The sequence below is a fragment of the Pseudomonas sp. P42 genome, assembly GCF_017973755.1.
GTDB lineage: Bacteria > Pseudomonadota > Gammaproteobacteria > Pseudomonadales > Pseudomonadaceae > Aquipseudomonas > Aquipseudomonas iridis.
Map to the genome: position 1 here is coordinate 741,466 of NZ_JACOPU010000003.1, position 53,276 is coordinate 794,741.

Genomic DNA, 53,276 nt, shown 5'->3' on the forward strand with positions numbered 1-53,276 from the left:
CGCGTACTGCTCGCCCGAGCCCTGCTGCGCGAACCGGAACTGCTGGTGCTCGATGAGCCAGTGCAAGGCGTTGATGTCGCCGGCCAGGCCGAGCTGTATAGCCTGATCACCCGGCTGCGCGATCGCCACGGCTGCGGCGTGCTGATGGTTTCCCACGATTTGCATCTGGTGATGAGCACCACCGACCAGGTGGTCTGCCTCAACCGTCACGTCTGCTGCTCTGGGCATCCCGAGCAAGTCAGCGGCGATCCGGCGTTTGTCGAGCTGTTCGGCAAGAACGCGCCGAGCCTGGCGATTTATCACCACCACCACGACCACGCCCACGACCTGCACGGTTCGGTGGTCAAGGGCCCGGTTTCGGGCCAACCCCACGTTCATGGAGACAACTGCAAGCATGGCTGATTTTCTGTTGTATGCCCTGCTTGCAGGTCTGGCGCTGGCGGTGGTCGCAGGGCCGCTGGGCTCGTTTGTGGTGTGGCGGCGCATGGCGTATTTCGGCGATACCTTGTCCCATGCCGCATTGCTCGGCGTGGCACTGGGCTTTCTGCTGGATGTCAGCCCGACGGTTGCGGTAACGGTCGGCTGCCTGCTGCTGGCGGTGTTGTTGGTCACGTTGCAACAGCGTCAGCCGCTGGCATCTGACACGCTTTTGGGAATTCTCGCACCGAGCACGCTCTCTCTCGGGCTTGTCGTACTAAGCTTCATGCATGAAGTGCGGATCGACCTGATGGCCTACCTGTTCGGTGACCTGCTGGCGATCAGCCCGACTGACCTGGCGTGGATCCTCGGCGGTAGCGCGGCGGTGCTGGTGTTACTGGTGACGCTGTGGCGGCCGCTGCTGGCGATCACCGTGCACGAGGAACTGGCCAAAGTTGAGGGCTTGCCGGTCGCGGGTTTGCGCATGGCGCTGATGTTGTTGATCGCGGTGGTGATCGCGGTGGCGATGAAAATCGTCGGCGTATTGCTGATCACTTCGCTGTTGATCATTCCGGCGGCTGCGGCACAGCGTCACGCTCGTTCACCGGAGCAGATGGCGCTGGGCGCGAGCCTGCTGGGCATGCTCGCCGTGTGTGGCGGGCTGGCGTTGTCATGGTTCAAGGACACCCCGGCGGGACCGTCAATCGTTGTGACGGCGGCCGCACTGTTTCTGCTGAGTTTTGTTCTGCCTCGTCGTGGGGTGTAGACTTGGCCGCTTTTTGCGCAATTAGAGAGTCGCAGGAATGAAGCCGTTCGCCTCCCGTTATCTGCTCCTTGTCGCATTTTCAGTGCTGCTGGGCGCCTGCCAAAGCACGCCGCCGGTGGCTGAAGTCCCCGATGCGCGGGCTACGGCCATCGCGCAGCTGGAACAAAGCCTGGCCAGCAGCGAATTGGCCACTGCCGAAGCCCAGTTGGCCACTTTGCAGACTGAAACCCCCAACGATCAATCCCTTGAGCAATATCAGCGGCAATTGGCCGAGGCGTATCTGCGTCGCAGCCAAATTGTCCTGCAAAAGGGTGATGTAAACGCTGCTGCAACTGCTTTGAGCCGTGCACGCGTATTGATGCCCAAGGCCCCGGCGCTGACCGGTGGCGTCAACGGCGCCATTACCGAAGCACGCAAGGCCGAGCTTGAAAAAGCCGAGGCGGCGTTGCTCGCGGCGGAAGCCCGGCCGAAAGCCAAGGTGATTGATCCGACAGCCGAAAGCACCACGGTCGCGCTGAACATCACCGATAGTCCCAAACTTCGCCGCCAATTGGATGCGATCGCCGCCGATGTAGTGAATTACGAGTGTGCGGTGACTATTCAGGCGCCACGTACCAATGACTATCCCTGGCTGGCGAATTTGCTGACCAAGCGTGTGAAGAAATTGAATCCGGATTTTGATCTGAAGATCGAGAAGCAGATCCTGCGCACGGTGCCGGCGCAGATGGTACTGAGTCCGCGTAAACCGTAAAAAGATCGCAGCCTCCGGCAGCTCCTACAGGGCGAATGTGAACCCATGTAGGAGCTGCCGAAGGCTGCGATCTTTTGCTTTTACGCCGGAACGGCTTTCGCCTTAGGCTCCCGAGCCCAAACCCGATGCTGCCCGATCGCGGCAAAGAACGGTTTGGTCAACGCCCCGACATCCTTACCCTCGAGCAACCCTGCATCTGCTTCCAGCTTCAGCACATCCAGCAATTGCTTGGCTTCACCGTGCAAGGCAATCGCCTTCAGGTGCTTGTACGCCTCCAGCACGTAATGCAACGCCACGCCGTCACCGCTCAACGCTTTGATCGACGCCGCGCCACCTGGCACGAACACCGCATCGAAGATCACGGAAGGCATGCCTTCCATCGATGCATCCACCGGCAGGCTTTTGCCATCGGCGGTTTTTACCGGCGCCGAGGTCGGGCCGAGCAATTTAGCGTGCGCACCTTCAGCGGCCAGTGCTTTCTTCATTGCATCAATCGCTGCACCATCGACGCCGTTGGCAGCAAGAATCGCGACTTTTCGCGTCTTGATGTTTTCTGGCAACAGATTGGCCTGGCTCAGCGCCGGTGAATGATCGAAAGACGTTTTGCGCGCTTCGACCGTGCCTTTGGTGGGGGCCGGCAAACCGAGATTTTCTGCCACGCGCTTGGCCAGTTCCAGATCGATGTTCGCCAGAATTTCGTTCACTTCCCGTGCACGGATGAACTCGCGCTCAACCTTGCCCAGCTCGAAGCTGTAAGCGGCAATGATGTGTTCCTTCTCATGCTCGCTCATGCTGTTGAAGAACAAGGTTGCCTGCGAGAAGTGATCGCTGAACGACTGGCTGCGCTGACGGATCTTGGCGGCGTCGATGCGTTCCGGATAGCTCTCGAAACCACCGTCCTGCGCGGCCGGTGGCGTTTCTTTCGGCCAACCGCCGTCAATCGAATTCGGCTCGTAAGAGGCGCGCCCCTTGTCGATGGTTGTGCGGTGCTGAGCATCGCGCTGACCGTTGTGGAACGGCGCCACCGGGCGGTTGATTGGCAGCTCATGAAAGTTCGGCCCACCGAGTCGGCTGATTTGCGTATCGGTGTAGGAAAATAGTCGACCTTGCAGCAGCGGATCGTTGGAGAAGTCGATACCCGGAACAATGTGGCCAGGGCAGAACGCAACCTGCTCGGTCTCGGCGAAGAAGTTGTCCGGGTTGCGGTTGAGGGTCATTTTGCCCAGCGGCGTGATCGGCACGATTTCTTCCGGGATCAGCTTGGTCGGGTCGAGGATGTCGAAGTCGAAATCGTGCTCGTTTTCCTCCTCGATGATCTGCACGCCCAATTCCCATTCCGGGTAGTCGCCCATCTCGATGGCTTCCCAGAGATCGCGACGGTGATAGTCGGTGTCTTTACCGGCGAGCTTCTGCGCTTCGTCCCACACCAGCGAGCAAGTCCCCGCAGTTGGGCGCCAGTGGAATTTGACGAAGCGCGATTTGCCCTCGGCATTGATCAGGCGGAAGGTGTGCACGCCAAAGCCCTGCATGCTGCGCAGGCTCTTCGGGATCGCCCGGTCGGACATCGCCCAGATGACCATGTGCGCCGACTCCGGCACCAGCGACACGAAGTCCCAGAAGGTGTCGTGAGCCGAGCCACCGGTAGGGATTTCGTTGTGCGGTTCAGGTTTTACCGCGTGGACGAAATCAGGGAACTTGATCGCGTCCTGAATGAAAAACACCGGCATGTTGTTGCCGACCAGGTCGAAGTTGCCCTCGTCGGTGAAGAACTTCACGGCAAACCCGCGCACGTCACGCACGGTGTCGCCGGAACCGCGTGGCCCTTGCACCGTGGAAAAGCGGACGAACACCGGGGTTTTCTTCCCTGGATCCTGTAGGAATCCGGCTTTGGTCAGCGCGGCATGATTTTCATAGGCTTGAAAAAAACCATGGGCCCCGGTGCCGCGGGCGTGGACGATACGCTCCGGGATACGTTCATGGTCAAAATGCGTGATTTTTTCACGCATGATGAAATCTTCCAGCAGCGACGGCCCGCGCTCACCGACCTTGAGGGTGTTCTGGTTGTCGGCAACCTTCACGCCTTGGTTGGTGCGCAGTGCCTGGCCGGTGGCGTCGGAGCGAAAGGTCTCCAGACTGTCGAGCTTGGCGTTGGTGTTGGCGCGATCCGGGGTATCGGTTCCGGCCATTTCACTTTTTGCAGGGGCAGGTTTCTTGGTACTCATCAGACGTAAACTCCTCGTTTGACCCCCGGGACTGTGCCGAGGACTCTTGAGTGGTTCCCGGGCACGGCACCCAGGCTTTCAAGTCGCTTAAGTAGTGACCGATGACGAGGAACGGGCGTTCCTTTTTTATGACCTTTGATCTTCTTATTGCCAATTCGAAGGTTAAATGCGAAATAAATGCTAAGAACCTCTATACGGACAGGCTAAAATGCGCGCCCGGCTAACCGCTGATCCTTTTCTAACGCGCCCCACAAGGTTCGCTACGTGATCGAGTTTCAAAACGTCCACAAGACTTACCGCGTCGCCGGTAAGGACATCCCCGCCCTGCACCCGACCAGTCTCTCGATTGAGAACGGTCAGGTCTTCGGTCTGATCGGCCATTCCGGCGCGGGAAAAAGTACCCTGCTGCGTCTGATCAATCGCCTGGAAGAATCCAGTGGCGGCAAGATCTTCGTCGACGGCGAAGAAGTCACCGCGCTGGACGCCAACGGCCTGCGCCGTTTCCGCCAGCAAGTCGGGATGATCTTCCAGCACTTCAACCTGCTCGCGTCCAAGACTGTCGCCGACAACGTTGCGTTGCCGCTGACCTTGGCCGGCGAGTTGTCGAGCAGCGAAATCGACAAACGTGTGGCCGAGTTGCTGGCGCGGGTCGGTCTTTCCGACCACGCCAGGAAGTACCCGGCGCAGTTGTCCGGTGGCCAGAAGCAGCGTGTCGGCATCGCCCGCGCTTTGGCGACCAAGCCCAAGATTTTGCTGTGCGACGAAGCCACCAGCGCTCTCGACCCGCAGACCACGGCCTCGGTCCTGCAACTGCTGGCCGAGATCAATCGCGAGCTGAAACTGACCATCGTACTGATCACCCACGAGATGGACGTCATCCGCCGTGTGTGCGATCAGGTCGGTGTGATGGATGCCGGCGTGATCGTCGAGCAAGGTTCGGTAGCCGATGTGTTCCTGCATCCGCAGCACCCGACCACCAAGCGTTTCGTGCAGGAAAGCGAGCAGATCGACGAAAGCGAACAGCGCGATGACTTCGCTCACGTGCCGGGCCGTATCGTGCGTCTGACTTTCCAGGGCGAAGCGACCTACGCGCCGTTGCTCGGTACCGTCGCCCGCGAGACCGGTGTCGACTACAGCATCCTGGCCGGTCGTATTGATCGCATCAAAGACGTTCCGTACGGGCAATTGACCCTCGCCGTCACCGGTGGCGACATGGAAGCGGCGTTCGCCCGCTTCACCGCCGCTGACGTTCACATGGAGGTCCTGCGTTAATGGAAGCCTTTATGAGCTTTTTCGCCAATATCGACTGGTACGAAATCTGGCTGGCCACCGGCGACACGATGCTGATGCTCGGCGGTTCGCTGCTGTTCACCGTGCTGCTCGGTCTGCCGCTGGGTGTGCTGCTGTTTTTGTGCAGCCCGCGTCAGTTGCTGGAAAACCGCGGTGTCTACGCGTTCATGTCGCTGGCGGTGAACATCCTGCGCTCCCTGCCGTTCATCATTCTGCTGATCGTGATGATCCCGTTCACCGTGCTGATCACCGGCACCTCGCTGGGCGTGGCCGGTGCGATTCCGCCGCTGGTGGTGGGTGCCACGCCGTTCTTCGCGCGTCTGGTGGAAACCGCGCTGCGTGAAGTCGATCGCGGCATCATTGAGGCGACGCAGTCGATGGGCGCGACCACTCGGCAGATCATCGTCAACGCGTTGCTGCCAGAGGCCCGTCCGGGCATCTTCGCAGCGATTACCGTGACAGCGATTACACTGGTTTCCTACACGGCGATGGCCGGTGTGGTGGGTGCCGGTGGCCTGGGCGACCTGGCGATCCGTTTCGGCTACCAGCGTTTCCAGACCGACGTGATGATCGTCACCGTGGTGTTGCTGCTGATCCTGGTGCAAGTGTTGCAAATGGTGGGCGACCGACTGGTCGTGCATTTCTCGCGCAAATAACCGGTTTTTGTAATCAAGAGATGAGCCGGCCATTCGCTGGCAGGCGCCAGACGGGCGCCTCATAAGGAGTTAGCTGAATGAAAAAACTGATCGCTGCTTTCGCTGCCGTTGCGGCATTCTCGGCCCACGCCGAAACCCTGACCGTTGCCGCCAGCCCGGTGCCGCACGCTGAAATCCTCGAGTTCGTGAAGCCTGCACTGGCCAAAGAAGGCGTGGATCTGAAGGTCAAGGTCTTCACCGACTACATTCAGCCGAACGTACAGGTTGCCGAAAAGCGTCTGGACGCCAACTTCTTCCAGCACCAGCCGTACCTCGATGAGTTCAACAAGGCCAAGGGCACCAGCCTGGTTGCCGTGACCGGCGTACACCTGGAACCACTGGGCGCGTACTCGAGCAAGATCAAGAAGATCGAAGAATTGCCAAGCGGCGCCAACGTGGTCATCCCGAACGACGCCACCAACGGCGGCCGTGCGCTGTTGCTGCTGGCCAAGGCTGGCGTGATTACTTTGAAGGACCCGACCAACATCCTGTCGACCATCAAAGACATCGCGCAAAACCCGAAAGACCTGAAGTTCCGCGAACTGGAAGCCGCGACCATCCCGCGTGTGCTGACTCAGGTCGATCTGGCGCTGATCAACACCAACTACGCGCTGGAAGCCAAGCTCGATCCGTCCAAGGATGCGCTGGTGATTGAAGGTAACGACTCGCCTTACGTGAACATCCTCGTGTCCCGTGCGGACAACAAGGACAGCGACGCGATGAAGAAACTGGCCGCTGCCCTGCACAGTCCGGAGGTGAAGCAATTCATTACCGAGAAGTACAAGGGTGCGGTGTTGCCGGCGTTCTGATTCAGATTGCTGCAACGAAAAGGGGACGCCATGTGCGTCCCCTTTTTTGTGCCCGAAAACACAGTCCCTTGTGGGAGCGAGCCTGCTCGCGAAAGCGGTGTGTCAGGCAATGTAGATGTTGACTCTGCCGACCTCTTCGCGAGCAGGCTCGCTCCCACAGGGGGCAGTGACGTGTTATTTGCGGTTAAGCATCACCGGCAACTGCGCCACCAGTTTGGCGTTGTTCAGCGGCGCCCGAATAAATCCGCGCTGGGTGCCGTCCGGCCCGATTACCGCCAGATTGCCGCTGTGATCCACCGTGTAATTGGGCTTGCTGGTGTCCGCTGGAATAAACGGAATACTCACCGCGTTGGCGACTTTCTGCAGTTCTTCGATCGAGGTCGGCGTCAGGCCGATGAATTGCGGATCGAAATAGCCCAGATACTGTTTCAGCTGCTTCGGGTTATCGCGGTTGGGGTCGACGCTGACCAGTACGATCTGCAACTTGTCCACAGCGTCCTTCGGCAGTTCACTTTTGATCTGGCGCAGTTGCGCGAGGGTGGTCGGGCAGATGTCCGGGCAGAAGGTGTAGCCGAAAAACAGCAGACTCCACTTGCCTTTGAGTTCATTGATCGCGACCGGTTTGCCGTCCTGATCGGTCATCGTCACGTCCGGCAGATTGCGGCTCTGCGGCAGCAGGATGATGCCGGCGTCGATCAGCGCAGTCGGGTCGCCCTGGCCCTTGCCGCTCAGCACTTTGTTGACGGTAAGGCCGAGGATCAACGCGACCACGGCGACGAGGATGAAAACGGTTTTCTGGGTTCGAGTCATAGGTTCAACAGTAAGTAGTGGTCTACGAGCAGGGCGATGAACAACAGGAACAAGTAATAAATAGAGTACTTGAAGGTGTTGATCGCCGCGTGCGGCCGAGTGCCACGGTACAGCACCACGGCCCATTGCAGAAACCTCACGCCCAGGGCGAGGGCGCAAATGAGGTAGAGCATGCCGCTCATGTGGATCACATAAGGCAGTAGGCTCACGGCCAGCAGCGCAAAGGTGTACAGCAGAATGTGCACTTTGGTGTAGTGCTCGCCGTGGGTGACCGGCAGCATCGGGATATCGGCCTTGGCGTATTCCTCTTTGCGATGGATCGCCAGCGCCCAGAAGTGCGGCGGGGTCCAGGCGAAGATGATCAGCACCAACAGCAACGGTTCGGCGCTGACATGGCCAGTGGCGGCGGTCCAGCCGAGCAGCGGCGGCGCGGCGCCGGCCAGACCGCCGATGACGATGTTCTGCGGCGTCGCGCGTTTGAGAAAACCGGTGTAAACCACCGCGTAACCAAGCAACGAAGCGAGCGTCAGCCACGCCGTCAGCGGATTGGTGAAGGTCAGCAACAACGCCTGCCCCAGCAGCGCCAATACCAGCGCAAACGTCAGCGCGGCGGCAGGTGACACCCGGCCCTCGGCCAACGGCCGTTTGTGGGTGCGCGCCATCAGCGCGTCGATGCGTCGATCCACCACATGATTGACCGCCGCCGCGCCGCCGGCACACAGCGCAATCCCCAGGTTGCCGAACACCAGCACCGTCCACGGCACCCCGGCGCGGGTCGCGAGAAACATGCCGACCAGCGAGGTGATGAGCATCAGCACCACCACTTTCGGTTTGGTCAGCTCCAGATAATCGCGCCACAACGCCTGCGCGGGACGTTCGCCAATCAGAATCGCCACGGCGTTTCTCCTTTTATTGTGATGGGCGCCGCCGAGTGTTTACGCGGGCTCAAGCGCCACCGCGCAATCAGCGGCTGCTTGACCCGAACCAGGCTGGTGCGCGCGTGATAATTGACCAGCACCATCGACAACAACAGTGCTGCGCCGCCCGCGTTGTGGGCGACGGCGATTGGCAGCGGCAGATGGAACACCACGTTGCTGATGCCTAGGGTGATTTGCGCGGCGAGGGCGATGAGCACCAGGCCGGCCAGTCGGGTCATGCCAACCACTTTCAGTTGCCAGGCCAGACCGAGCAGCACCAGCGTTACCAGCAGCGCGCCGATGCGATGGGTCAGATGAATCGCCGTGCGTGCGTCGCTGTCGAGTTGTCCGCCCAGGTAATTCGGGCCGATATGTTGGGTCAGATGAAAGCCATTGGCGAAATCAGCGGCTGGCAGCCATTCGCCATGGCACGTCGGGAAGTCGATGCAGGCCACCGCCGCGTAGTTGGAACTGACCCAGCCACCGAGGGCGATCTGGCCGATCACCAGCAACAGTCCGGCCGTCGCCCAGTACTGCAAACGCTTTGGCACGGTCAGCGCCGGCAGCACACCGGACAATCTCAGGGTCAGCAAAAACAACAGACTCAACGTCGCGAAACCACCGAGCAAATGCCCGGTGACCACTTGTGGCCAGAGCTTGAGCGTCACTGTCCACATGCCGAACGCGGCTTGTGCGATGACCACCGCCAGCAAGAACAGTGGCAGTTTCAATGGCAGGCCCGGATGACGCCGATTGACCCACGCGCGGCCGGCCAGCACTGAGATGATCAGGCCGAGGGCGCCAGCGAAGTAGCGGTGGATCATCTCGTTCCAGCCCTTGTGTGCTTCGACCGGCGCCTCGGGGTAATGCAGTTCTGCATGGGCCAGTTGGGCTTCGCTTTTCGGCACGCTGATAAATCCGTAGCAACCCGGCCAGTCCGGGCAACCGAGGCCGGCGTGGGTCAGGCGTGTGTAGGCGCCGAGCAGCACCACAATCAGTGCCAGCAGGGTGGCAAACAGCGCGAGGCGAAATCCAGGTTTGGCCATGACGATGCCCTTATCCGATGTTCGACAGTTTCAGCAGGTGGCGCAGGTCGTTGAGCAGATCCTTACCCTTTACGTTCGGGCCGTAGCGCAGCACGAGGTTGCCGTGCGGATCGATGATCCACAGCTGCGGCGTCGCGTTGTCCCCAGTTGTCTTGCCGAATGTCGCAGCATCCAGCGGATAGCGTTGCAGCTGCGGGTATTCGCGGGTCAGTTTGGCGTCGTAGTCGCTGCTCAACGGCTGCGCGGCGGCGAGGGCATGGGTGGCGCGCCCGGCCTCACGACCGAGGCCGATCTGTATCTGCCGCGCCAGATACACCAATTGCTGGCAATCCACCGAGCAGTCCTTGGGCGCGGTCACCAGCATCTGCCAGCGTTGTTCATCGGCTTGCACGCCGAGGTCGGTGCGGGTCTGGCCGTTGCCGAGCAGTTCACCGTGATAGCTGCGACCTTCCGGCACCCAGAACTGCAATTTGTACATGCCGGTCGCGAGAAGCATCGGGCCGACTACACCGAGCACGATCAGCAACAGTTGCATGCGTCCGCGTCGGCGACTGACCGGGACTTTGGCTTCAGACATGCTGGGTGGATTCATGGCCGTTCCCATGGTGTTTCTCCTTGGCGTTGTGCCAGCCGAGATAGAGGTAGAGACCGAGCAGTGCAATGCTCATGGCGAACCACTGCACGGCGTAACCGAGGTGTTTTTCCGGGCCCATCGCGACCACCGGCCAATCGGCTTGATAGCTGGCCGGGCCGGGTTCGGCGCGTAATTCATAGGCGTAGCCGTCGCGTTCGAGGGTTTTCCACAGCTTGGCCGGCTCGACGGCGGTGATGGTTTGCGGCCAGGTCTGGCTGACCGGGTCGGCGTGCAACTGGAAAGTCGCGCCGGGGGCGACGTAAACCCAGGCGTCGATATTCAGCGATTCGGTTGGCGTGCTGAATTGTGGCGGTACGCGGCGATCCGGCCACGGCAGCCAGCCGCGATTGACCAGCAGCCACAGACCGCTGCGCTGTTCCTGAAACGGTTGCAGTACTTCGACGCCGACTTTGCCGTCACGCTGGCGGTTATCGAGTAACAGGCTGTGGGCCCCATCGAACTGGCCCTGCAGATGCACGCGGCGATAGGCCGGGTCGGCGCTGGCCAATAATTCGCTGCTGGCCATCGGCTCGGCGGCGCGGCGTTCGGTATAAGTGGTGAGCAGGGCGGTTTTCTCCGCGCCACGGCCCAGTTGCCAGAAACCCAGTGACACCAGCAGCGGCAGCAACAACGCCACCACCACGGTCGGAATCACACCCGGGCGAAAGCGCTTCATGCTTGCGCCACAAAGTCAGTCGTCGCGATCGCTATACTCAACTGCATCGCCTGTCCCCCGGAGTCTTCCCATGCTCAAAACAGCTATCGTCCTGATGCTGATTGCCACGGTGATCAGCCTGTTCAGCGGCCTGTTTTTCCTGGTCAAGGACGACAGCAGCTCGAATCGACTGGTCATCGCCTTGAGTGTTCGGGTGGCATTGGCCGCTGGAACCGTCGGCCTGATTGCCTGGGGTTTCTACAGCGGCCAACTGGTGTCCCACGTGACGTGGTAGCTGCAAGCTTCTAGCTTTGAGCTGCAAGCTTGGAGCTTGCAGCTGTTGTTAAAGCACATAAACGAAGATGAACAAGCCGATCCACACCACGTCGACGAAGTGCCAATACCAGCTCGCCGCTTCAAAGCCGAACTGATGCTCGTTGTCGAAGTGGCCCTTCATGATCCGCATCAGCATCACAAACAGAATGATCGTGCCGATGGTCACGTGGGCGCCGTGGAAACCGGTGAGCATGAAGAACGTCGCGCCGTAGATGCCCGAACCCAGGGTCAGGCCCAGCTCCTTATAAGCGTGAATGTATTCTTCGGCCTGGAAGCCAAGGAACGCACAGCCCAGCAGCACGGTGATCGCCAGCCAGATTTTCAGCGCGCCGCGATGGCCTTTCTTCAGCGCATGGTGGGCGATGGTGATGGTCACGCTTGAGCTGACCAGCAGAATCGTGTTGATCAGCGGCAAGCCCCACGGACTGATGACGTCCTTGGCCGGCGGGAACAGTTTCGGGTCCGGCGTGTTCAGCAGCGGCCAGGTGAACTGAAAGTTTGGCCAAAGCATGTGCGCGACCCCTTTGGGGCCTTCACCTCCGAGTGCCGGGCCGGAAATGTGCCGCACGTAGAACAGCGCACCGAAGAAAGCGACGAAGAACATCACTTCGGAGAAGATGAACCAACTCATGCCCCAGCGGAACGAGCGGTCCAGCTGCGCGCTGTATAGCCCCGCGCGGCTTTCCTTGATCACCGTGCCGAACCAGCCGAACAGCATGTACGCCACCAGCAGGCCACCGACGAAAAAGATCAGCGGGCCGTGGGATTCCGGGCGTGCTGCCTTCAGGTCGTTGAACCAGACGGCCAGACCGTACACGGTGACCAACATCCCGATCGTGGCGATGATCGGCCACTTGCTCTGGGCCGGAACGTAATAGTGCTCATGAGTTGCCATTTATTGTTCTCCTTATCGGGCACGCTAACCGCCAGTGTTTACAGCCACCGGTGGATGTCGGGCGGTGATATCGAACAGCGTGTAGGACAGCGTCAGGTGCTTCACTTCCTTGGGCATGTCGCGGTCAACAATGAAACGCACCGGCATTTCGATCTGTTGCCCGGGCTGCAGCACCTGCTGGGTAAAGCAAAAGCACTCGGTCTTGTGGAAATATGCGGCGGCATTACTCGGCGCGATGCTCGGTACGGCTTGCGCACTCATCGGTTTGTCGGTGGGGTTGCGGGCGATGAAGATCATCTCGTTGACTGCGCCGGGGTTGGCCGTGAGTTCATCGTGCTTGGGATAGAAATCCCATGGCATGTCGGCAGTGTTGGTCGACAGAAACTGCACGCGCACCTGGCGCGAGGTATCAATCACCTGCTCACCCTCGTACTGGCCGCCGGTCTTGCCGTTGATGCCGAAGGCTTTGCACATCACGTCGTAGATCGGCACCAGGGCAAAACCGAAAATGAACATCGCGACCACCACACCGAGCAGGCGGGTGACGAGTTTTTTCAGCGAGATCGAGTCAGCCATGGTTCATGCCTCTCATCAGATCCCTTGTGGGAGCGAGCCTGCTCGCGAAGCAGACAACTCGGTGCATCAGATGAACCGCGTCATCGTTCTTCGCGAGCAGGCTCGCTCCCACAGGGAGTTCTGTGTTCATTTCACTTCCGGCGGCGTAGTGAAGGTGTGATACGGCGCCGGCGACGGCACGCTCCACTCCAAGCCTTCGGCGCCATCCCACGGTTTGGCCGGTGCTGGCGGGCCGCCGCGAATGGTCTTGATGACGATGAACAGGAAGAAGATCTGCGTGGCGCCGAACATGAACGCGCCGATCGAGGAGACCATGTTGAAGTCGGCGAATTGCAGGTTGTAGTCCGGAATCCGTCGCGGCATTCCCGCAAGACCGACAAAGTGCATCGGGAAGAAGGCCATGTTCATCCCGATGAATGACAACCAGAAATGCAGCTTGCCGAGGGTCTCGTCGTACATGTGCCCGGTCCACTTCGGCAGCCAGTAGTAGGCCGAGGCGAAGATCCCGAAGATCGCCCCCGGCACCAGCACGTAGTGGAAATGCGCCACCACGAAGTAGGTGTCCTGATACTGGAAGTCTGCCGGGGCGATAGCCAGCATCAGCCCGGAGAACCCGCCAATGGAGAACAGGATGACGAACGCCACGGCGAACAGCATCGGCGTTTCGAAGGTCAGCGAGCCTTGCCACATGGTGCTCGCCCAGTTGAACACCTTGACCCCGGTGGGCACGGCGATCAGTAGCGTGGCGTACATGAAAAACAGCTCGCCCACCAACGGAATACCGACCACAAACATGTGGTGCGCCCAGACGATAAACGACAGGAACGCGATGCTCGCCGTGGCGTAGACCATCGAGGTGTAGCCGAACAGCGGTTTGCGCGAGAACGTCGGGATGATCGAGCTGACGGCGCCGAACGCCGGCAGGATCATGATGTACACCTCGGGGTGGCCGAAGAACCAGAACACATGCTGGAACAACACCGGGTCACCGCCACCGGCGGCACTGAAGAAACTGGTGCCGAAATGGATGTCCATCAGCATCATCGTCACGCACCCGGCCAGCACCGGCATCACCGCGATCAGCAGAAACGCGGTGATCAGCCAGGTCCAGACGAACAGCGGCATTTTCATCAACGTCATGCCGGGGGCGCGCAGGTTGAGGATGGTCGCGACCACGTTGATCGCGCCCATGATCGAGCTGATCCCCATCAGGTGAATGGCAAAGATGAAGAACGTCACGCTTTCAGGTGCGTAAGTCGTCGATAACGGCGCGTAGAACGTCCAGCCGAAGTTCGGCCCGCCACCGGGGCTGAACAGGGTTGAAACCAGCAGCAGGAACGCCGCTGGCAGCAGCCAGAAGCTGAAGTTGTTCATGCGCGGCAGGGCCATGTCCGGCGCGCCGATCATCAACGGGATCATCCAGTTGGCGAGGCCGACGAACGCCGGCATCACCGCACCGAACACCATCACCAAACCATGCATGGTGGTCATCTGGTTGAAGAACGCCGGTTCGACGATCTGCAAACCGGGCTGGAACAGCTCGGCGCGGATCACCATGGCGAACGAGCCGCCGAGCAGGAACATGCAGAACGCAAACCACAGGTACAGCGTGCCGATGTCCTTGTGGTTGGTGGTCAGCACCCAGCGCATCAGGCCTTTGGCCGGGCCGTGGGCGTGGTCGGCGTGACCGTGGTCATCGATGACAGCGCTCATGGCCGGTCTCCTTCAAGCGAGTGGACGGGGCGGGCCGGGGCGCGGAGCCCCGACCGATTCACGAAGTACGCAATAGACCGGCTCATTTGCTTTCCGCCTGTTTCAGCTCCAGCACTTCTTTTGGCGTCACCATGTCGCCCTTGTTGTTGCCCCACGCATTACGTTCGTAGGTCACAACGGCGGCGATATCGACTTCCGACAACTGCTTGCCGAACGCCGCCATGGCGGTGCCGGGTTTACCGTGGAAGACGATGCTCAGGTGATCCTTGATCGGGCCGGTGGCGATTTTCGAGCCTTTGAGCGCCGGGAACATCGGCGGCAGGCCCTGGCCTTCGGCCTGGTGACAGGCGACGCAAGCGGTGTGATAGACCTTGTCGCCGCGCTCCTTGAGCTCGTCGAGGGTCCATTCCTTGCTGGTCAGCTCTTTGAGCTGCGCAGCCTCGGCTTTGCGCTCGGCGAGCCAGGTTTCGTAGTCGGCCTTATCCTTGACCTCGACCACGATCGGCATGAAGCCGTGATCCTTGCCGCACAGTTCGGCGCACTGGCCACGGTAAATGCCCGGTTTGTCGACGCGGGTCCAGGCTTCGTTGACGAACCCCGGAATCGCGTCGCGCTTGACCGCAAAGGCCGGCACCCACCAGGAATGGATCACGTCAGCGGAGGTCACGAGGAAGCGGACCTTGGCGCCGGTCGGCAGCACCAGCGGCTTGTCGACCTCAAGCAGGTAATGCTCGCCCTTGGCTTCCTTGTTCTGGATCTGCTCGGCGGGAGTGGCCAGGTTGCTGAAGAACTCGACGTCCTGGCCCAGGTATTTGTAATGCCACTTCCACTGATAACCGGTGATCTGGATATCGATATCCGGCTCACTGCTGTCGTACATCTTGATCAGGGTGGCGGTCGCCGGCACGGCCATCGCGACCAGAATCAGCAGCGGTACGACGGTCCAGAGAATTTCGACGGTGGTGCTTTCGTGGAATTTTGCGGCGACTTGCCCGGTAGAACGGCGGTGCACCATCATCGACCAGAACATGGCGCCGAAGACGATGACCCCGATCACCACACAGATCCAGAAAATGGTCATGTGCAGGTCGAATACTGCGTGACTGATTTCAGTCGCTCCAGGCGCCATATTCACAGTCCAGGCCGCATTGGCCGGGCTGAAAATCGACCACAACAGGAGGCCCATCCAGACGTGTGGATGTCGCATCATTGCGGGTTCCCCTTATCGTTCTTGTTATCCCGGAGGCGTAACGCCTGCGGCAAGGGAGCGGCTGCATCAGACTACGAACTTGAATCGCCGAGCCTTGCTGCGGGTGCAGTCGGGCGTCATCAGCTAACTCCATTCACTGGCGAGTATAGACAGCGACTGAGAATTGCAATGTCTGCTCGTAAATGATGTGAAACAGGGAGCACTTGCGTTCAAGGGCAGGAATGGAGAAGGATGCAGACGAGTGGTGGCAAACAGATATAACGCGGGCGCATCAAGGATGAAATAATTATGACAAATGCGTCTTAGCATTTTTCGTAAGCCAGCTAACTTATGTCTTCCCTATTTCACTGCCTTGTTCCCTGGAGTTTTCATGAACACCGCCGCATTGCGCGAGCAGATCCAAAAAGCCCAACAGCACGAGAAAGAAACCGGCCTGCTGACCCGTCAGCTGGAAAGCAAGCTGCCTCATTTACACCCGGCGATCCAATTGCCGGAAGCCGACGCCAATGGTGTGCTGACGCGTTTTGTCGCCGCCTACATCGATGAAGTACCGGACCTGCTGGATGCAGCCAATGAAGTCGCCAGGGAAGCGGGAATTGAATCGCAGATCAAACCGGTGCTCAGAATCGCCGAGCAGTACTTCCTCCAGCCGCCAGCCATCATGGCCGGCCACGTTGGCCTGGACAGCCTGCTGGACGAAGCCTACCTGGCGCACCGTTTTGTCGAAGAGGTCAATGACCTGTACATCAAGCATTTCGGCCAGCCCTTGATCCCCTTGGACATGACGGTCGCCAACTTGATTGCTCACCAGTTGATCGGTGAGGAATTTGCCAACCAACTGGACGAAGCCGTACATCACGCCATCGACGAGATGCTCAACGACGAAAGCTTTGCGCTGGAATCGGTAGAGATCTACCGCGAAAAACTCAGCAGCCCGGAAACGGGTGCGGCGTGGAAACGCTGGCCGTGCATGGGTCGCCGCCTGGGTGTGGGTCTGGAGCTGGATCAGCCCGCTGCCTGAACCTTAAAAGATCGCAGCCTCCGGCAGCGCCTACATGAGATGGTATTTCACCCTGTAGGAGCTGCCGAAGGCTGCGATCTTTTGATCCTAAGCGGCTGAGCCAATCCCGGTGTTTGTGCGAACCCTGCCTTCAAGCCGTCGCTTCAACCCACGCGACTCGATCACCAGTTTCGACCCCTTGGCCGCATTCGCCCGGCCCCATTCTTCCAGCAACTCCAGACATGAATGGTCGATGTAGCTCAGATTATTGAGCGGCACATGCACCGTCGAGCCTGCTGGAATGGTGTTCAGCACCTGGGTCAGCGCCGGTACTTTGAGGAAGGTCGCCGCGCCGATCAGGCGTAACTCCATTTCCCCTTCCGGCGGCAGGTCGATCAAGCTGATCTTCAGGCGTGAGGCCTTGAAGGCCAGTTTCACCAGCGTCAGACCAAAACCGATCAGCACACCGGTCAGCAGGTCAGTGAAGATGATCGCCAGCGCCGTGGCGGCGTAGGTGAACATCGGCATCCGCCCATAACGGCTCAGACCACGGAAAGCTTTCAGGTCGACCAGTTTGAAGCCGGTATACACCAGCACACCCGCCAGACTCGCCACCGGAATGCTTTGCAGCACACTCGACAGCAACAGCACGAACGCCAGCAGCCACAGACCGTGGAAGATCGTCGAGTAACGTGTGGTAGCACCGGCCTGGACGTTGGCCGAACTGCGCACGATCACCCCGGTCATCGGCAAAGCGCCGAGCAGACCGCAGAGCATGTTGCCGACACCTTGCGCCGAGAGTTCGCGGTCGAAGTCCGAACGCACGCCATTGTGCATGCGGTCTACCGCGGCGGCCGACAACAGGGTTTCCGCGCTGGCGATAAACGCCACGGCGAACGCGGCGATCAGCAGCGTCGGATCGGCCAGACTGAGCAGGTCTGCCGGTTTCAACCAGTCGATGGCTTCCGCCAGATTCGCCGGCACCTCAACCCGCTTCACCTGCAACGCCAGCAGCAGACTGGCGCCCGTCGCCAGGCCAACACCGAGCAATGCGCCGGGAACGAACCGCAGCGAGTGCGGGCGGAATTTCTCCCACAGCCACATCACCGCAATCGTCGACAACCCGAGCAGCCCGGCCTGCCAGCCAAACGAAGGCAAGGCTTGCGCCACTGCGGCGGGGAATGCCGTGAGGTTATCCAGCCCGGAAGGTTTCGGCGACGCATCGAGCATCACATGCACCTGTGACAGCACGATCAACACGCCAATCCCGGCAAGCATGCCGTAGACCACCGCTGGCGCCGTGACCCGAAACCAGCAGCCGAGCTTCAGTCGCCCGGCCACCAGTTGCAGGAAACCGGCGAGTAGCAAAATCGGCCCGAGCATCTCGATACCGTGCTGGCGCACCAGTTCGAACACCAAAACCGCCAGACCCGCCGCCGGCCCGCTGACCTGTAACGGTGAACCCGCCAGCCAACCCACCACCAGACCACCGATGATTCCGGTGATCAAACCCTTCGCTGGCGGCAACCCTGAAGCGATTGCAATGCCCATGCACAACGGCAGGGCGACCAAAAACACAACCACGGATGCGAGCAGCTCCCGTGGCAACACAGCTTTCAATTGAGCAGCACGCATGGTGATTCTCCCGAAGTTTTCTTCAGGCGTGGCGAGGCCGGGCCGCTGAAACAGCGGCCGGCGTCAAACCACACAGATTGTCAGGAAGATTTAGAAGCGCGCTTTGGGCGTCGCCACCGGAATCGGATGGCTGCCATCGAGCGGCAGGAAACGGCCCTGATCCGCGTCGTAAGCTTTGATTTCACTGGTTTCGATGTTGTAGACCCAGCCATGGATGAACAGATGACCGTTCGCCATGCGTGAGGCTACCGAGGGATGGGTACGCAAGTGCTGCAATTGGGCGATGACGTTTTCCTCGGTGAGGATCGGCATACTTTCTTTTTCGTCGGCGCAGTGACAGTTCTCATGCACCATGGTTTTCGCGACTTCAGCGTGGCGCAACCAGGCTTTGACCGTCGGCATTTTTTCCAGGCTATCGGGGTTGAGCACCGCACGCATGGCGCCGCAATCGGAGTGGCCGCAGATGATGATGTGCTGCACGCCCAGCGCCAGTACCGCGTATTCGATGGCAGTGGAAACGCCGCCGTTCATCTGGCCGTAAGGTGGCACGACGTTGCCGACGTTACGCGTCACGAACAGATCGCCGGGCGAGCTCTGGGTAATCAGTTCGGGAACGATGCGCGAGTCGGCGCAAGTGATGAACATCGCCTTGGGCGCTTGTGCCGTGGCGAGTTTCTTGAAGAGTTCTTCCTGCTGCGGGAAGACCTCATGATGAAAATGTAAAAAGCCGTCTACGATCTGTCGCAGCGCTGCATCGGCGGATTCCGCTTCAGGGGTTTGCGCCGACGCAGCCAGCGGCTGTTTATCCTTGTCACTCATGATTCATCCTCTTTGGCGGATTCAGGGAGTCTTGCCCCGGTATTCCGGTATGAAGCCAGTGGCTGTTTAAAACATCCGGGTCATCCCGACCCGTCAGTCACTCGATGAACAAGGTAGCCGCCGAAACTTAACTCAAACTGAATCAAACGCTCTAGAACGTGTGTTCCAGGTCACAAAAAACGTGACTGAGGTTTTCGGCGGAAGGTTTCCAACCCCTCGATCATAAGTCAATTGTCGCTAAATCAACGACATCTGGCGACCCGGCGGACAGAAGGCCGTGCAATCGAGGTTGTAGCCTTCGCGATGATTGAGGCCAAGACGCTTGATCGCCTTGGCAAAGCGCTGGGCGAGCAGATCGGCGAACGGCCCTTCGCCCCGCATGCGCGCACCGAAACGGCTGTCATAAAGCTCACCGCCACGGCTCTGGCGAATCAGGCTCAGCACGTGTGCCGCCCGTTGCGGATAGTGCGCTTGCAGCCATTCCTCGAACAACGGCGCCACCTCCAGCGGCAGGCGCAACATCATGTACGCAGCGCTTTGCGCACCGGCAGCGTGGGCTGCGGTGAGCAGGCCTTCGATCTCGCTGTCGTTGATCATCGGAATCATCGGTGAACACAGCACACCGACCGGAATGCCCGCTTCGCGCATCACCCGGATCGCCCGCAACCGCGCCTTGGGCGCTGCGGCGCGCGGTTCGAGGATGCGTTTGAGTTCGTCGTCCAGCGTCGTGAGGCTGATCATCACGGCCACCAGTCGCTGCTGCGCCAGTTCGGTCAGCAAGTCGAGATCGCGCAGGATCAGCGAGCCCTTGGTGACGATGGTTACCGGATGCCGATAGCGCAAAAGCACTTCGAGGATCTGACGGGTGATTTTATGTTCGCGTTCGATCGGCTGATACGGATCGGTATTGGAACCCAGGTTGATCGGTGCACATTGATAGCCGCGTTTGCTCAACTGTTCTTCCAGCACCTGCGCGGCGTTGGTCTTGGCGATCAGCCTGGTTTCGAAGTCCAGCCCGGGCGACATGTCCCAATAGGCGTGGCTGGGCCGAGCGTAGCAATAGATGCAGCCATGCTCGCAGCCGCGATAGGGATTGATGGAGCGATCAAAGGGCAGGTCGGGCGAAGTGTTGCGGGTAATGATGGTTTTTGCGGTTTCGATCATCACCTCGGTGTTTTGCGTTTCGGGCACTTCCTGGTACCAGCCGTCGTCCTCCGCCACCGAGCGGTTTGGCGCGAAGCGGTTGTGCGGGTTGGTCGCGGTGCCGCGACCGCGAGGGGGGAGAGGGCTGATCATTGGGCGAACCTCGTGTCTGTATATGCATACAGTATATGAGCAGGGCCGGGACGATCCAGTACCGTTCGGCCACAGAAAAACCGCCGCGGATCATTCTCGCGATTCTGTTCGCTGTTTATATAAATAGTTAGAACCAGAGACAACCCGGGAAACATATGTTTGGTTGTGAAGGGAAGTTATCAAATATAGCCTTCGCAACTTACCGGCACTGATGCCTGTGTATTAATTATAAAAGGATTTAATTTATGTCGTTTCTCAATCAGCGTGGTGTTTTTCTGCAAATGATGCTGCCGAGCCAATCTGAGCCCAATACCATTGTTTCGCTGCAACTTGCTCGCAAGGAACTGGGCTGGGACGCGGAGGAGCAGCTGTCGACCGAGTCCTTGGTCGATTCGATTTATGTTGTCGCGGTGTCCAGCGATCGTGGCAAGTCGTTCACCATCCGCACCGATAAGAAGGACGTGGACGGCGACGGCGATATTGATAGTGATGACAAGGCCAAGTTGGAGGCATTGGCCAAGGCTTATGTGAGTATCGTCAATCCTTGAATGGCTTCTTGAAGCATTGGTCATCACGACAAGTTTCAACAAAAACCCTGCATGAATGATTCATGCAGGGTTTTATGTTTTTAGTTGTGGCTAGTTACCTGACCAAGATCATTGCCAGACGTTGTTTTCATATCGTCGGTACGCAGTCCCGCGACGTCTTTGGCCGAGACCGGCGCGCCTTTGTTGCCCCAACTACCACGAATGAAGCTCACCACGTCCGCGACTTCCTGATCCGATAACCGCCATGCAAAACCAGGCATGGTGAAAGTCGATGGCGCAGTGTGCGTCGCGGGCAATGTACCGCCCTTGAGCACAATGTGAATCAGCGAGGTCGGGTCGTCTGATTGCAACACCGGGTTGCCTGCCAGCGCCGGGAACACACGGGTATAACCGTGACCGTCGGTGCGATGGCATGCCGCGCAGTTGTCGATGTACACCGAGGCGCCGCGCTGGCTGTCATCACCGTTCCACAGGGCCTTGGCGGCTGTCGCGTCGTATTGGTGTGGCTGATCGTTCGGATCATTGGCCGGCAATGACTTGAGATAGCGCGCAATCGCCGTCAGGTCGGCGTCGGTCATGTACTGCATGCTGTGGGTGACCACATCGCTCATGCCGCCGAACACGGCGCTGCGATCACTGCGGCCGGTCTTGAGGAATTGCATCAGTTGCTCCTCGCTCCAGCTGCCGAGTCCATCCTTGTGATCGCCACGCAGATTCTTGGCGATCCAGCCTTCCAGCGGCGCGCTGCCGGCCAGAAAGTGGCTGCCATCGGCCGCACTCAGGGATTTTTCCTGCATGGTCAGGGCCCGTGGCGTATGGCAGGCGCCGCAATGTCCGAGCCCTTCGACCAGATACGCCCCACGGTCAATCACCGGGTCATCTGACGTCGACTTGTAGTCCTCGACCTTCGGCGCAAACATCCAGCGCCAGCCCATCAGCGGCCAGCGCATGCTCAACGGCCATGGAATGTCGCTGGCCTTGTTCTCTTGCGCGACGGGTTGCACGCCGTGCATGAAGTACGCGTACAACGCTTTCATGTCGGTTTCGCTGACACGGGCGTAGGACGGATACGGCATCGCCGGGTACAACGTACTACCGTTTTTGGCGACGCCATGACGCACTGCCTGATCAAAGTCCTCGAAGCTGTAATCACCGACGCCGGTTTTATCCGGGGTGATATTGGTCGAGTAGATCGTGCCGATCGGGGTTTCCATTGGCAGGCCCCCGGCGAACGGCTTGCCGTTTTTCGCGGTGTGGCAAGCCACGCAGTCACCGGCGCGGGACAGGTATTCACCCTGCTTGATCAAGGATTGATCGACTTCGGCCGCTTGCAAAGCAGCACTGCCGAGCAGCGCAAGGGACGCGATAACAAACTTCTTCATGGTCATCGCTCCTTAAGCCTGAACCAGCGGGCCGGGGTTTTTCAGGTATTGCTCGCGGATCGCCTTCGCCGACCAATAGGTCAACGCCGCGACCAGACCGGTCGGGTTGTAGCCCAGGCCTTGCGGGAATGCCGAGGCGCCCGGAACGAAGACGTTGTGCACGTCCCAGCTCTGCAGGTAACGGTTCAACGCGCTCTTCTTCGGATCGGTGCCCATGATCGCGCCACCGTTGAGGTGGGTGGTCTGGTAGGACGCGGTGTTGAAGTGGTCGCCGACTTTCTTGCCGATCACCGCAATGGCTTTCGGGCCCATCGCTTCGGCGACCTTGCCCATTTTCTCGACCATGAAGCGGTTCATCTTGATGTCGTTTTCCTGCCAGTCGAAGGTCATGCGCAGCAGCGGCAAGCCGTAGGCATCGCGGTACACCGGATCGAGATCGAGGTAGTTACCTCTGTAGGACTGATGCGCGCCGTGGGCGTCCATCGACACCTGGTGGGTGTAGTAATCGGCGGTCGCGCGTTTCCATGCGCTGCCCCAGGCCGGCGTGCCGGGCGGGTTCGAGGTGCCGGCAATCGGTCGGCTGCCGGCCTGGTTGACCCACATCGGCGAGCCGCCGACGAAGCCGTGCGGGCCGTGGTCGAAGTTATCGGCGTTGAAATCATCCAGCGCCACACCGTTACCGCCGGCCCCGATGAAGTTGTTGGTGTGGGTGTCCTTGTCGAAGAACGCCTTGATCGTTGCCATGTTCTGGTAAGCGAAGTTGCGCCCGACCACGCCTTCGCCGCTGATCGGATCGTAAGGCTTGCCGATCCCGGAGAGCAGCATCAGTCGCACGTTGTGCAACTGGAACGCGCCGAGGATCACCAGATCCGCCGGTTGCTCGATCTCCCGACCTTGCGCATCGATGTAGGTGACGCCGGTGGCTTTGGTTTTGCTGCTGTCGAGATTGACCCGCAGCACATGGGAATTGGCCCGCAGCTCGAAATTCGGCAACGGTTTGAGCGCCGGCAGGATGTTCACGTTCGGCGAAGCTTTGGAATACATGTAGCAAACGTAGCCGCTGCAAAATCCGCAGAAGTTGCATGGGCCCATCTGCGCGCCGTAGGGATTGGTGTACGGCCCTGAAGTATTTGCCGAAGGCAGGTTGTAGGGTTTGTAGCCAACCTCTGTGGCTGCCTTGCCGAACAGCTGTGCGGAAACCGTGTTCTTCTGCGCTTCCAGCGGGAAAGGGTTCGAGCGGTCCGGCGCGTAAGGGTTACCACCCTTGCCCTGACCGACCAATTGACCTTTGACGGTCCAGGCCTGGCCCGAAGTGCCGAAGACTTTTTCGGCATAATCGAAGAACGGCTCAAGCTCTTCATAGCTGACGCCGAAGTCCTGAATGGTCATGTCCTTGGGAATGAAGCTTTTGCCGTAGCGTTCTTCGTAGTGGCTGCGCATGCGCAACTCGATTGGGTCGACGCGAAAGTGCACACCCGACCAGTGCAGCCCGGCGCCGCCGACGCCATTGCCCGGCAGGAACGCACCCAACTGGCGATTCGGCAGGGCGATGTCGTTGACGCTGTGGCGAATGGTGACGGTCTCTTTGGAGATGTCCTGAAAGAGTTTTTTGCGCACGCTGTAGGTGAGTTCGTCGATCACCTGCGGATAGTTGCCGTCGGGGTACGTGTCCTGCATCGGCCCGCGCTCCAGCGCCAGCACGTTGAGGCCCGCTTCGGTCAGTTCCTTGGCCATGATCGCGCCAGTCCAGCCAAAACCGACGATCACTGCGTCGACCTTCTTCAGTACGGTTGCCATGCTCACGCCCTCTCGCCGCGAATCGAAACTGCCGGGAAGGGGTATTGCTCGTTGCGTTCCACCCAATCCATGAAATCGGCGCGGGCGCCGGGGAAGCCGATCATGGTCCAGCCGACCATGCCTTTATTGCCGCCATGGATCGGGTCGCAGAAGAACCCTTCTTTGGTGTTTTGCAGCAGCAGGTTGAAGAAGATCTTCGCCGGGACGCTATCGAACTGCGGTTTGCCGGCTTCGAGTTGCTTGAGCAAATCGTCTCGGGTAGCGCTGTCTTGCTCGGCAAATGTTTTACCGTTGAGGGCTTTTGTCCACTGATCCGTGGCGGCGATGCCGAGACGATAGATCTCTTTAGGGACCAATTTGCTCTGCCAACCCATCTCCGGCGCCGCTTCAGCGTTGAACGGACCCTGCATGTACCAGAGGGCTCCGGCAGCGTAGGGCGTGTTCATCTGACGATCGATGTATTCCGGCACACCCGCTTCGATCGCACCTGGGCCTTGAGCATCGGCGGGAATCAACTGCGCCACGGCGGCATTGATGAAGGCCCATTCCTCTGCGGTGAAATAGCTCGGCTGATAAACGCCCGCGTCAGCGCGAGCCGGTGGCGCCGCGGGTGTGGCCGGAGCGGCTTCAGGCGAGGCATGCAGGACACTGCTGCCCAAACCGGTGCCGGCGAGGGTGACCACTGGAATCAGGGTCAGGGATTTGCGTAAAAAATCACGCCGCGGGTTGTCTCGATTTTCATCAGACATTGGGTTGCACCTCATCAGGCATCAAGATTGGTCAACCGTTTCTGCGAACGGCTTGAGGATTTGCTGTCGCGACGTGGCCGGTTTGACCCGTAAAAGGGGGACGTGTCTGCAACAAGATGTGACAAATGGTAGCAGGCTAAGCATCTGGATGAATCGATAAAGCGCAAAAAAGACTGGAATTGCGCGGTGAGGGTTGAGGAAAGAATGCCGATTCACGCTTCTTTGACACCCGGCTCACGGGGCTTTGACCGTCAAACCGCGACGCTGAGGCTCCTGTCACTGAAAATCCCGATACGGTTAATCCAGCATGTCCCGAGTGCATCTTTTTCCTGCTGTGTGCTTGTCGCTTGTAATGCTCCTGCAGTTGTTTCCGGCACAGGCTTCCGAGCCTGAGGCCCTTCGTCCTGCGCAATGGGCGCAGCCGATTGAAGTGCAATACAACCTGTTCCAGATGTCGCCAACGCTGTACCGCAGCGCGTTGCCCGACGACGGTGCCGTGCCGTTATTGAAGAATCTGAAAGTGGCCACGGTCATCAACTTCCTGCCCGAAGCCGATAGCAACTGGCTGTCCACGCCCGGCATTCATCAGGTGCAATTAACGTATCGCACCAACCACGTCGACGACAGTGATGTGCTCAAGACCCTGCGTGCGATTCAGGAAGCCGAGGCCAGTGGCCCGGTGTTGATGCACTGCAAGCACGGTTCCGACCGCACCGGGCTGATGGCCGCGATGTACCGCGTAGTGGTGCAAGGCTGGAGCAAAGAGGACGCTCTGAACGAAATGACCCAAGGTGGTTTTGGTGAAAGCGGCCACTTCCGCGACAGCGTGCGCTATGTGATGCAGGCTGATGTCGACAAGCTGCGTACCGCGCTGGCCAATGGTGATTGCAGCACCAGCGCGTTTGCGACCTGTTCGCTGAAGAGCTGGTTTCAGACGGTTAATCTGAAGTGATCAATCGGTGGTGGCTGCAAAGAGTTGCGGGTCGACCGGTTGGCCGAGAAAGGCTTCCAGCGCGGTCAGCAACGAGCCGGAGTCGCCAGGGGCAAAGAACGCCTCGCGAAAAGCGCGGCCCGCTTGCGGGTTGAAAACCCCGTCCCGCTGGAACCGCTTGAACGCTTCGGTCGCCAGCACCCCTGACCACTTGTAGGCATAGACCGACGCTTCGTAACCGGTCACCAGGTAATCAAAGCCAAAGGCGAAACGGTGATAACCCGACAGTCGCAGGTGCGGCATCTCGCGTCGCACATCTTTGAACACCTGTTCGATGCTGCGGCCATCACCATGGCTGCGATGCAACTCCAGATCAAACAACGCCGTCAGCAGCAGTAGGGTGGTGGATCGACTGGTCTGGGCGCCAAGCGCAGCCAGTGCGGTGTTGACTCGCGCCGCTGTAAGAAGTTCGCCGCTCTGGTAATGCGCCCCCAGCCACAGCAGAAAGTCTGGCGACTGACACCAATGCTCGAACAGCTGACCGGCGAATTCCGCCGTGTCGCGTCCCAGTTGAGAGATCCCCGCCAGGTTGCGATGGGGCGAGCGCGTCAGCACATGCTGCAAACAATGGCCGAACTCGTGAATCAGCACCCGCAGGTTTTCGTGGGAGAGCAGGCACGGGTGCGCTTCGGTGGCAGGCGGGAAATTGCAATTCAGGCAAGCGATCGGCAGCGCTGGTCGGCCCTCGGCATTGATGCTGCGAATGCGTAACACGGAGGTGAACGCAAAGTCAGTGGCGTCTTCGCGGTGGAAAGGGTCAACGTAGATGTGCCCGATCACTTGCCCGTGCTCGCTGACATCCAACAGTCGGACGCTGTCATGCCAGTGGCTGAGTGCTGTCTGCTCGACGATGGTGATGCCAAACAGGTGCTCGCAGAACCGGCAGAGTTTACGCAATGTGTCATCAAGCGAAAAATACTGGCGCAAGCCTTTTAGCGCCCCGTTCAATTGTTGCAGGCGTAATTGCTCGGCGAGAAATTCCTCATCCCACGGCTGGATATCTGCATACCCCAGGGTGAGCGCAAAGGCTTTCAGCACCTGCGTATCACTCAGCAGATGCGGCGTATTCAGTACCATTTGCTGGCGTATAAACGCACTGACTTGCGCCGGGGATGTGGCCATACGGTCTGCCAGGCGCAACTCGACGAAATTCTCGAAGCCCAATAATTGGGCTTTTTCATGGCGCAACGCGACCAGCACCGACAGGACCGGATCGTTGTCGAGTTTTTCTGCCTGCGGGCCTCGATCAGACGCGCGGTTGATCCAGGCCGTGAAGTACTCTTCGCGCAGCGCGCGGTTTTGCGCATGAGTCATGATTTGTCGGTAGGTGTTCTGATCCAGCGTGAGCAACCAGCCGCTGTATCCAGCCGTTTTCGCCTTGAGTGCCAGACGTGCCTGTACCTCGACAGACAGGCCTTGAAGTAGCGTGATGTCGTTGATGCGCTTGCTCCACGCGGCGTTGGCCAGTTCCAGATTGCTTTGAAACAATTGCTCCAGATTCCGGATATCCCGGTTCAGGCGGGCAAGTTTTTGCTGTTGCGCGGGTTGGAGTTCGATACCGGACAAGCGGAAACTGCGCAGAATCTTCGCCAGCGAGGCTTTGCGCTGATTATCGAAACTGGCGGCAACCGCACTCTGCGCCAGGCGTTGATAGGTGCGGTACAACTCGAGATTGGCGGTCTTGTCGTCTATGTATTGGCCTGCAGCGTGGCTGCACAACGCGCTTTCCCTGAGCCAGTCGGCGTCGTCGGATTTGACCTTCGATAGCGTGTCGATAATGCCCACTGCTTCCGTCAGGCGCGCATCGGCCGAATCGATGGCCACCACCAGATCATCCCAGTTTGGATGCTCGGTCTGGCTGGCGATCACTTGGGCAATGATCTGCTGGTTTTCGGCAACGATCACGTTGATGGCGGGCAGCAGATGCTCGGCGCGAATGTCCGACCACGGGGGCAATGACCAGTGTTGTAAAAGCGGATTGGTGTCAGGCATGACGTCTTCCTTGAGGGTTGGCTGAAAGGGCCAGCCTAGGCAGGAAGCGCAGGGGAAGGGCGGTAGATAGTTACCACCTTCCACCGCTGATCGGTGGAAGGTGGTACTGACTCAATGTTGCTCGTCAGGCTTTTTCGCAAGTTTCGGATTAGGGAAAAACTGCACTGCCTGGACTTTCTTGTCCGCTGGCGGTTTCAGCGCGCTGGTGTTGACCCGCGTGCCCAGCTCCTTTGGAACCGACAGCCCTTGCTCGTTCAGCGTGTCGGAGTAACCGCAGGCCACGCATTCGCGGTGGGGCACGGTGTCCTCGTTCCACATCATCAGTCTGTCCGGCTCGCTGCACGCCGGGCAGACAGCCCCGGCGATAAAGCGTTTTTTGGTGATCACTGGCCCCTCACTCATGCTGCCGCGCCCTCGGTCAGGCCGCTGTGACGCAACAGTGCGTCAATCGATGGCTCACGGCCACGGAAGTCGACGAACAGCACCATCGGCGCTTGCGAGCCGCCGCGCGCCAGAATCGCTTCACGGAAGGCGCGACCGGTTTCAGCGTTGAGCACACCGTCTTCTTCGAATTTCGAAAACGCATCGGCCGACAGCACTTCCGCCCACTTGTAGCTGTAGTAACCCGCCGCGTAACCGCCGGCGAAGATGTGCGCGAAGCTGTTGGGGAAGCGGTTGTAGGCCGGAGGACGCATCACCGACACCTCGTCACGTACGCCTTCGAGCACTTGCAGCGGGCTGCGGCCATCACCGTGAGTGGCATGCAGTTCGAAATCGAACAGCGAGAACTCCAGCTGACGCACCATCATCAGGCCGGACTGGAAGTTCTTCGCCGCGAGCATTTTTTCCAGCAGGTCCTGAGGCAGCGCTTCGCCGGTTTCGTAGTGACCGGAAATCAGCGCGAGGCCTTCCGGTTCCCAGCACCAGTTTTCCATGAACTGGCTCGGCAGCTCGACCGCATCCCACGCCACGCCGTTGATGCCCGACACGCCGGCATGCTCGACGCGGGTCAGCAGGTGATGCAGGCCGTGGCCGAATTCGTGGAACAGCGTGGTCACTTCATCGTGGGTCAGCAGCGCAGGCTTGCCGCTGTCGGCCGGGGTGAAGTTGCACACCAGATTGGCGACCGGGCTTTGCAGCACGCCGTCGACAGTACGGCGACGGTCGCGGGCGCCGTCCATCCACGCACCGCCACGCTTGTTGGCGCGGGCATACAGATCGAAGAAGAAGCGGCCGACGTGCTGGCCGTTTTCCTTGATTTCGAACAGGCGAACATCCGGGTGCCAGGTGTCGAAGCCTTTCTGCTCGGCGATCTCGATGCCGTACAGACGCTGGACGATGGCGAACAGACCACCGAGAACCTTGTCGATCGGGAAGTAGGCGCGCAGGGTTTCCTGGGCGACGCTGTAGCGTTGTTCGCGAAGTTTTTCGCCGTAGAAACCCACATCCCAGCTTTGCAGATCAGCGCAACCCTGCTCGGCGGCGTAGGCGCGCAGTTGTTGCAGATCCTGGGCGGCGAACGGCTTGCTGCGTTTGGCCAGATCGCGCAGGAAGCTCAGCACCTGATCGCTGGACTCGGCCATTTTGGTAGCAAGGCTCAACTCGGAGAAACTGGCGAAGCTCAAGAGTTTTGCCAGCTCCTGACGCAGGTCGAGAATTTCTTCCATCACCGGACCGTTGTCGTTCTGACCGGCATTCGGGCCTTGATCCGAGGCGCGGGTGCAGTAGGCGGCGTAGACTTCTTCGCGCAGCGCACGGTCCTGGGCGTAAGTCATCACCGCGTAGTAGCTTGGGAATTCCAGGGTGATCAACCAGCCATCGAGGTCCTTGGCCTGGGCCGCTGCAGCCATTTGCGCCTTGGCCGAATCGGTCAGGCCGGCGAGGACGGCTTCGTCGGTGATGTGCTTGGTCCACGCTTGAGTGGCATCGAGCAGCTGGTTGGAGAAACGGCTGCCCAGCTCGGACAGCTTGCTTTGCACTTCGGCGTAGCGCTTCTGTTCGGCCTCCGGCAGGTCGATGCCCGATAGACGGAAGTCACGCAGGGCATGTTCCAGGATAGTTTTTTGCGCGACGTCGAAACCGGCGGCTTCCGGGCTGTTGGCCAGCGCTTCGAAGGCCTGGAACAGTTCGCGGTTCTGGCCCATCTCGGTGGAGTAGGCGCTCAATGCTGGCAGGCACGACTCGTAGGCTTCACGCAGTTCGGCACTGTTGCACACGGCGTTGAGGTGGCTGACCGGGCTCCAGGCTGCGCCGAGGCGATCATTGAGTTCGTCCATCGCCAATACCAGGCCGGCCCAGGTAGGGTTCTGGCCTTGGCTCTTGAGGATCTCGGCGATGGCGGCGCGGTTGTCGGCCAGGATGGTTTCGATGGCTGGCAGGACGTGTTCGGCACGGATCGTGGAGAACGGCGGCAGGTCGTAGGACTGCAGAAGAGGGTTGTTCACGCTCACGGTTGGCACCTTGGCTGGAAGAAACATGTGCCCATCTTAATTACAATCGACACTCACCGCAGCTATCGGCGACAGAGAGAGAACTAATCGTGTCCCTTCGCAAATACCAGAACCACACCCCGCAGTTGAGCAAAGGCGCCTTTGTCGACGGCTCCGCGGTGGTGATCGGCGACGTCGAAATCGGCGAAGACAGCTCCGTCTGGCCGCTGACAGTCATCCGCGGCGACATGCACCGCATCCGCATCGGTGCCCGTACCAGCGTGCAGGATGGCTGCGTGTTGCACATTACCCACGCCGGCCCGTTCAACCCCGATGGCTTCCCGTTGTTGATCGGCGATGACGTGACCATCGCCCACAAAGTCATGCTGCATGGCTGCACCGTCGGCAGCCGCGTGCTGATCGGCATGGGCAGCATCGTCATGGACGGCGCAGTGGTCGAAGACGACGTGATCATCGGCGCTGGCAGCCTGGTGCCGCCGGGTAAGCGTCTGCACAGCGGCTTCCTTTACGTGGGTAGCCCGGTGAAACAGGTCCGGGCGCTGACCGACAAGGAAAACGCCTTCTTCACCTACAGCGCGGCGAACTACGTGAAGCTCAAGGACCTGCACCTGGCCGAAGGCTACGACACACTCTGAATCGAATTCGCGACTGCTCAGGAATATTCATGCATTACCAGACCGTACTGTTCGACCTCGATGGCACCCTGACCGATCCGCGTGAGGGCATCACCCGTTCTATCCAGTTCGCGCTGAGCAAACTCGGCATTGATGAGCCAGACCTGACCAAGCTTGAGCACTTCATCGGCCCGCCGCTGTTGCAGGCATTCATGCAGTTTTACGACTTTGATGAAGCGAAGGCGTGGGAGGCGGTGAATTTCTATCGCGAGCGCTTCAAGGTCACCGGCCTGTATGAAAACCGCGTGTTCGAGGGCGTCACGCCGCTGCTGGAAACCCTGAGTGGCCAAGGTCGGCAGCTCTACATCGCAACGTCCAAACCCTGGGTGTTCGCCCGCGAGATTGCCCGGCACTTCGACTTTGCCCGGCACTTCAAGGTGATCTACGGCAGTGAGCTGGATGGCACGCGGACCAACAAGGTTGAGCTGATTGCGCACCTGCTCGCGGAAGAAGGGCTGGACCCGGCGAACACCTTGATGATCGGCGATCGCAAGCACGACCTGATTGGCGCGCGCAGCAATGGTCTGGACGCGGCGGCGGTGGGTTATGGGTTTGGCAGTTTTGAAGAGTTGAATGCCGAGACACCGGCTTATCACTTTGAAACGCTGGCCGAGTTGCATCAGGCATTTTTGCAGCGCTGATCAATACGTCATCGCTGGCAAGCCAGCTCCCACATGAAAGCGGTGTCTTCAGGGGCACCGCATTCACTGTTGGATCTGGCTCCCACAGGTAAGCGTGTCACCAAGGTCGCCGCAATCACTGTGAGATCTGCTTCCCACAGGTAAGCGGTGTCTTCAGGTTCAGCAAAATCCCTGTGGGAGCTGGCTTGCCAGCGATGAGGCCGGATCAGCCACTGAAGGGCTGAGAGTCTGCCAACGTTTTCAATGCCAATTTACGCTCCACAACCGGCAACCCACCCAGCCTCTCGACCTCCGCGTAAAACCTTGGCCAATCCCCCCCAACCTGGCTGAACAACGCCGCAAACGCCGGCACCCATTGGTCATATAGCCCGAAGGGCAGCAGCCGCGCATTGTTCAGCGGCGTATTGACCCAGGCGTCATAACGCTTGTCCCCGGCCCACTGACTGTCACGCATCACCCGGTAATCCCGGCGAAACTGCTCGAACTCGGCCGCTTTGCGCTCGCGCATCTGCTCGACGGGCAGCGGCTGTGCATACAACGTTTCCAGCCGCGAGCGCGTAGCAAGTACCAACGCGATGAACTGATCACGCTGCTTGAGTCGGGAGTTGGTATCCGCCGGCAATCCGCGAAACGCCCGCCATTGCCGAGTACCTTCCTGCTCGACAAACGTGGCAAACGACTCGTTGAACTCGGTGTCGTCCTTCACATAGAACTGCTGATGCGCCAGTTCATGGAAGATCAGCGTGGCCAGGCGTTCGTCGCCCCAGCCCATCATCGAATTGAGGATCGGGTCGTTGAACCAGCCCAGCGTCGAATAGGCCTCGACACCGCCAATCGACACGTCCATGCCCTGCAAGCGCTGAATCGCAGCTTCACCCCGCGCGGCGCTCTGGCTGTAATAACCGCGATAGGCCACGCACCCGGCAATCGGGAAGCAGTGGTTTTGCGGGGTCAGGGAAAACTCTGTGGTGGCGAACACATTCCACACCACGAAAGGACGGCCAATGTCGGCGTACAGGCGATAACTCTGGTTGTCCGGCAGATGCAGGTGTTCGCTGGCAAAAGACCGGGCCTGCTGCGACTGGACCAGGTGCGTGCGTAATTTCGCCTCGCGGCTCGGGTCGGCAATCACGTTGGCGACCGGTTCGCGGGCCTGCAGCAATTGCCACTGACCGCTGGCCAGCTGGCTGTAATAGCTGACGCTTGCACAACCGTTGAGCAACAAAAGCATCACACCCGGAAACAAAATCCGAAAAACGCGATCAAGTAACCGATGGCTTGGAAGCGGCCTGATCAAAATAAGAAACCCCCTGGAAAGTCTGCCCGCAAGACTATCCCGCCCATTGGAGCTTCGCTATGCGCATGTTGATGCTGACAGGAGGCCTGCTGACGCTGGCCGGTTGTGCCGGATTCGGAATGCCCGATCCTGACCCTTCGCAAGCCTGGATCGATCTCGATGCCCGGCAGCAGGACACGGCGTTACAGGCGCTGCAAGTCGATAGCAAGGCCGCCGTCGACAACCGTTATTTCGAGGTGCAGCCCGGCAGTCATGAATTGAAGGTGCGTTATCAATTCCCGGTCGAGGCGACGAATATCGGCCCGGACGCCGAGCCGCTCTGGCGTGATTGCCAGTTGAGCGTGAAATTCAAGGACTTCAACGCCGGCCAGCGTTATCAGTTGCAGGCCGGCAGTATCGGTTTCCGCCCGTGGGCGAAACTTTATGACGAGCAGCGCAAAGTCGTCGGGCAGGGTACGCCGGCGGGCTGTCAGAAAACCTGATCGGCGCTATGCTGGCGCTCTCATCCAAAGGACATTGATCATGCGCAGGTTAACGCTGTTGCTTGCAGCAAGTGTGGTTGCCGGCTGCCAGAGCCCGATGCCGGCGGTCGATCCCACCATGGCCTGGGTCGACTTTGCCATGCCCACCCCCGGCGGCAAGGTGTTGATGGCCGATCGAGTGGACAAGCAAAGGATGACCGACGGGCGATATTTCCAGGTCACGCCGGGGAGTCACGAACTGAGGGTGCGTTTTGATTTCGAGGTGTTTGGCGGCGGTCAGGGCATGGACACCGATCCGCAGGAGCGGCTGTGTTACATGACCGTGCGTTACGATGATTTCGAGGCCGGGCAACGTTATCGGCTGGAGGCACGGTCGCTGGCCTTTACGCCAAGCGCCCGGTTGATCAATCGCCAGGGGCAGATCGTTGCCAAGGAACGGCAGATCAACTGTGTACCTTGAGCGACTTCAGTCCTCGTTCTTCTGATAGACGATTGCTTTAGTGCCGTTTTCACATGAGCCTACGACCATGGCGATATCGTGCTTTTCGGCCTCTTCCTTGCTGACGATTTCCAGCGTGTAGGACGGCACGGCTTTAGCCTGAATCTTTATTTCGATCTCTTTGCGGAGTTCTTCGCAGTCTTTAGGTGCGGCAAAAGCGGAGGTGGCCAGTGCACTGCAGAGAATCGCCAAGCCAATACGTTTCATGAATGAAGCTCCTTGAGGCAGCGCGCACGGGCGTGGGCTGAAGCTGCTGTCACGTATACGACCACATTTTCGAAACGCGAGTTCTGACTTCGCTCACAAACTTTGATCAGCTTTTGCCCCGCTGTGATGATTTCCAGATCGTCTTCGCGAACAGGCTCGCTCCTACAGAGCTTTGTGGCGTTCACATAACCCTGTGGGAGCGAGCCTGCTCGCGAAGGCGTCGGCACTGCCAACGCCAGAATCAGCCTTGGAACATCAGCTGACCAGCGAAGCCTCAAGGGTAATCTTCGCATTCAACACCTTGGACACCGGGCATCCTTCCTTGGCCTTGTTGCTCAGTTCTTCAAACTGCTCTTGGGTCGCGCCCGGAATTTTCGCCTTGAGAATCAGCTTCACCGCAGAGATCGCGAAACCGCCCTCAACCTGATCGAGCGTGACTTCAGCCTGGGTGTCGATGCTGTCGGCTTTGAGGCCGGCATCGCCGAGAATCATCGAAAACGCCATGGAGAAACAGCCGGCATGCGCCGCGCCGATCAGTTCTTCAGGGTTGGTGCCTTTACCGCCCTCGAAGCGCGCCTTGAAGCCGTAGGGTGCTTCTCTGAGGACGCCGGTTTCGGTGGAAATCGAGCCGATGCCGGTTTTCAGATCACCTTCCCAATGTGCGGATGCTTTCTTCACGATAGCCATGTCTGCCTCCTCAAGATCTGGCGCGGGACGCCGCGCCTTCGTGGTTTTTGCTTGCAAGGCTTCTGAGGATAGACGTCGGGACAAAGTTCAGCCTATCTGAATCGTTGACTTTTTTAGTAGGATTTTTCGTCCTGCTATTGAAACTCGGGTATATGCCCTCATTGCATAGAACACGCTTATGGATTCGGCAGGTTTTCGTTTGCGAGAAGAACCTGCCTCCTCACTCGGAGACGCAGGTTTATGAAGCAACTGTCCGACGTAAAATTTTCCACCCTCGATCTGGTGCCCGTGCGCGAGAACGGCAGCCCGGCGCAGTCGCTGCGCAATTCGCTGGACCTGGCGCAGCACGCCGAGAAATTCGGTTACACGCGGTTCTGGGTGGCTGAACACCACAACATGGACGGCATCGCCAGTTCCGCCACCTCGGTGCTGCTCGGTTATCTGGCGGGCGGTACCTCGACCATCCGCGTCGGTTCTGGCGGGGTAATGCTGCCTAACCATGCGCCGCTGGTGATCGCCGAACAGTTCGGCACGCTGGAAAGCCTGTATCCGGGTCGTATCGACCTCGGTTTGGGCCGGGCGCCGGGTTCCGATCAAATGACTGCCCGCGCACTTCGCCGTGAGCGTTCCGGCAGTGCTGACGACTTCCCGGAAGACGTTGCCGAGCTGGCGCGTTATCTCGGCCCGCGCACCCCGGATCAACGGGTGATCGCCATGCCCGGCACCGGCACCAATGTGCCGATCTGGCTGCTCGGTTCCAGCCTGTTCAGTGCGCAACTGGCCGGCGAGCGCGGTTTGCCTTACGCCTTCGCCTCGCATTTCGCCCCGCGCTTCATGCACGAGGCCATCCGCGTCTACCGCAATCACTTCAAGCCGTCGGCGGTGCTCGACAAGCCGTACGTGATGCTCGGTGTGCCGCTGGTGGCGGCGGACACTGATGAGCAAGCCGATTACCTGGCGACTTCGGTGTACCAGCGAATCCTCGCGTTGATGCGTGGGCAAAGCCTGGTGCAGCGCCCGCCGGTGAAAACCATGGATGGCCTGTGGCTGCCCCATGAGCGTGAAGCGGTGGGAGATTTCCTGGGTTTGGCGATGGTCGGCAGCCCGGCGAAAATCCGCGCGAAACTGGAGGTGCTGATTGAGCAAACCCAGGCTGATGAGCTGATCTTTACCTCTGACTTGTATGAACATGCCGATCGCGTGCGTTCCTACGAGTTGCTGGCGCAGGTGATGAAGGGCTAACTGAATCTCGCCCCGCTCCTACATTAAAAAATGGTTGCCCACAAAAAAGCCGACGCATTCGCGTCGGCTTTTGCATTTCAGGCGCAATCAACCGCGTTTGTAGACGATTTCCTTGGCGCCGCCTTCACAGCTGCCAACGACCTTGCCGTCAGCTGCCGCTCCCTTGTCGACGATCTCCAGCGAATACCCGGAAACGCCCTTGGCATCCAGTTTCGCCGCAATCTCTGCCTTCAGATCTTCACAAGGCTTGCCGGCTGCAAATGCACCACCCGCAAGGCTCAACAAACCTACTGCCAACATGAACTTCTTCATCGGTCGCACTCCCTGGTCGGATTAAAAGAGGCGGGCATCGGGTTATTCACCCGACGTGCCCACCTTGTAGCGCTTTGCCATTCCTATGGCACTCGGCCAGCGCGCAAGTTCAGAAGCGTAGACCAAACTCAGCTGCTGGCGATGCGGAACCCGACTTTCAGTGTCACCTGAAAGTGCGCAGCTTTACCGTCCTTGATGTGGCCGCGCGTCTCGGTCACTTCAAACCACTCCAGATGTTTGATGCTTTTGTTGGCTTCTGCCAACGCATTGTTGATGGCGTCTTCGATGCTGGTTGGGGACGAGCCGACCAGCTCGACTTTTTTGTACGTGTGGTGGTCAGTCATGGTGATCTCCTTGGGATGTGGAATTGAGACTAGCAGTGAATTTGCACTGTTGATTTCGGCGGCTTTGCGCAAGCGAAGTTCAGAATTTCTGCACTTTCTCAATCCGCTGAAGTCCCAATCAACACACGCCACTCATCACCAATGCAGGAGAGCCACCATGGCCAACACCTCTTTACGTAAAGCCTCATTGCAAAGCATGGAAGCGGAGATCGAGAGTCTGCTCAAGTCGTTGGAAGGCCTGAAAGACGACGCTTCGGACGAGTCGCGCAAGACTCTCAAGGCGCTGAAAAGCAATGCCGAAAGCGCGCTGAAACATTCGCGTCACCTGCTCAGCGATGCCTACGAAGAAGTCAAAGTGAAAACCCGCGAGACAGGGATCGCCACCCGCGATTACGCGCAGGAGCATCCATGGACCACCGCCGGTGTGGCGGTGGGTGCTTTGGGTCTACTGGCCGCTTACTTGCTGTTCAAGCGCGGCGAGTGATCCGGCTGGCGCAGCTCTTGTTTGAGCCAGTGCGCCAGTTGCCGGGCGCGCCCATCCGCGGCGCGCTTGGGTAGCCACAACGCCAGTTGCGCCGGGGTTTCACAGAAGCCCCACGGCGCAACCAGGCGACCGGCCTTCAAGTCTTCGGTGACCAGCGGCTCCGGCGCGATAGCCACCCCAAGGCCCGCCACTGCGGCTTCCAGCAAATAATACAAATGCTCAAAACCTTGCCCGAGCTTCAACGCCTTGGCGTCGAGGTGATTTTGCTGTGCCCAGCTCGGCCAGGCTTGCGGCCGCGATGTCGTGTGCAGCAAGGGTTCGTCGAGCAGCGCTGAGGCGGGCGCCTTTTGCAGGCGTTGATATCCGTTGAAGAGCGGGCTCATGACGGGGCCGATGCGTTCTGCAGCCAGTTCATAGACCTGCATGTCTGCAGGCCAGGGTGGTTCTGCGAACAGCAGTAACGCGTCCAGTCCCGGTCGCCTCGGGTCGAGATCGCCTTCACCCGCCGATAAATGCAGGCGCAAATCCGGCAGATCGGCATTCAGCCTTCCCAATCGCGGGATGAACCAGCGTGCCAGCAAGCTTCCCGAGCAGCCGAGCACGAACGGCGCATCAGCTGTACGTTGCGTCAGCTCGGCACAAACACTGCGCAAGCGATCAAACGCCTCACCGCTGGCATCGCGTAAACGCACACCGGCATCTGTGAGTTTCAAGCCGCGCCCATCCTTGACGAACAGGCTGACGCCAAGGTGTTCTTCGAGCACCTTGAGCTGGCGGCTGACCGCGCCATGGGTCACGTGCAGTTGTTCGGCGGCCTGGCTGACGCTGTTCAGCCTGGCAGTGGCTTCGAAGGCGCGCAAAGCGTTGAGCGGGGGAAGGTCGTGGCTCATGGTATCTGTGAGTTTTCCTGACAGGTTGCGGCGATCTTATCGGTTTTCAGCATAGAAGGTCAGGGGTAGAGTGGGCGTCATTGTCTTCTCACGTCATTCCCGATTCTGCTGGAGCAAAACATGACCCAGACTTCGAACACTTCCGATCTGCGTAATGGCCCTGACGCCAACGGCCTGTTTGGCTCGTTCGGTGGCCGCTACGTGGCTGAAACCCTGATGCCGTTGATCCTCGAGCTGGCCCGCGAATACGAGACAGCCAAGGAAGATCCTGCATTTAAAGAAGAATTGGCCTACTTCCAGCGCGACTACGTCGGACGTCCGAGCCCGCTGTATTACGCCGAGCGTCTGACCGAGTTCTGCGGCGGCGCCAAGATCTACCTCAAGCGCGAAGAGCTGAACCACACCGGCGCGCACAAGATCAATAACTGCATCGGCCAGATTCTGCTGGCGCGGCGCATGGGCAAAAAACGCATCATCGCCGAGACGGGCGCCGGCATGCACGGCGTGGCGACTGCCACCGTGGCTGCGCGTTTCGGTCTGGATTGCGTGATCTACATGGGCACCACCGACATCGAACGCCAACAGGCCAACGTGTTTCGCATGAAGTTGCTGGGCGCCGAAGTGATTCCGGTAGTGGCCGGCACTGGCACTCTGAAAGATGCGATGAACGAAGCGCTGCGTGACTGGGTGACCAATGTCGACAGCACCTTCTACTTGATCGGCACCGTGGCTGGCCCGCACCCGTATCCAGCGATGGTTCGCGACTTCCAGGCCGTGATCGGCAAGGAAACCCGTGACCAACTGCAAGCGCAGGAAGGTCGTCTGCCGGACAGCCTGGTGGCATGCATCGGTGGCGGCTCCAACGCAATGGGCCTGTTCCACCCGTTCCTTGATGACAAAAGCGTTGAGATTATCGGTGTTGAAGCCGCCGGCTACGGCATCGAAACCGGCAAGCACGCGGCCAGCCTGAATGGCGGCGTACCGGGTGTGTTGCACGGCAACCGTACTTTCCTGTTGCAGGACGACGACGGCCAGATCATCGACGCTCACTCGATTTCCGCCGGCCTCGATTACCCGGGTATCGGCCCGGAACACGCCTGGTTGCATGACATCGGCCGCGTCCAGTACACCTCGGTGACCGACGACGAAGCCCTCGACGCATTCCACAAATGCTGCCGCCTGGAAGGGATTATTCCTGCCCTGGAAAGCGCCCACGCGCTGGCCGAAGTATTCAAACGCGCACCGACCCTGCCCAAGGATCACCTGATGGTGATCAACCTATCGGGCCGTGGCGACAAAGACATGCAGACCGTTATGCACCATATGGAACAGTCCAAGCAGGAGAAACACTGATGAGCCGCCTGCAAACCCGTTTTGCCGAACTCAAACAACAGAATCGCGCCGCGCTGGTGACCTTCGTCACCGCCGGTGATCCGGATTACGACACTTCGCTGGCGATCCTCAAAGGCTTGCCGAAAGCCGGTGCCGACGTGATCGAGTTGGGCATGCCGTTCACCGATCCGATGGCTGACGGCCCGGCGATTCAACTGGCGAACATCCGCGCATTGGGCGCCAAGCAGAATCTGCTGAAAACCCTGCAAATGGTTCGCGAGTTTCGCGAAGACAACAGCGACACACCGCTGGTGCTGATGGGCTACTACAACCCGATCCACAAGTTTGGTGTCGAGAGTTTCATTGCGCAGGCCAAAGAGGCTGGCGTCGACGGCCTGATCGTTGTCGACATGCCGCCGGAGCACAACGACGAACTGTGCGACCCGGCGCAGGCTGCCGGCCTGGATTTCATCCGTCTGACTACGCCGACCACCGACGACGCGCGACTGCCGAAGGTTCTCAACGGCAGCTCCGGTTTTGTGTACTACGTCTCGGTTGCCGGTGTCACCGGTGCCGGCGCGGCGACGCTGGAGCACGTCGAAGAGGCGGTCACTCGTTTGCGCCGCCACACTGATCTGCCGATCAGCATTGGTTTCGGTATCCGCACGCCAGAGCAGGCCGCCGGGATTGCGCGTCTGGCTGACGGGGTTGTGGTGGGTTCGGCGCTGATCGATCACATCGCCAATGCCCAGACTCCGGATCAGGCCATCGACGGCGTATTGAGCCTGTGCTCGGCACTGGCAGAGGGCGTGCGGAAGGCTCGCGTCAGCTAAAGGTAGAGTTCCCGATTCAGAGGAATGAGTGCTTGGGCACCGGGGTTCTGGATTAATCGTTAGTCAGTCAAAAGATCGCAGCCCGTGGCAGCGCCTACATGTGACTTCTGTAGGAATTGCCGGGGGCTGCGATCTTTTGCCTTTACGGCAGTTCCAGCCCGCCGGACGCCTTGTGCAGTTTGCGCAAATGCTCGCCGATCTGTTTCACGTTGGCCTCGCTGGCGGCAATTTCGGCGGCGCGCTTGGGTTCCAGCAACTTACGCACTTCCTTGTCCAGATCGCCGCTAAGTAACAGCAGCTTCTTCTGCCGCTGGCTGCTTTCCGCTTCCAGTCGGCTGAACTCGCTGGGTTGCGGCAAACCGTAGCCTTTCGAATCCAGCAGTTCTGCCGGACGACTGAGAAACCCACTGTTGGCGAGGATTTCCTGCAAGGTCGCATTGGCCTTGTCCATTCCGCCATTCTCCAGTTCCCGCGCACCGAGGTAACGCTGTTTGACCTCGTCCTGCGCGAGCAACAACTGGCGCCGGAAACTCGCCTGCTCGAGCAGCAACAGCGCGGCGCTGGTGCGCAGGTCGGCGCGATCGAACCATTCGCGGCGTTCTTCGGCCGACAACGAAAGCCACTCTTCGACGGTGTTCTGTTTGATCGGCAGCTGCTTCTTCAGCACGTCGAACATCGCCTGATAGCGATCGCGGAACGAGTCGAAGCGATAGCCCAGACGCAGCGCTTCTTTCGGATCATCCAGCACGCTCGTATCGGCCAGGCCACGGCCCTTGAGCACTTCCAGCAGACCGTTGGGCATGATGCTGTCGAGGCCGGTGAGTTGCGCGTTGTTGCTGCCGCTGCGCAACAGTTTCAAGCCTTCCACTGCGCAGTTGTTTGACAGGAAGAAGTAATTGCCGTCGTAGCTCCAATGCATCTCGGCGGCATGTTCGACCACGCCTTCGATCTCGCTGCGCGACAGATTCAGCGGTACTGAGGCGAGGCTGCGCAGTTCGGTCTTGGTGTACTCGTCGATCACCTGCGCCAACGGCAGAACGAACAGCCGGGACGGGTATTTGCCGACCAGTCCGTCCCAACTCGACAGCTGCACGTCACCCACGAAGGCGCGGTAGGACAGCACCAGATGTTGATCCAGATCGAGCCGGCAATCCGGGCCACGCGGACGACCCGGTGCACAGATCACCAGACGCAACATGCTGTGACCCCAGCGGCTGACCCAGTTCTGATTGGCCTCGGCCAGTAAGTAATCGACGGCGTAGACACGCTCCGGATCGACTTGCCCCAATGGTTGCTTGGCGAAGTCGTTGCCGGCGTTCAGAAACGCAAAGGTCTTGGCGCAGGAATTCGGGGCCGGTGGCGCCCAGCCGAAGTGATCCTTGTAGTAGCGATACAACGCCGGGCGGCGGCACGCGTAGCTCGGGTCGAGCAGGAAGTACTCCATGTTGACCGCGACGAACTCCTTGGGACTGGAGATTTCGTACAGGTCGGGGCTGCGGGCAATCTGTCGGTTGTGTTGCTCGCGCTCGCCGCGACGGCCGACGTATTGCGGCCACCCGGCGAGGTCGAGCAATCGCGGGTCATCACTAAGGGTGAAGCGGCGCCCGTTCTGGCCACGGCACTCATCGGGAATGCCGATCAGCCCGGCACTGTTGAAGCGCCGGGTGCAGCGCTGGATCAGCGTGCGTTCGGCGTTTGGCCAGAGGCGTGCGCGGTCATAAATGTGGGTGATTTCGTGCAGCACCGTGGCGAGCAGTTCCTGGCGCACAGTGCCGTGGGGGCGATTGGTCTTCTCTTTGGCCGCGCTCCCGTCGGTGAGACCGGCGAGCAATTTGCGGTTCAGATCGAGTTCGGCGACCAGGGTTGCCTGGCCATAGGCATTTCCGGGCATGTCATCGGTCCAGCCGACATCAATGCGCCGATCCAGCCGCTCGATAAAGCTCGGCGGCAAGGCCTGCATGGCTTCATCGATCAGCGCCTGGCTGGCCTGTTGCTGGGCTGGACTCAGACCGTCGGTCTTGAGCCGCAATTGCAGGCCGGCGTGGGCGCTGTTGCCAAGTAGCAACAACGCCCCGGCCAATAGCCAGGCGCCAAGTGACTTCACAGTGCGAGGATGGCTTCGGCGAGAACCTGATCACTGGCGTCGCGAGCTTCCGGCACGCGTGTGCGCAAGGTGTTGAGAGCGGCTTCCAGGTGCGCGCCACGGATATCACCGTTGCTGGCGACAAAGCTGGCGGCGTCGTCGTGGGCTTCGCGGATGATTTTCGAGTCGCGAATCGACGTGGTGGTATCGGACGTGAAATCGATGGTGCGCTGGGAGGCACGAACGATGATGTTACTGGTGGCTACCAGGGTGTGCGCCTGGGCCAGGTCGGCCAACAAAAACAGGCCAAGGGCGGCAGCAATCAGCGGGCTACGCATGGAACGACTCCGAAGGGCAAAGTTAACAAGGGACTGGGTTAACTATTGGACGAGAATTGCCTCTGCCAGTTCAAGGTCGCTGGCATGAAGTTTCGGCCGAGTTTTACGCAGGTAGTGCAGTGCGGATTCCAGTCGAGCGCCGCGCAATTCACCGTCACTGGCAACAAATACCGCCGCATCATCGTGAGCGACGAGCAGCAGTTTACGGTCGAACGGCGCGGAAGACACCATGCCGGTCGCCCAGACGCTCACCACGGTGTTTTGCGTGGAGACGTCGAAGGCGTTGGCCGAGGTCGTCCAGCAAGCAGTTAACAGTACGCAAGGGATCAGGAGTTTTTGAATAAAAGGCATGGGACTCGGCAACTGTTGGCGAGCCGTAAGGCTAGCGCAACGCCCGGGCTAGAGCCAGCGCCGAAATATCGGGACACGACCGGCGTGCCCCGCCATGCCGCGACTGCTTAGATAGTCAGAATGGCTTGAGCCAGCTGAGCGTCGGTGGCTTGCAGTTGTGGCGCCTGATGACGGATGTGATCCAGCGCGCTTTCCAGTTTCACGCCTCGGATGTCGCCTTGGCTGGCGACGAAGCTGGCTGCGTCGTCACGGGCAGCGAGCACGATCTTGTCGTCACGGAAGGAAGAGGTGACGTCGGAAGTAGCGTCGGAGGAGGCTTTCAGGGCGCCGACAATCGAGTCAGTGGTCACGATGAAGCTGGTAGCGCTGGCGTTGGCAGCCACGGCCAACAGGGCTGCGGCGCTGAGCATGCGAAGACGGGTCATAGGGTAACTCCTGTGGATAAACCGTATAGAGAGGTGGCTCGGTATCTGAGGAGTCAGACGCCATCGGCACAGCATTCGCCACGTACTGAATGGATATTAGGCTGCTCTGTGCAATTCGCCCAGTGGTCAGAATGCTGGCTCCTGCGGAATACTTTTAACTGTACCTGCATATATTCATAATTCTAAAACTGTATTGGTTTTAATCTCGAAGCGTCTATTCTGCGGTTTTGAAGCATCCAGAACGACAAAACCCGTCGTGGTTTCCCACGACGGGTTTTGTTTTATTCAATTCGGGTTGCTGGCGGTGGGTCTAACGACCAGAGCCAGCGACGCTACTTAGCGCCAGAACGGCTTGCTCAGCTCTTCGTAGCGTTGTGCTTCGCTGATACCGGCGTCAGCCAGCAGACGCGAATCCAGACGGGCCAATTGGTGGCGGCTGGAGATGCGGCGCTGCCACAACATCAGGTTAGCGAGAACGCGCAGAGGCATGGAAGCCTGGGTTTTTGCAGCTTTGTCTTCGAAGAACAGTTCGGAACTGAGTGTACGTTCCATGGTTGACATCCTTCCGCTTGTGGCGGGATCAGGTAGTGGTTTGACTGGTGCCCATGATCCTCTCGTTTGCCTAGTCTCACTAGATACAGTTCAACTGTATTGTGAGTGACCAGTTAACTGTTTATTGATGGTGTACGGGTCGAAATTGGGCAAACTGTACCTGTCCGCACTTAAGTAGTGCGTTTTTGCTGGTTTCGGAAGAAAGTGTGGGTATTTGCCGTAGGAAAAGACCGGTACAGCAGTACAGTTTTTGACGGTGTCGAGGATTTCTGAATACCGTCGACGCAAACTGTGTTTGCGCCGACGGAACATCTGTGTGAATTACACCGTCAGCATCCGCCCGGTTTCTTCCAGATTGATGTGCCAGCTCAACGCTTCACGCAGGATGTGGGGGGTGTGACCACCGATTGCGCAGGCGGCGGTGAAGTAGTCATCCAGCGCCTGGCGAAAGTCCGGGTGCACACAATTGTCGATGATCACCCGGGCCCGTTCGCGAGGCGCCAGGCCTCGCAGATCCGCCAGGCCTACTTCGGTTACCAGAATGTCGACATCATGTTCGGTATGGTCAACGTGGCTGACCATCGGCACAACGCTGGAAATCGCGCCGCCCTTGGCGATCGACTTCGTCACGAACACCGCCAGATGCGCGTTACGCGCGAAATCGCCGGAGCCGCCGATGCCGTTCATCATCCGCGTGCCGCAGACGTGGGTAGAGTTGACGTTGCCGTAGATGTCGAACTCCAGCGCCGTGTTGATGCCGATGATCCCCAGGCGCCGCACGACTTCCGGGTGGTTGGAAATTTCCTGCGGACGCAGCACCAGTTTGTCCTTGTACTTCTCCAGGTTGCCGAACACGTCGGTGTTGCGCCGCTCCGACAGCGTGATCGAGCTGCCCGACGCGAAGCTCAGCTTGCCGGCATCGATCAGGTCGAACGTCGAGTCCTGCAGCACTTCGGAGTACATGGTCAGGTCTTCAAACGGCGAGTCGATCAGACCGCACATCACCGCGTTGGCGATGTTGCCAATCCCGGCCTGCAGCGGGCCGAGCTTGTTGGTCATGCGCCCGGCGTCGACTTCCTGCTTGAAGAAAGTGATCAGGTGATCGGCGATGGCGTTGGTGTCGACATCCGGCGACGACACCGTGGACGGTGAGTCCGGTTGCTGGGTGATGACGATGGCGACGATCTTCTCCGGTGGAATCGGGATCGCGGTGCTGCCGATGCGGTCGTCGACTTTTACCAGAGGAATCGGCGTACGCGTCGGACGATACGTCGGGATATAGATGTCGTGCAGACCTTCGAGGTTGGCGTTATGCGCCAGATTGATCTCGACGATCACCTGTTTGGCGAAAATCGCGAAGCTCGCCGAGTTGCCCACCGAAGTGGTCGGCACAATATGGCCCTGCTCGGTGATGGCCACGGCTTCGATGACGGCGATGTCCGGGAGCTTCAGTTGCTGGTTGCGCAGTTGCTCGACGGTTTCCGACAGATGCTGGTCAATGAACATCACTTGTCCGGCGTTGATCGCCTTGCGCAAGGTGCTGTCGACCTGGAATGGCATGCGCCGCGACAGCACGCCGGCTTCGGTCAGTTGCTTGTCGAGGTCGTTGCCCAGGCTGGCACCCGTCATCAGGCTGATCTTCAGCGGCGTGACCTTGGCCCGCTCGGCCAGTGCATGAGGGACGGCCTTGGCTTCGCCGGCGCGGGTGAAGCCGCTCATGCCGACGGTCATGCCGTCCTCAATCAGAGCAGCAGCGTCGGCGGCGCTCATCACTTTGTCCAACAACGAAGGCAGGCGAATACGGTCACGGTACATGTATTTTTATCTCGGGCAGCGAGTAGCAGGATGCGCAGTCTAGTGAATTTGGCTGGTGCCTGTCCCGCTACCAAGGTCGCAAAAGAGGCGTCTATTGCGCGGGTTTCAAGTAAAACATCGTTACCGGATCTGCAACAACGCGACATATCGTCCGACTGTTTGCGCAAACAAAAACGCCCCGACAGGTCGGGGCGTTTGGTGCAGCAGGCGAAAGTTACTCGACGGCTTTAACCATGTCTTCGATAACTTTCTTCGCGTCACCGAATACCATCATGGTCTTGTCCAGATAGAACAGTTCGTTGTCCAGACCTGCATAGCCGCTGGCCATCGAGCGCTTGTTGACGATGATGGTCTTGGCCTTGAACGCTTCGAGAATCGGCATACCGGCAATCGGCGATTTCGGATCGTTCTTGGCGGCCGGGTTGACCACGTCGTTCGCGCCGAGCACCAGCACCACATCGGCCTGACCGAACTCGGAGTTGATGTCTTCCATCTCGAACACCTGGTCGTACGGCACTTCGGCTTCGGCCAGCAGTACGTTCATGTGCCCAGGCATCCGTCCGGCCACTGGGTGGATCGCGTACTTCACGGTCACGCCACGGTGGGTCAGCTTCTCGGTCAGCTCTTTCAGTGCATGCTGCGCACGAGCTACCGCGAGGCCGTAGCCTGGAACGATGATCACGGTGTCGGCATTGGTCAGCAGGAACGTCGCGTCGTCAGCCGAACCGGATTTCACCGGACGTGCTTCCTTCGCACCGGCCGGGCCTGCATCAACCGTATTGCCGAAACCACCGAGCAATACGTTAAAGAAGGAACGGTTCATCGCCTTGCACATGATGTACGAGAGGATCGCACCGCTCGAACCGACGAGGGAGCCGGCAATGATCAGCATCGAGTTGTTCAGCGAGAAACCGATACCCGCTGCCGCCCAGCCCGAATAGCTGTTGAGCATCGACACCACCACCGGCATGTCTGCGCCGCCGATCGGGATGATGATCAGCACGCCCATCACGAACGCCAGCGCCAGCATCAGCGCAAAAGCGGTGAGGTTACCGGTGAACATAAAGGTCAAACCGAGTGCCAGTGTCGCCAGACCCAGCACCGCGTTGAGCTTGTGCTGACCGCTGAACTGTACCGGTGCGCCTTGAAACAGACGGAACTTGTACTTGCCCGAGAGCTTGCCGAAGGCGATCACCGAACCGGAGAAGGTGATGGCACCAATCGCCGCGCCGAGGAACAGTTCCAGACGGTTACCCGCCGGGATCGCGTCGCCCAGTTGCTTGACGATGCCCAGCGACTGCGGCTCAACCACGGCAGCAATGGCGATGAACACCGCTGCCAGGCCGATCATGCTGTGCATGAAGGCGACCAGTTCCGGCATTTTGGTCATTTCAACACGCTTGGCCATGATCGAACCGGCGGTACCACCGACCAGCAGGCCGACGATCACATAACCGATACCAGCAGTGGCCAGCTCAGCGCCGAGCTTATAGATGAGGCCTACAGTAGTGATGATCGCCAGACCCATGCCGAGCATGCCGAACAGATTGCCGCGGCGTGACGTGGTTGGGTGCGACAAGCCTTTGAGGGCCTGGATGAAACAGATCGACGCGATCAGATAAAGCGTCGTGACGAGATTCATGCTCATTACTTCGGCGCCTCTTCTTTTACTTTCGGGGCTTTCTTCTTGAACATCTCAAGCATGCGGCGGGTGACCAGGAAGCCACCGAACACATTGACTGCGGCCAGCGCCACGGCGAGGGTGCCCATGGTCTTGCCCAGCGGGGTGACCGTCAGGGCAGCGGCCAGCATCGCGCCGACGATCACGATCGCCGAAATGGCGTTGGTCACGGCCATCAGCGGCGTGTGCAGTGCAGGTGTAACGTTCCAGACCACGTGATAACCGACATAAATCGCCAGCACGAAGATGATCAGGTTGTAGATACCGGGGGAGATAAGCTCTTCCATCGTCTGAATCCCTGCTTAGGCGTTTTTGCGGATGACTTGGCCGTCGCGGCACATCAGGCACGCGGCGACGATGTCGTCTTCGAGGTTGACGTCGAACTGGCCTTCTTTAGTGAAGACCAGCTTCAGGAAGTCCAGCAGGTTGCGTGCATACAGCGCCGAAGCGTCTGCGGCGACTTCACCGGCCAGATTGGTCGGGCCGGCGATAGTCACGCCGTTCTCGATCACGACCTGATCGGCTACGGTCAACGGGCAGTTACCGCCCTGCGCAGCCGCGAGGTCAATGACCACCGAGCCCGGTTTCATTTGCGCCACGGTGTCCGCACTCAACAGCGTCGGTGCCTTGCGGCCCGGGATCAGCGCGGTAGTGATGACGATGTCAGCCTGCTTGGCGCGTTCATGCACGGCCTGGGCCTGACGCTGCATCCAGCTCGCCGGCATCGGCCGCGCGTAACCGCCGACACCGACGGCGCATTCGCGCTCTTCATCGGTCTCGTAAGGCACGTCGACGAACTTGGCGCCGAGGGATTCGATCTGTTCCTTCACCGCCGGACGCACGTCGGACGCTTCGATAACCGCACCCAGACGTTTCGCCGTAGCAATCGCCTGCAACCCGGCCACGCCTGCGCCGAGAATCAGCACGCGCGCCGCTTTCACAGTGCCCGCAGCAGTCATCAGCATCGGCATGAAGCGCGGATAGTAGTGAGCGGCCAGCAACACGGCCTTATAGCCGGCAATGTTCGCCTGGGACGACAACACATCGAGACTCTGCGCCCGCGAGGTGCGCGGCGCTGCTTCCAGGGCGAACGCGGTAATCCCGCACTCGGCCATTTTGGCGATGGTGTCGTTGTTGAACGGGTTGAGCATGCCAACCAGCACCGTACCGCGCTTGATCAGCGTCAGTTCGGCATCGCTTGGGGCGACCACTTTGAGAATCAACTCGGCGCCAAACGCATCGTTGGCACTGCCAATAGTTGCGCCTGCCGCTTCATAAGCACTGTCGACAACGCTGGCTTTAACGCCGGCGCCGGTTTGCACAGTGACCTTATGACCTTGGCTGATCAGCTTTTTAATGGTTTCCGGGGTTGCAGCAACCCGTGTTTCACCGGTCTGGGTTTCGAGAGGAACACCAATGTGCACGTCAAATCTCCTGCGTGATCTTATTGAGTAAACCCAGGCACTTCGGATGGTGCGACTGGGGCGGCCGATCAGCACGATCCCGCTAAATCAAGGCGGGGCGCGGCATTTTGCAGGCGAACTTTATGCCCTTCAAGGGATTATGACGGGTGACGGAAAATTAACTACAAGTCATGCCGTGACCGAATGTCGCACATGATCGGTTGAATCCCTTGCAGGCCGTGCCTTACAAGGATTCTGGACGAATTCGAAGATTTATCTCATCGGTGACGTGAATGGACCGTAATGAGTCGCGAATGAAGGCTCAAAGCCACGCCGTCAGGCGCTTGTGGGACGTCTGTACGACTTTCGGATACAGTCATTGAAAATGCGACAAATACTTATATCTGTAGTGCTTTTATTTTTCTGACTACGAGGTCAGTTAACGCTGTAAGTCGCTACCCTTCTAGGCTGTAGCTCTGCGCCTGGTTCACCAGCCAGTCGCGAAATGCCTTCAGGGACGCCGATTCGACCTTTCGCTCGGGAATCATCAGGTAATACGCCTTGATGCTGGACAGTGCCTGGGGGTTGGCAATCACCAGCCGCTTCTCGGCCAACTCGCGCTGAATCAGGAACGGCGGGATCAGCGCAATGCCCATGTCGTGCATGGCTGCCTGCGCCAGCATGGAGAATAGTTCATAGCGCGGCCCTGTCATGTCGCGAGGGATATTCAGATGTTGCGAGTTGAACCACTGGCGCCAGGCATACGGGCGGGTGGTCTGCTGCAAGAGCGGCAGCTCGGCAACCTCTTGCGCTGTCAGCTTTGTCTTGCTGCCGAGTAGGGCGGGGCTGCACACGGGCATCGGATTTTCGCCCATCAGCCTGTGGGACTCGGTACCGGACCAATCGGCATCGCCGAAATAGATGGCGGCATCGAAGTCGGTATCGGCGAACAGGAATGGCTGAGTGCGGTTAGTCAGGTTGACGGTGACTTCCGGATGCTTGAGCTGGAAATCTTTCAAGCGTGGCAACAGCCATTGCGTGCCGAAGGTCGGCACCACCGCCAGTTCGATCACATTGGCGCCTTGCTGGCCCATCACCGACAGCGTATCGCGCTCGACCGCATCGAGTTGAGTCGCCACTCGACGGCTGTAGGAAAGCCCTGCTTCGGTCAGCTTTACCCCGCGCCGCGAGCGTCGGAACAGTTCCACGCTGAGGAACTCCTCAAGGCTGGCGATCTGTCGGCAAATGGCGCCTTGGGTGATGGAAAGCTCTTCAGCGGCCTTGGTAAAACTCTCGTGACGAGCGGCAGCCTCAAAACTGATCAGCGCGGTTGTGCTGGGGATCTTCCTGCGCATGTACTTCAACCTCACTAATACGTCGGTTAAAAGGCTATCGGCGTTGTTTCGGAGTGAGAAATTAGCACAACAGAATGCGAAATCCTCGTTTGCCGCGACCGCGAACCGCGCCTAGGATCAATGCCACGTTAATTCACCGATTTACGAGGGCACACTCATGGGCGGTAAAGCTAGCTTCAACTGGATCGATCCCCTGCTGCTGGATCAACAGCTCACCGAAGAAGAGCGCATGATCCGCGACACTGCCGAGCAGTTCGCTCAGCAGAAGCTCGCGCCGCGTGTGCTCGAAGCTTTCCGCCATGAGAAGACCGATCCGGCAATCTTCCGCGAGATGGGTGAAGTCGGCCTGTTGGGCGCGACCATTCCTGAGCAGTACGGTGGCAGTGGCCTCAACTATGTCAGCTACGGCCTGATTGCCCGTGAAGTGGAGCGTGTCGATTCCGGCTATCGCTCGATGATGAGCGTACAGTCCTCGCTGGTAATGGTGCCGATCAACGAATTCGGCACCGAGGCGCAGAAACAGAAATACCTGCCGAAACTGGCTTCCGGCGAATGGATCGGCTGCTTCGGTCTGACCGAGCCTAACCACGGTTCCGACCCTGGCGCGATGATTACTCGTGCACGCAAAGTCGACGGCGGCTACAGCCTGACTGGCGCGAAGATGTGGATTACCAACAGCCCGATCGCCGATGTGTTCGTGGTTTGGGCCAAGGACGATGCCGGCGACATTCGTGGCTTCGTGTTGGAGAAAGGCTGGAAAGGCCTGAGCGCTCCGGCGATTCACGGCAAAGTCGGTCTGCGCGCCTCGATCACCGGTGAGATCGTCATGGACAACGTATTCGTGCCGGAAGAAAACATCTTCCCTGACGTGCGTGGTCTGAAAGGTCCGTTCACCTGCCTCAACTCCGCACGCTACGGCATCTCTTGGGGTGCGTTGGGCGCTGCCGAGTTCTGCTGGCACACCGCACGCCAATACACGCTGGACCGCATGCAGTTCGGCCGTCCATTGGCCGCTACCCAGCTGATCCAGAAAAAACTGGCGGACATGCAGACCGAGATCACGCTGGCCCTGCAAGGTTGCCTGCGTTTGGGGCGCATGAAGGATGAAGGCACGGCTGCGGTCGAAATCACTTCGATCATGAAGCGCAACTCGTGCGGCAAGTCGCTGGATATCGCCCGCATGGCTCGCGACATGCTGGGCGGCAACGGTATCTCCGACGAGTTCGGTGTGGCCCGCCACTTGGTCAACCTGGAAGTGGTGAATACCTATGAAGGTACGCACGATGTCCACGCGCTGATCCTCGGTCGCGCGCAAACCGGTCTGCAGGCGTTCTATTAATAGGAGAGCGACCATGGGCGCGCTGTCGCATCTGCGGGTACTGGATTTATCGCGAGTGTTGGCCGGGCCGTGGGCCGGGCAGATCCTTGCCGACCTTGGCGCCGAAGTGATCAAGGTCGAGCGCCCGGGCAATGGTGACGACACTCGCGCCTGGGGGCCGCCCTTCCTTAAAGACGCTTATGGTGAGAACACGTCGGAGGCGGCTTACTACCTGTCGGCTAACCGCAACAAGCAATCGGTGACCATCGACTTCACGCGTCCCGAGGGTCAAAAGCTTGTTCGCGAGCTCGCTGCCAAGTCGGACATCCTCATTGAGAACTTCAAGGTGGGTGGTCTGGCGGCTTATGGGTTGGACTATGAGTCGCTGAAGGCAATCAATCCGGATCTGATCTACTGCTCGATCACTGGCTTCGGTCAGACCGGGCCCTATGCCAAGCGTGCCGGTTACGACTTCATGATCCAGGGGCTGGGTGGGCTGATGAGTCTGACCGGTCGGCCAGAAGGGGATGAAGGTGCCGGGCCGGTGAAGGTTGGTGTGGCGCTGACGGATATCCTGACCGGGCTGTATTCGACCGTGGCGATACTGGCGGCGCTGGCTCATCGTGATCACGACGGTGGTGGTCAGCACATTGATATGGCATTGCTGGATGTGCAGGTAGCCTGCCTGGCTAACCAAGCGATGAACTACCTGACCACAGGCAATGCACCCAAGCGCCTGGGCAATGCGCATCCGAACATCGTGCCTTATCAGGACTTTCCTACGGCAGATGGCGATTTCATCCTTACCGTGGGCAATGACGGGCAGTTCCGCAAGTTTGCTGAAGTGGCGGGTCAACCGCAGTGGGCTGATGATCCGCGCTTCATTACTAATAAGCTGCGGGTGGCGAATCGTGCGGTGCTGATTCCTCTGATTCGCCAGGCGACAGTCTTCAAGACCACGGCTGAGTGGGTAGCTCAGTTGGAGATGGCAGGCGTGCCGTGTGGCCCGATCAATGATCTGTCGCAGGTGTTTGAGGACCCGCAGGTGAAGGCTCGCGGGTTGGCAATAGAGTTGCCCCATGCGTTGGCGGGGATGGTGCCTCAGGTGGCGAGCCCTATTCGAATGTCGCAAACCCCTGTCGAGTATCGCCTTGCGCCTCCTTTGTTGGGTGAGCATACCTTGGAGGTTTTGCAGAGAGTCCTGGGTTTGGGCGCAGGAGCGGTGGCTGTGTTGAAAGAGGATGGAGTGCTTTAAGAAGCCTTCTATATAGAAGGCTTGGCATTTTCCTCTATATATAAGGGGGGATCTGAGCGTTTCTTGATCAATCTGCAAGTAATTGAAAGAAAAGCGAAATTAGCGGTTGACGGCAGATTCCAGACGTCTATAATTCGCCCCACTTCCGGCGCAGTCGAAACGGAAAACTCCTTGAGATTCAATGAGTTAAGTAGGTTTCGAGAGCGGGTCGCTTCAGTTCATCGAAGCCTGGAAGGAGTTGAAAGAGCGGTGATGTTTGGCTCTTTTGACGGTTCGATCTTCTCGGTCGAAAGCGGAGAAAAAGAGGTGTTGACAACAGCGAGTAACGCTGTAGAATTCGCCTCCCGCTAACGAGAGATCGGAAGCGCAAGTGGT

Annotated in this window: 56 protein-coding genes (1 of these 56 running past the window's edge); 21 read left to right on the forward strand and 35 right to left on the reverse strand. The window is 59.3% G+C overall.

Going from position 1 to position 53,276, the window contains the following annotated elements; all coding sequences use genetic code 11:
• The 3 genes in view from znuC to H8B20_RS12775 are tightly spaced (at most 37 nt apart) and all read left to right on the forward strand, a layout consistent with a single transcriptional unit that may run on beyond the window.
• Positions 1-402, forward strand: the 3' portion of a protein-coding gene (gene znuC / locus H8B20_RS12765; protein WP_042556959.1) for a zinc ABC transporter ATP-binding protein ZnuC. It extends 384 nt beyond the left edge of the window; the window shows 402 of its 786 coding nt (coding positions 385-786); the start codon falls outside the window, past its left edge; it ends in the stop codon at positions 400-402.
• Entirely contained in the window at positions 395-1,183 is a 789-nt protein-coding gene (gene znuB / locus H8B20_RS12770) for a zinc ABC transporter permease subunit ZnuB (protein WP_041073699.1), read from the forward strand. Before znuC ends, znuB begins: the two co-directional genes overlap by 8 nt.
• A gap of 37 nt (positions 1,184-1,220) precedes the next feature.
• Positions 1,221-1,934: a PA5502 family lipoprotein gene (locus H8B20_RS12775; protein ID WP_042556961.1), complete on the forward strand. Its 714-nt coding sequence runs from the start codon at positions 1,221-1,223 to the stop codon at positions 1,932-1,934.
• Positions 1,935-2,014: 80 nt separating this feature from the next.
• Here H8B20_RS12775 and katE read toward each other — a convergent pair whose 3' ends face one another.
• Positions 2,015-4,156, reverse strand: coding sequence for a catalase HPII (gene katE, locus H8B20_RS12780; RefSeq protein WP_042556962.1), 2,142 nt, complete (start codon positions 4,154-4,156; stop codon positions 2,015-2,017).
• A gap of 264 nt (positions 4,157-4,420) precedes the next feature.
• Here katE and H8B20_RS12785 point away from each other — a divergent pair, with 264 nt between their 5' ends.
• From H8B20_RS12785 to H8B20_RS12795, 3 genes are all read left to right on the forward strand, one after another.
• Positions 4,421-5,428, forward strand: coding sequence for a methionine ABC transporter ATP-binding protein (locus H8B20_RS12785; RefSeq protein ID WP_042556963.1), 1,008 nt, complete (start codon positions 4,421-4,423; stop codon positions 5,426-5,428).
• Positions 5,428-6,102, forward strand: coding sequence for a methionine ABC transporter permease (locus H8B20_RS12790; RefSeq protein WP_042556964.1), 675 nt, complete (start codon positions 5,428-5,430; stop codon positions 6,100-6,102). The genes H8B20_RS12785 and H8B20_RS12790 overlap by 1 nt, the downstream gene beginning before the upstream one ends.
• A 77-nt stretch (positions 6,103-6,179) precedes the next feature.
• Positions 6,180-6,950 (forward strand): MetQ/NlpA family ABC transporter substrate-binding protein, encoded by a 771-nt coding sequence (locus H8B20_RS12795; RefSeq protein ID WP_210623324.1) that lies wholly within the window; start codon positions 6,180-6,182, stop codon positions 6,948-6,950.
• Positions 6,951-7,124: 174 nt separating this feature from the next.
• Here the strand turns inward: H8B20_RS12795 and H8B20_RS12800 are convergent, their stop codons facing one another.
• The 5 genes from H8B20_RS12800 to H8B20_RS12820 are packed head-to-tail and all read right to left on the reverse strand — an operon-like array spanning position 7,125 to position 11,033.
• Positions 7,125-7,760 carry an SCO family protein gene (locus H8B20_RS12800; protein WP_042556966.1) on the reverse strand — a complete coding sequence of 212 codons (636 nt, stop codon included), beginning with the start codon at positions 7,758-7,760 and terminating at the stop codon, positions 7,125-7,127.
• Positions 7,757-8,656 (reverse strand): heme o synthase, encoded by a 900-nt coding sequence (gene cyoE, locus H8B20_RS12805; RefSeq protein ID WP_210623325.1) that lies wholly within the window; start codon positions 8,654-8,656, stop codon positions 7,757-7,759. Before cyoE ends, H8B20_RS12800 begins: the two co-directional genes overlap by 4 nt.
• Positions 8,644-9,723: a COX15/CtaA family protein gene (locus H8B20_RS12810; protein ID WP_047299205.1), complete on the reverse strand. Its 1,080-nt coding sequence runs from the start codon at positions 9,721-9,723 to the stop codon at positions 8,644-8,646. The genes cyoE and H8B20_RS12810 overlap by 13 nt, the downstream gene beginning before the upstream one ends.
• Before the next feature lie 10 nt (positions 9,724-9,733).
• A complete protein-coding gene (locus H8B20_RS12815) occupies positions 9,734-10,327 on the reverse strand; it encodes a hypothetical protein (protein WP_210623326.1) in 594 nt (197 codons plus the stop codon).
• Positions 10,293-11,033 (reverse strand): SURF1 family protein, encoded by a 741-nt coding sequence (locus H8B20_RS12820; protein WP_210623327.1) that lies wholly within the window; start codon positions 11,031-11,033, stop codon positions 10,293-10,295. Before H8B20_RS12820 ends, H8B20_RS12815 begins: the two co-directional genes overlap by 35 nt.
• A 70-nt stretch (positions 11,034-11,103) precedes the next feature.
• Between H8B20_RS12820 and H8B20_RS12825 the strand changes: the two genes are divergently transcribed.
• Complete coding sequence (locus tag H8B20_RS12825; RefSeq protein WP_047299208.1) at positions 11,104-11,307, forward strand: twin transmembrane helix small protein; 204 nt, start codon at positions 11,104-11,106, stop codon at positions 11,305-11,307.
• Between the two features lie 48 nt (positions 11,308-11,355).
• Here the strand turns inward: H8B20_RS12825 and H8B20_RS12830 are convergent, their stop codons facing one another.
• From H8B20_RS12830 to coxB, 4 genes are all read right to left on the reverse strand, one after another.
• A complete protein-coding gene (locus H8B20_RS12830; RefSeq protein ID WP_042556972.1) occupies positions 11,356-12,243 on the reverse strand; it encodes a cytochrome c oxidase subunit 3 in 888 nt (295 codons plus the stop codon).
• Positions 12,244-12,267: 24 nt separating this feature from the next.
• Entirely contained in the window at positions 12,268-12,819 is a 552-nt protein-coding gene (locus H8B20_RS12835) for a cytochrome c oxidase assembly protein (RefSeq protein WP_210623328.1), read from the reverse strand.
• Positions 12,820-12,945: 126 nt separating this feature from the next.
• Entirely contained in the window at positions 12,946-14,532 is a 1,587-nt protein-coding gene (gene ctaD / locus H8B20_RS12840) for a cytochrome c oxidase subunit I (protein WP_095190262.1), read from the reverse strand.
• Positions 14,533-14,614: 82 nt separating this feature from the next.
• Positions 14,615-15,742, reverse strand: coding sequence for a cytochrome c oxidase subunit II (coxB, locus tag H8B20_RS12845; protein ID WP_042556975.1), 1,128 nt, complete (start codon positions 15,740-15,742; stop codon positions 14,615-14,617).
• Between the two features lie 370 nt (positions 15,743-16,112).
• On the opposite strand from coxB, the gene H8B20_RS12850 reads away from it, so the two are divergent.
• Complete coding sequence (locus H8B20_RS12850; protein ID WP_210623329.1) at positions 16,113-16,763, forward strand: hypothetical protein; 651 nt, start codon at positions 16,113-16,115, stop codon at positions 16,761-16,763.
• Positions 16,764-16,850: 87 nt separating this feature from the next.
• Here H8B20_RS12850 and H8B20_RS12855 read toward each other — a convergent pair whose 3' ends face one another.
• From H8B20_RS12855 to H8B20_RS12865, 3 genes are all read right to left on the reverse strand, one after another.
• Complete coding sequence (locus tag H8B20_RS12855) at positions 16,851-18,377, reverse strand: SulP family inorganic anion transporter (protein WP_210623330.1); 1,527 nt, start codon at positions 18,375-18,377, stop codon at positions 16,851-16,853.
• A 90-nt stretch (positions 18,378-18,467) separates the two neighbouring features.
• Positions 18,468-19,196, reverse strand: a complete 729-nt coding sequence (locus tag H8B20_RS12860; protein WP_047299211.1) for a carbonic anhydrase — start codon at positions 19,194-19,196, stop codon at positions 18,468-18,470.
• A 237-nt stretch (positions 19,197-19,433) separates the two neighbouring features.
• Positions 19,434-20,492 carry a PA0069 family radical SAM protein gene (locus H8B20_RS12865; protein WP_210623331.1) on the reverse strand — a complete coding sequence of 353 codons (1,059 nt, stop codon included), beginning with the start codon at positions 20,490-20,492 and terminating at the stop codon, positions 19,434-19,436.
• A 245-nt stretch (positions 20,493-20,737) separates the two neighbouring features.
• Here H8B20_RS12865 and H8B20_RS12870 point away from each other — a divergent pair, with 245 nt between their 5' ends.
• Positions 20,738-21,040, forward strand: a complete 303-nt coding sequence (locus H8B20_RS12870) for a hypothetical protein (RefSeq protein ID WP_210623332.1) — start codon at positions 20,738-20,740, stop codon at positions 21,038-21,040.
• Positions 21,041-21,120: 80 nt separating this feature from the next.
• Here the strand turns inward: H8B20_RS12870 and H8B20_RS12875 are convergent, their stop codons facing one another.
• The 3 genes from H8B20_RS12875 to H8B20_RS12885 are packed head-to-tail and all read right to left on the reverse strand — an operon-like array spanning position 21,121 to position 24,968.
• A complete protein-coding gene (locus H8B20_RS12875) occupies positions 21,121-22,422 on the reverse strand; it encodes a c-type cytochrome (protein WP_210623333.1) in 1,302 nt (433 codons plus the stop codon).
• Between the two features lie 12 nt (positions 22,423-22,434).
• Entirely contained in the window at positions 22,435-24,219 is a 1,785-nt protein-coding gene (locus H8B20_RS12880) for a GMC family oxidoreductase (RefSeq protein ID WP_210623334.1), read from the reverse strand.
• A 2-nt stretch (positions 24,220-24,221) separates the two neighbouring features.
• A complete protein-coding gene (locus H8B20_RS12885; protein WP_042556984.1) occupies positions 24,222-24,968 on the reverse strand; it encodes a gluconate 2-dehydrogenase subunit 3 family protein in 747 nt (248 codons plus the stop codon).
• A 307-nt stretch (positions 24,969-25,275) separates the two neighbouring features.
• Here H8B20_RS12885 and H8B20_RS12890 point away from each other — a divergent pair, with 307 nt between their 5' ends.
• Complete coding sequence (locus H8B20_RS12890; RefSeq protein WP_210623335.1) at positions 25,276-25,920, forward strand: phosphatase domain-containing protein; 645 nt, start codon at positions 25,276-25,278, stop codon at positions 25,918-25,920.
• Here the strand turns inward: H8B20_RS12890 and H8B20_RS12895 are convergent, their stop codons facing one another.
• The 3 genes from H8B20_RS12895 to prlC all read right to left on the reverse strand — a co-directional run bounded on the left by H8B20_RS12895 (position 25,921) and on the right by prlC (position 30,401).
• Positions 25,921-27,951 (reverse strand): M3 family metallopeptidase, encoded by a 2,031-nt coding sequence (locus H8B20_RS12895; RefSeq protein WP_210623336.1) that lies wholly within the window; start codon positions 27,949-27,951, stop codon positions 25,921-25,923.
• A 111-nt stretch (positions 27,952-28,062) separates the two neighbouring features.
• Positions 28,063-28,353: a YheV family putative zinc ribbon protein gene (locus H8B20_RS12900; RefSeq protein ID WP_042556987.1), complete on the reverse strand. Its 291-nt coding sequence runs from the start codon at positions 28,351-28,353 to the stop codon at positions 28,063-28,065.
• Positions 28,350-30,401: an oligopeptidase A gene (gene prlC / locus H8B20_RS12905; RefSeq protein WP_342345708.1), complete on the reverse strand. Its 2,052-nt coding sequence runs from the start codon at positions 30,399-30,401 to the stop codon at positions 28,350-28,352. The genes H8B20_RS12900 and prlC overlap by 4 nt, the downstream gene beginning before the upstream one ends.
• An 89-nt stretch (positions 30,402-30,490) precedes the next feature.
• Between prlC and H8B20_RS12910 the strand changes: the two genes are divergently transcribed.
• Entirely contained in the window at positions 30,491-31,036 is a 546-nt protein-coding gene (locus H8B20_RS12910; protein ID WP_042556988.1) for a gamma carbonic anhydrase family protein, read from the forward strand.
• A gap of 29 nt (positions 31,037-31,065) precedes the next feature.
• On the forward strand, positions 31,066-31,716 hold the full coding sequence (locus H8B20_RS12915; RefSeq protein WP_042556989.1) for an HAD family hydrolase: 651 nt from the start codon (positions 31,066-31,068) through the stop codon (positions 31,714-31,716).
• A gap of 205 nt (positions 31,717-31,921) precedes the next feature.
• Here H8B20_RS12915 and H8B20_RS12920 read toward each other — a convergent pair whose 3' ends face one another.
• Entirely contained in the window at positions 31,922-33,013 is a 1,092-nt protein-coding gene (locus tag H8B20_RS12920; RefSeq protein ID WP_210623338.1) for an aminopeptidase, read from the reverse strand.
• 59 nt (positions 33,014-33,072) lie between these two features.
• On the opposite strand from H8B20_RS12920, the gene H8B20_RS12925 reads away from it, so the two are divergent.
• Positions 33,073-33,495 (forward strand): PA0061/PA0062 family lipoprotein, encoded by a 423-nt coding sequence (locus tag H8B20_RS12925; protein ID WP_042556991.1) that lies wholly within the window; start codon positions 33,073-33,075, stop codon positions 33,493-33,495.
• Between the two features lie 40 nt (positions 33,496-33,535).
• Positions 33,536-33,955 (forward strand): PA0061/PA0062 family lipoprotein, encoded by a 420-nt coding sequence (locus H8B20_RS12930; RefSeq protein WP_042556992.1) that lies wholly within the window; start codon positions 33,536-33,538, stop codon positions 33,953-33,955.
• A gap of 6 nt (positions 33,956-33,961) precedes the next feature.
• Here H8B20_RS12930 and H8B20_RS12935 read toward each other — a convergent pair whose 3' ends face one another.
• Together H8B20_RS12935 and H8B20_RS12940 are read right to left on the reverse strand one after the other, a co-directional pair.
• Complete coding sequence (locus H8B20_RS12935; protein WP_210623339.1) at positions 33,962-34,201, reverse strand: DUF1161 domain-containing protein; 240 nt, start codon at positions 34,199-34,201, stop codon at positions 33,962-33,964.
• Between the two features lie 255 nt (positions 34,202-34,456).
• Complete coding sequence (locus H8B20_RS12940) at positions 34,457-34,888, reverse strand: OsmC family protein (RefSeq protein WP_042556994.1); 432 nt, start codon at positions 34,886-34,888, stop codon at positions 34,457-34,459.
• Positions 34,889-35,128: 240 nt separating this feature from the next.
• Between H8B20_RS12940 and H8B20_RS12945 the strand changes: the two genes are divergently transcribed.
• Positions 35,129-36,130: an LLM class flavin-dependent oxidoreductase gene (locus H8B20_RS12945; RefSeq protein ID WP_042556995.1), complete on the forward strand. Its 1,002-nt coding sequence runs from the start codon at positions 35,129-35,131 to the stop codon at positions 36,128-36,130.
• 87 nt (positions 36,131-36,217) lie between these two features.
• On the opposite strand, the gene H8B20_RS12950 is transcribed toward H8B20_RS12945, so the two are convergent.
• Entirely contained in the window at positions 36,218-36,442 is a 225-nt protein-coding gene (locus H8B20_RS12950; RefSeq protein ID WP_042556996.1) for a DUF1161 domain-containing protein, read from the reverse strand.
• Positions 36,443-36,570: 128 nt separating this feature from the next.
• Complete coding sequence (locus H8B20_RS12955; protein ID WP_042556997.1) at positions 36,571-36,786, reverse strand: dodecin; 216 nt, start codon at positions 36,784-36,786, stop codon at positions 36,571-36,573.
• A gap of 157 nt (positions 36,787-36,943) precedes the next feature.
• Here H8B20_RS12955 and H8B20_RS12960 point away from each other — a divergent pair, with 157 nt between their 5' ends.
• Positions 36,944-37,270, forward strand: a complete 327-nt coding sequence (locus H8B20_RS12960; RefSeq protein WP_042556998.1) for an ElaB/YgaM/YqjD family protein — start codon at positions 36,944-36,946, stop codon at positions 37,268-37,270.
• Here the strand turns inward: H8B20_RS12960 and H8B20_RS12965 are convergent.
• The gene (locus H8B20_RS12965) at positions 37,243-38,160 is read right to left on the reverse strand and encodes a LysR family transcriptional regulator (protein WP_210623340.1); all 918 of its coding nucleotides are present in this window, start codon (positions 38,158-38,160) and stop codon (positions 37,243-37,245) included. The two genes, H8B20_RS12960 and H8B20_RS12965, sit on opposite strands and share 28 nt — an antisense overlap.
• Before the next feature lie 120 nt (positions 38,161-38,280).
• Between H8B20_RS12965 and trpB the strand changes: the two genes are divergently transcribed.
• Both trpB and trpA read left to right on the forward strand, forming a co-directional pair.
• Positions 38,281-39,513 carry a tryptophan synthase subunit beta gene (gene trpB / locus H8B20_RS12970; RefSeq protein ID WP_042557000.1) on the forward strand — a complete coding sequence of 411 codons (1,233 nt, stop codon included), beginning with the start codon at positions 38,281-38,283 and terminating at the stop codon, positions 39,511-39,513.
• A complete protein-coding gene (gene trpA, locus H8B20_RS12975; protein WP_210623341.1) occupies positions 39,513-40,325 on the forward strand; it encodes a tryptophan synthase subunit alpha in 813 nt (270 codons plus the stop codon). The genes trpB and trpA overlap by 1 nt, the downstream gene beginning before the upstream one ends.
• A gap of 142 nt (positions 40,326-40,467) precedes the next feature.
• Here the strand turns inward: trpA and H8B20_RS12980 are convergent, their stop codons facing one another.
• The 10 genes from H8B20_RS12980 to H8B20_RS13025 all read right to left on the reverse strand — a co-directional run bounded on the left by H8B20_RS12980 (position 40,468) and on the right by H8B20_RS13025 (position 50,328).
• Complete coding sequence (locus tag H8B20_RS12980; protein ID WP_200617383.1) at positions 40,468-42,429, reverse strand: DUF7844 domain-containing protein; 1,962 nt, start codon at positions 42,427-42,429, stop codon at positions 40,468-40,470.
• Positions 42,426-42,746: a DUF2388 domain-containing protein gene (locus H8B20_RS12985; protein WP_042557003.1), complete on the reverse strand. Its 321-nt coding sequence runs from the start codon at positions 42,744-42,746 to the stop codon at positions 42,426-42,428. Before H8B20_RS12985 ends, H8B20_RS12980 begins: the two co-directional genes overlap by 4 nt.
• 42 nt (positions 42,747-42,788) lie before the next feature.
• Positions 42,789-43,097, reverse strand: a complete 309-nt coding sequence (locus tag H8B20_RS12990) for a DUF2388 domain-containing protein (RefSeq protein ID WP_042557004.1) — start codon at positions 43,095-43,097, stop codon at positions 42,789-42,791.
• A gap of 107 nt (positions 43,098-43,204) precedes the next feature.
• Entirely contained in the window at positions 43,205-43,522 is a 318-nt protein-coding gene (locus tag H8B20_RS12995; RefSeq protein ID WP_047299224.1) for a DUF2388 domain-containing protein, read from the reverse strand.
• Positions 43,523-43,858: 336 nt separating this feature from the next.
• Positions 43,859-44,074: a DUF1127 domain-containing protein gene (locus tag H8B20_RS13000; protein ID WP_009041553.1), complete on the reverse strand. Its 216-nt coding sequence runs from the start codon at positions 44,072-44,074 to the stop codon at positions 43,859-43,861.
• 321 nt (positions 44,075-44,395) lie between these two features.
• Positions 44,396-45,889, reverse strand: a complete 1,494-nt coding sequence (locus tag H8B20_RS13005) for an acetyl-CoA hydrolase/transferase family protein (RefSeq protein WP_115147869.1) — start codon at positions 45,887-45,889, stop codon at positions 44,396-44,398.
• Between the two features lie 214 nt (positions 45,890-46,103).
• Positions 46,104-47,537, reverse strand: a complete 1,434-nt coding sequence (locus H8B20_RS13010) for an NAD(P)(+) transhydrogenase (Re/Si-specific) subunit beta (protein ID WP_047299226.1) — start codon at positions 47,535-47,537, stop codon at positions 46,104-46,106.
• The gene (locus H8B20_RS13015) at positions 47,537-47,857 is read right to left on the reverse strand and encodes an NAD(P) transhydrogenase subunit alpha part 2 (protein WP_003187417.1); all 321 of its coding nucleotides are present in this window, start codon (positions 47,855-47,857) and stop codon (positions 47,537-47,539) included. The genes H8B20_RS13010 and H8B20_RS13015 overlap by 1 nt, the downstream gene beginning before the upstream one ends.
• 15 nt (positions 47,858-47,872) lie before the next feature.
• The gene (locus tag H8B20_RS13020) at positions 47,873-48,994 is read right to left on the reverse strand and encodes a Re/Si-specific NAD(P)(+) transhydrogenase subunit alpha (protein ID WP_210623342.1); all 1,122 of its coding nucleotides are present in this window, start codon (positions 48,992-48,994) and stop codon (positions 47,873-47,875) included.
• 434 nt (positions 48,995-49,428) lie between these two features.
• Positions 49,429-50,328: a LysR family transcriptional regulator gene (locus tag H8B20_RS13025; RefSeq protein ID WP_210623343.1), complete on the reverse strand. Its 900-nt coding sequence runs from the start codon at positions 50,326-50,328 to the stop codon at positions 49,429-49,431.
• A gap of 157 nt (positions 50,329-50,485) precedes the next feature.
• Here H8B20_RS13025 and H8B20_RS13030 point away from each other — a divergent pair, with 157 nt between their 5' ends.
• From H8B20_RS13030 to H8B20_RS13040, 3 genes are all read left to right on the forward strand, one after another.
• Positions 50,486-51,667 (forward strand): acyl-CoA dehydrogenase, encoded by a 1,182-nt coding sequence (locus H8B20_RS13030; protein ID WP_042557010.1) that lies wholly within the window; start codon positions 50,486-50,488, stop codon positions 51,665-51,667.
• Between the two features lie 13 nt (positions 51,668-51,680).
• Entirely contained in the window at positions 51,681-52,901 is a 1,221-nt protein-coding gene (locus H8B20_RS13035) for a CaiB/BaiF CoA transferase family protein (protein WP_210623344.1), read from the forward strand.
• A 63-nt stretch (positions 52,902-52,964) separates the two neighbouring features.
• A complete protein-coding gene (locus H8B20_RS13040) occupies positions 52,965-53,252 on the forward strand; it encodes a hypothetical protein (RefSeq protein ID WP_210623345.1) in 288 nt (95 codons plus the stop codon).
• The last annotated feature ends 24 nt before the right edge of the window (positions 53,253-53,276 follow it).

Excerpts from the sequence above, each read along its gene's own strand:
- znuB (WP_041073699.1), top strand. The coding sequence starts at position 395 with ATGGCTGATTTTCTGTTGTATGCCCTGCTTGCAGGTCTGGCGCTGGCG.
- H8B20_RS12775 (WP_042556961.1), top strand. The coding sequence starts at position 1,221 with ATGAAGCCGTTCGCCTCCCGTTATCTGCTCCTTGTCGCATTTTCAGTG.
- katE (WP_042556962.1), bottom strand. The coding sequence starts at position 4,156 with ATGAGTACCAAGAAACCTGCCCCTGCAAAAAGTGAAATGGCCGGAACC.
- H8B20_RS12790 (WP_042556964.1), top strand. The coding sequence starts at position 5,428 with ATGGAAGCCTTTATGAGCTTTTTCGCCAATATCGACTGGTACGAAATC.
- H8B20_RS12795 (WP_210623324.1), top strand. The coding sequence starts at position 6,180 with ATGAAAAAACTGATCGCTGCTTTCGCTGCCGTTGCGGCATTCTCGGCC.
- H8B20_RS12800 (WP_042556966.1), bottom strand. The coding sequence starts at position 7,760 with ATGACTCGAACCCAGAAAACCGTTTTCATCCTCGTCGCCGTGGTCGCG.
- H8B20_RS12810 (WP_047299205.1), bottom strand. The coding sequence starts at position 9,723 with ATGGCCAAACCTGGATTTCGCCTCGCGCTGTTTGCCACCCTGCTGGCA.
- H8B20_RS12815 (WP_210623326.1), bottom strand. The coding sequence starts at position 10,327 with ATGGGAACGGCCATGAATCCACCCAGCATGTCTGAAGCCAAAGTCCCG.
- H8B20_RS12820 (WP_210623327.1), bottom strand. The coding sequence starts at position 11,033 with ATGAAGCGCTTTCGCCCGGGTGTGATTCCGACCGTGGTGGTGGCGTTG.
- H8B20_RS12825 (WP_047299208.1), top strand. The coding sequence starts at position 11,104 with ATGCTCAAAACAGCTATCGTCCTGATGCTGATTGCCACGGTGATCAGC.
- H8B20_RS12830 (WP_042556972.1), bottom strand. The coding sequence starts at position 12,243 with ATGGCAACTCATGAGCACTATTACGTTCCGGCCCAGAGCAAGTGGCCG.
- H8B20_RS12835 (WP_210623328.1), bottom strand. The coding sequence starts at position 12,819 with ATGGCTGACTCGATCTCGCTGAAAAAACTCGTCACCCGCCTGCTCGGT.
- ctaD (WP_095190262.1), bottom strand. The coding sequence starts at position 14,532 with ATGAGCGCTGTCATCGATGACCACGGTCACGCCGACCACGCCCACGGC.
- coxB (WP_042556975.1), bottom strand. The coding sequence starts at position 15,742 with ATGATGCGACATCCACACGTCTGGATGGGCCTCCTGTTGTGGTCGATT.
- H8B20_RS12850 (WP_210623329.1), top strand. The coding sequence starts at position 16,113 with ATGAACACCGCCGCATTGCGCGAGCAGATCCAAAAAGCCCAACAGCAC.
- H8B20_RS12855 (WP_210623330.1), bottom strand. The coding sequence starts at position 18,377 with ATGCGTGCTGCTCAATTGAAAGCTGTGTTGCCACGGGAGCTGCTCGCA.
- H8B20_RS12860 (WP_047299211.1), bottom strand. The coding sequence starts at position 19,196 with ATGAGTGACAAGGATAAACAGCCGCTGGCTGCGTCGGCGCAAACCCCT.
- H8B20_RS12865 (WP_210623331.1), bottom strand. The coding sequence starts at position 20,492 with ATGATCAGCCCTCTCCCCCCTCGCGGTCGCGGCACCGCGACCAACCCG.
- H8B20_RS12870 (WP_210623332.1), top strand. The coding sequence starts at position 20,738 with ATGTCGTTTCTCAATCAGCGTGGTGTTTTTCTGCAAATGATGCTGCCG.
- H8B20_RS12875 (WP_210623333.1), bottom strand. The coding sequence starts at position 22,422 with ATGAAGAAGTTTGTTATCGCGTCCCTTGCGCTGCTCGGCAGTGCTGCT.
- H8B20_RS12880 (WP_210623334.1), bottom strand. The coding sequence starts at position 24,219 with ATGGCAACCGTACTGAAGAAGGTCGACGCAGTGATCGTCGGTTTTGGC.
- H8B20_RS12885 (WP_042556984.1), bottom strand. The coding sequence starts at position 24,968 with ATGTCTGATGAAAATCGAGACAACCCGCGGCGTGATTTTTTACGCAAA.
- H8B20_RS12890 (WP_210623335.1), top strand. The coding sequence starts at position 25,276 with ATGTCCCGAGTGCATCTTTTTCCTGCTGTGTGCTTGTCGCTTGTAATG.
- H8B20_RS12895 (WP_210623336.1), bottom strand. The coding sequence starts at position 27,951 with ATGCCTGACACCAATCCGCTTTTACAACACTGGTCATTGCCCCCGTGG.
- H8B20_RS12900 (WP_042556987.1), bottom strand. The coding sequence starts at position 28,353 with ATGAGTGAGGGGCCAGTGATCACCAAAAAACGCTTTATCGCCGGGGCT.
- H8B20_RS12915 (WP_042556989.1), top strand. The coding sequence starts at position 31,066 with ATGCATTACCAGACCGTACTGTTCGACCTCGATGGCACCCTGACCGAT.
- H8B20_RS12925 (WP_042556991.1), top strand. The coding sequence starts at position 33,073 with ATGCGCATGTTGATGCTGACAGGAGGCCTGCTGACGCTGGCCGGTTGT.
- H8B20_RS12930 (WP_042556992.1), top strand. The coding sequence starts at position 33,536 with ATGCGCAGGTTAACGCTGTTGCTTGCAGCAAGTGTGGTTGCCGGCTGC.
- H8B20_RS12935 (WP_210623339.1), bottom strand. The coding sequence starts at position 34,201 with ATGAAACGTATTGGCTTGGCGATTCTCTGCAGTGCACTGGCCACCTCC.
- H8B20_RS12940 (WP_042556994.1), bottom strand. The coding sequence starts at position 34,888 with ATGGCTATCGTGAAGAAAGCATCCGCACATTGGGAAGGTGATCTGAAA.
- H8B20_RS12945 (WP_042556995.1), top strand. The coding sequence starts at position 35,129 with ATGAAGCAACTGTCCGACGTAAAATTTTCCACCCTCGATCTGGTGCCC.
- H8B20_RS12950 (WP_042556996.1), bottom strand. The coding sequence starts at position 36,442 with ATGAAGAAGTTCATGTTGGCAGTAGGTTTGTTGAGCCTTGCGGGTGGT.
- H8B20_RS12955 (WP_042556997.1), bottom strand. The coding sequence starts at position 36,786 with ATGACTGACCACCACACGTACAAAAAAGTCGAGCTGGTCGGCTCGTCC.
- H8B20_RS12960 (WP_042556998.1), top strand. The coding sequence starts at position 36,944 with ATGGCCAACACCTCTTTACGTAAAGCCTCATTGCAAAGCATGGAAGCG.
- H8B20_RS12965 (WP_210623340.1), bottom strand. The coding sequence starts at position 38,160 with ATGAGCCACGACCTTCCCCCGCTCAACGCTTTGCGCGCCTTCGAAGCC.
- trpB (WP_042557000.1), top strand. The coding sequence starts at position 38,281 with ATGACCCAGACTTCGAACACTTCCGATCTGCGTAATGGCCCTGACGCC.
- trpA (WP_210623341.1), top strand. The coding sequence starts at position 39,513 with ATGAGCCGCCTGCAAACCCGTTTTGCCGAACTCAAACAACAGAATCGC.
- H8B20_RS12985 (WP_042557003.1), bottom strand. The coding sequence starts at position 42,746 with ATGCGTAGCCCGCTGATTGCTGCCGCCCTTGGCCTGTTTTTGTTGGCC.
- H8B20_RS12990 (WP_042557004.1), bottom strand. The coding sequence starts at position 43,097 with ATGCCTTTTATTCAAAAACTCCTGATCCCTTGCGTACTGTTAACTGCT.
- H8B20_RS12995 (WP_047299224.1), bottom strand. The coding sequence starts at position 43,522 with ATGACCCGTCTTCGCATGCTCAGCGCCGCAGCCCTGTTGGCCGTGGCT.
- H8B20_RS13000 (WP_009041553.1), bottom strand. The coding sequence starts at position 44,074 with ATGGAACGTACACTCAGTTCCGAACTGTTCTTCGAAGACAAAGCTGCA.
- H8B20_RS13005 (WP_115147869.1), bottom strand. The coding sequence starts at position 45,889 with ATGTACCGTGACCGTATTCGCCTGCCTTCGTTGTTGGACAAAGTGATG.
- H8B20_RS13010 (WP_047299226.1), bottom strand. The coding sequence starts at position 47,537 with ATGAGCATGAATCTCGTCACGACGCTTTATCTGATCGCGTCGATCTGT.
- H8B20_RS13015 (WP_003187417.1), bottom strand. The coding sequence starts at position 47,857 with ATGGAAGAGCTTATCTCCCCCGGTATCTACAACCTGATCATCTTCGTG.
- H8B20_RS13025 (WP_210623343.1), bottom strand. The coding sequence starts at position 50,328 with ATGCGCAGGAAGATCCCCAGCACAACCGCGCTGATCAGTTTTGAGGCT.
- H8B20_RS13030 (WP_042557010.1), top strand. The coding sequence starts at position 50,486 with ATGGGCGGTAAAGCTAGCTTCAACTGGATCGATCCCCTGCTGCTGGAT.
- H8B20_RS13035 (WP_210623344.1), top strand. The coding sequence starts at position 51,681 with ATGGGCGCGCTGTCGCATCTGCGGGTACTGGATTTATCGCGAGTGTTG.